This is a genomic window from Gracilimonas sediminicola, from assembly GCF_024320785.1.
Taxonomy (GTDB): Bacteria; Bacteroidota; Rhodothermia; order Balneolales; family Balneolaceae; genus Gracilimonas; species Gracilimonas sediminicola.
Map to the genome: position 1 here is coordinate 745,276 of NZ_JANDBC010000001.1, position 57,671 is coordinate 802,946.

Genomic DNA, 57,671 nt, shown 5'->3' on the forward strand with positions numbered 1-57,671 from the left:
AAACCAGCCTTGAGCGTGAAACAGTATATAATCAGGGCTATGCTTTTGTTATTTACCTGGCTAATCGTTTTGGGGATGAAGTACTGAGAGAAATCACTTCTTCCCTTGGTGAAAAAGGCGTTTATACCGTTGAAGAAGCCATTAAAATGGCAACCGGACTGCCCGGTAATGAAGTTTTTAATGACTGGATTGATGAACGCAAAGACTTTTATGCAACAGCAACGGAAGGCATCAACCCAACTCTGAGCGATACCGTTGAGAAAGCCGGTTTCTTCAACTTTTATCCGCAACAATCCCCGGATGGTTCCAGGCTGGCTTATCTCTCAAACAAAGGCGTTGACTATGGTTTGCTCTCCTTATATCTGAAGGATCTTGACGGTAACGAAAAGGAAGTAGCGGTGATAGACGATCTTGACTTCCACCGGCCCAAAAACCATGTGAGTTCTTTGGAGCCGATACTCACTTTTCTGGAATCTTCATTTTCCTTTTCCCCGGACGGCAATCAGATTGCCTATGCCATCAACAAGAAGAATAAATATGGAGAACATTACCGGGATATTTTTATTTACGACATCAAGTCGGAAGAGAATAAACGCCTTACAAACAGTGCCCGTATCGAGTCCCCTGCCTGGAATAAGGATAACAACAAGATAGTAGCCGTTCAGTATTCGCGCGGTACGCAGAATCTGGTGCTGCTTCACCCCGAACATCCTGACTCGGTAACCCGGCTAACCAACTACCAAAGTGGAGAAACAGTGTATACTCCTGAATGGGGACCAACCGATTCAAAAATTTATTTTGCCAAAGCTGTAAATGGAAACCGTGACATCTACCTTCTCGATGTAGAATCGGGCGTGGTTCTTCCCTACTTATCAGATAAGTACATCGATTATCGGGATCCTCATATTGGTCCTGATGGCAACTACCTCTACTACTCGGCCAATCCTGAAGGTATCTTCAATATCTTTCGAGTTCCGCTGAGCAGTGGAGAATCGCAACAGCTTACCAGTGTAATGGGTGGGGCGTTTATGCCTTTTATCGGGGAAGACGGAATTCTTTATTTCTCAGAATACCACGCAGACGGGTATAAGATTAAGTCATCGCTGGAGAACAGGCTGCTGGCACAACCCCGTTTTGGTTATTATGAGCCTCCGTTTCCGGATGAAATCATGGAGCCGGGAGCTGACTTTGAGTACATCAACAAGCTTAATGATTTTGATGATACCGACATCCGCCCCTTTGGTGAACAGGCAGAAGCCATTGCCGACACCGGCAGTTATCGTTTTGAGTTGTCCACCATTGATGATGACATGGAAAGAACCTACCGCGAATACGAAGATACCTATTCCGGGTTCAGCTTTTTCCCGGTGCTTCGGTTTGATAACTACTCCCAGGTCAATGGAAATAACGGCTCACTGATCAGAAATGGGAAAATCGGGCAGTTTGGAGAGAACCTGCTTCGGGATGCCAAACCCGGTGTTTATTTTTCTTCTCGGGATGTGATAGACAAACTGAGTTTATTTGGTGGATTGATGGTAGGAGTGGCCTCACAACCGGCTGAAAGCATTGGCGGTTTCTTCCGCCCTGACCGACTTTTTGGCCTGGACCGTGATGCATTTCTGATTGCCGAACACCGCGGGCTCCCTTTTATAGAGCGCAGCTGGTCCCCAACGGTAGCGCTCGAAATCTATAACCTTCGCCGTAATGTATCAGACGGATTGTCGATTGAAGAATTTCGCTGCACTTCCTGCGGCCGGCCCGATACCATCTCTGTGGATATTGCTTATGATATCTGGGAAGCCGGTTTATATTTCAGGAGCAAACTGAGCAGAAGAAGTATGCTGGAGTTGGGAATTGCTTACAGCCCTTACCGGGTCTCCACCGACGACTTCTATTCCCGGGAACTGAAAGCACAAGTAAGCGGATCTTCTTCACAGTACTTTCGAGGCACTACCTTATCCGCATCCTACACCTTCGATTATTACACCTACTCAAACGATGCCGACATTGCCCCGCTGGGTTTAAAAGGATATGCACGCTATCAATATCAACCCTCCAAATTACTGGAAGAATATGAAATTGATGATGGATCCCTCTCCCCCGTTTTCAAGAACTCCAATAATCACTCCACAGAAATTCATATGCGATATGGATTTAAAACATTCGGTGATCAGGCGTTTCAGGCTCGTGTAAGAGGCTTTCACTACTTTAATAACCCCGGCGATTCTTTTTATGCCGATTATGTTGGCGGATTTTTAGGGCTGAGAAGTTATCCCTATTTCGCATTAGGCGGCAGTACTACCGGTTTTGCAAGCCTGTCCTGGTTTGCTCCCATTTTCAGGAACATCAACAAACAAGTGGGGCCGTACACACTGGATAAAGTTTTTGCCCGTTTCTTCTTTGAAACCGGCAACGGATGGCGAAGTCCTTATGACACGGGCAACAACCTGAAATCCGGCATCGGGGCCGAACTGCGACTGGCTTTAAACGGATATTACTTATTCCCGCTGAAGTTCTTTGTGAGTGGAGCATACGGGTTCAATGAGTTTACCTTAACCCTGCCTGAAGATTTCATCACAAACTCACAGAGTAACAAAGTTACCTATGGGCGCGAGTTACTCATTCATTTCGGTATAACCTTTGATTTTGAACTGTTATGAGAAAGCTTTCCAGCATCTTAATTCTACTGCTGCTGACTTCAGCCGGAAGCAAAGCCCAGACACTGAGCAGTTTCAGTAATGAGATTTTTAAGGAAGCTAAGTCTGAGGTACATGATACAGGTGAAATTACGCTTTCAGATTTCTCTTACCAGTCTGCATACACAAATGGACAATCATCTTTTTTAGAACTTCCACGAACCAAGCCGTTTGTTGCTTTTGCGGCATCGGCAATTATACCGGGTTCAGGTCAGGCCGCAAACGGGAAATGGGTACGGGCCGGAATCTACTTTGCAGTTGAGGCCGTCGGTATTATCTATCATCTCGACCGAAATGCAACGGCTCGCCGGCAGGAAAAAGCTTATGAAGAATTCACTCATCAAAACTGGAGCGTATTAGCTTATGCGGAATGGCTGGTGAATTATTCCATGCAAAATGACCTGAATAATGGCTGGCAGGATCTTCAGTCTCATATTTCCGGGAAAAACCCGGATTTCAGCAATACTACTAACGACTGGTCGAAGGTAAACATCAACCTGCTGCATCAGGTTGAACAGGAAACGCCTTTTGTATTTGAAAATCGGTATGGCAGCGAATTTTCACACTTGCTGCCCGATTATGGCTCGCAACAGTATTATGAGCTGATCAGTAAATACTATCAATACCAGCCGGGCTGGCAGGATTGGTACGGACAAGTTACCACCGCCGACAATCAAACCCCCGATATGTACCGATATATGTGGAATGGCAGGGATGAACCGTTTACTCTTTTCTACCAGGGGCGGGATCGGGCGCAGGAATTCAATGACAACTACCGGGCAGCCGGGAACATCCTGAAGCTGTTGGTAGTAAACCATGTTGTCTCCGCCTTCGATGCATTATTCACGGTTCAGCTAAAAAACAGTCGTATTGAGACCAATACCAACCTGATGAAGATGGAGCAATTTTCTGTAACCTGGCACTTTTAACACGTTGATAGTTCCTGTATTTTATGCGCATGCTCAAGCAGATTCTGACTAACAAGTATTTTTATATCGGCACCTTCTCGCTGATGCTATTCGGTGCCGCTTTTCTATATGTGGCTGATAACTTCATCATGCCCTACTACACCAACTATAATGAAGGGGTAACGGTACCTGATGTAACCCGGATTTCTTTAGAAGAAGCCGAAGCTTTGCTAACCGACTATGGGCTTCGCTTTGAAGTGGCAGACCGTCGTGCCAATTCAGCCTATCCGGCGAATTACGTAATTGACCAAAGCCCCAGCGCCGATAACATCGTGAAGCCGAATCGGAAAATCTATCTCACGGTAAACAACGAGGTTAAACCACAGGTAGTGGTCCCCAATGTTGTAGATCTTTCCTTGCGAAATGCAGAAATACAGCTACAGAATTATGGACTGGAAGTGGGCAGCCGCAGTTATGAGTCGTCCCGGTTTAAGACCATTATACGCCAATCTATTTCAGGCGGAACCACCGTTCAGAAAGGTACGGTGATAGATCTTGTGGTGGGAGACGGTTTTGGCAGTCGCATCATCACAGTCCCCGAAATTATTGGGCTCAGACTTCCTGAAGCTCAGCTCAAACTGCGTGAAGCCGGGTTCAGAGTCGGTGAAGTCCAGTTCCGGCCAACCAAAGATGTTGTACCCAATACCGTACTCGACTTTTCTCCTAAAGCGGAAGAACTTCGGGAAGGAGAAAGCCTGACACTGGTCATATCCGAACGTTTTGAAGTTATCGAACAAAGCGAAGGTGGAGCCGTGATCATAGATTCTACCGATAATAATTCAGGTGCTAATCCTGATTCCCTCAACAATCAACAGAACCAACCCAATAACAACCCTGATCAATGAATTTTGAACTTCCTATCGTTGCACCATCCATTTTAGCAGCCAACTTTGCACGCCTTGGGCAAGATATAGATGATGCGGTTAAAGGCGGAGCAAGCTGGATTCATTGTGATATCATGGACGGGCATTTTGTGCCCAACATCAGCTATGGGCCAGGCGTTGTAAAAGCTGCAAAATCATCTGCTCCCCAGGCATTCATCGATGTACACCTAATGATTGAAAACCCGGATGACTATGTGGAAGCATTTGTACAGGCCGGAGCCGATTTAATCTCCGTCCACTTCGAAACCTGCCCTCACCTCCACCGAACCCTGCAAAACATTAAAAAGTATGGGATTATGACAGGTGTCGTTGTTAACCCGGCTACTTCACTTCATAATATCGAACCAGTGTTAAATGATGTGGACCTGGTGCTGATTATGAGCGTAAATCCCGGCTTTGGCGGGCAGAGTTTTATCGAGAGCAGTTATGACAAACTGAAGCGATTGGCTGAAATCAGAGAAGAACAAGAGCTCGGGTTTCTGATTCAGGTTGATGGTGGCGTGAACCTCAAAAACGCCAAAAAGGTGGCCGAGTCCGGAGCAGATATTCTGGTAGCGGGAAGCAGTGTATTCAGCGCTGAAGATATTACCGCCCGGTTTGAGGAGCTCACGGAAATACTGGGGTAATCCAATCCATCCGGCCTTACCCCTGTAAATCATTTCCCTGAAAGATAGCTTCCAAGGCAGCCTGCATCATTTCTTCTGCTAAATCCTTATCTTTGGGCAATTCTTTCATTCAAAAATTTATACCGCTATAGAAGACGAGAAAACACTTTCAGAACAAGTCATTGAAATCAAAGGTGCGGATCCTGTTGCCCTGTTTGGACTGCATGATCACAACATCATTGCTTTAGATAAGGCTTTTCCCGAAACCAAATTCAACACCCGCGGCGACCGTGTAAAACTCACCGGGCCGCAGGAGGAAGTTGATACAGCTACCAAAGTAATTGAAGGTATGATTGAGCTGCTGGATCGCAAGAGCAAAGTAGCCGAGGACGATGTCAAAACCCTGGTTGCTCTTAAAAGTGGAGAAACCACAGCTGGCCGGCCTCAAATCCGTACGCTGGATGAGACTACAGGTGACACCATCATTCATACCCATAACGGGGAAGCTATCACAGCTAAAACTCCCGGGCAGCGAAGAATCGTAAGTTCTTCAGCTGAACATGATATCGTGTTCGCTATTGGCCCGGCCGGTACCGGAAAGACCTATACCTCTGTAGCATTAGCCGTTCAGGCTCTGAAGAACCGCCAGGTAAGAAAAATTATTTTAGCCCGCCCTGCTGTTGAAGCTGGTGAAAACCTTGGTTTTCTTCCGGGTGACCTTAAAGAAAAAATTGACCCGTATCTCCGCCCTCTCTATGATGCCCTGGAAGATATGATTGACCGGGATCGGCTGGAGCTTCACCTGACCAAGAACGTGATTGAAATTGCTCCGCTTGCCTACATGCGTGGACGTACCCTCAATAATGCATTCGTGATTCTGGATGAAGCACAGAATGCCACAAACACGCAGATGAAGATGTTCCTGACCCGAATAGGGTTCAACAGCCGGGCCATTATCACCGGTGATATTACCCAGACTGACCTCCCCCATCGTCAGCAATCGGGACTCATTTCTATTCAAAAGATCCTGCAGGATATTGACGGAATTGATTTCGTTTACCTTGGCGAAGAAGACGTAGTACGCCACAAGTTAGTCCGCGATATTATTAAAGCCTACGACAAGTTTGAGGATAAGAAGAAAAGAAAGTAACTGAATTACTCAGTTGCAAAGAGACAGAGTAAGCATGGTTAAAACTCATCGGGATTTACAGATTTGGCAAAAAGCTATGCAGCTTGTAACTAAAGTTTATCAAGCTGTGGATGATTTTCCGGGCTTTGAAAAATTTGGGCTTATATCCCAGATTCGACGGAGCTCGGTTTCGGTTCCGGCCAACATTGCAGAAGGTTTTGGCAGAAGATCAAAGAAAGATTTTCGAAGATTCTTGAATATCAGCATGGGTTCACTATTCGAATTGCAAACTGAATTAGAGGTATCATTTAACCTTGGGTTTTTAGAAGAAGAACTGTTTAAGGAGCTTTACTCCGATACAAGAGAAATTGAGCGAATGATGAGCAGTTTCATCTCCACCCTATGACTTTGTAACTCTGTCACTCATTTACTTTGTCACACTTAACAACACAAAACGACAACTCATTGTCACAAACAGAACAAACCTACGCTGCCACTTTGTATGAGGGCACATTTTCCGTTGGATTAGATAAGAAATTTGTCCGAATTGAGCGGGATGACCCTCCTGCGAAAGGAGCTTTGAAGCTATCCCTTAATCCGTTACTCATTCATACCCCGGAGCGGAATTACCTGTTTGATTGCGGAATTGGGGAGTTCGGTGAAGATACCGGACCGGAAACCATTCGGCAGAATTTGAACGACCACGGACTTACTGAATTTGATATCACCGATATCTTTTTGAGTCACCTGCACTACGACCATATTGGCGGCTTAGCTCATCGTGAGAATGGCTATTGGGAACTTACGTTTCCGGATGCCAATCTTTGGGTTTCCAAAAAAGGCTGGGAAAAGATGATGGCTAAAGATGAGTACTATGATGAAGAGAAAACGGAGTTTGTCTCCTTTATCGATGCCAAAGCCGACCTCCATTTTCTGGACGAGGAAGATCAGCCCTATCCTGAATTGAAAGTCCGGAAGATTGGCGGACATACTGAGTTTCATCAAGTATTGCTTTTTGACGATGGCGAGCATAAATACCTGCAAGCCGGTGATGTTATTGGAACCAAAGGAGCCATCAACCGAAAGTACGCAGCCAAGTATGACTTTGAACCCAAAGTGAGCCAGCAGAAGCGTGAAGAATTGGCCAAACTGGCATTTGATGAAGGATATACTATTTTAGCCTACCATGAAGATCAGAACCCTTTGTTTAAACTGACTGATTACAATGAGAAAACCGGGTACAGCACCGAAAACATCGAGTCTTATGTCCCTGCCTGATTACATCACTGACATCAAAAACTTCCTCACCGATAATGACTTCCCTGAGCAAATAGACTCAGCCGTCATTCTCGGCTCGGGACTGGGTACATTTGGGGATCACATTCAGGATGCACTTTCTATTGAATATTCTGAGATTCCTGATTTCCCCCAATCTACCGTAGTCGGTCATTCCGGGTCGCTGATTTGTGGGGTAGTGGAAGGCAAAACCGTACTGGCCTTTTCCGGTCGTTTTCATCATTACGAAGGGCATGCTTTTGCCAAAACCGTACTTCCGGTGCAATTGGCTAAAGCTTTTGATGTGGACAAACTCATTATCTCAAATGCGGCTGGTGGTATTAACCTGCGTTATCGTGTTGGAGATTTAATGATCATCGACAGCATCATCAAGCAGTATATGATGGTCTCTGAACCGGCTGTAAATACCTGGAGCTCAAAGTTTGAAAAGTATGCCCGCGAAGTAAAAGCTATTGCCCGCGACCTGAATATTGAAACCCAAACGGGAACTTATCTTTACGTGAAAGGGCCAAACTACGAGAGCAAAGCTGAAATAAGGGCCTTCCGCAAAATGGGCGGTGATGCGGTTGGGATGAGTACGGCCCCGGAATTAATTGAAGCTGCCAAACTGGGAGTTAAAACGGCCGCTGTTTCGCTGATCACTAATGCGGCTGCCGGAGTCACGGACCAGAAACTGGATCATGCAGAAGTAAAGGAAGCGGCAGATCAGAAAAAAGGAGTGTTTGCTAAGTTAGTGAAGGGATTGATTAAAGAATTTTAGTTGTAGCTGTCAGCATTCAGTTTTCAGCTGTCAGCTTCTCTCACTTTTTAAATTCCATATATATCATTTCACTCAAACTCATTGCAGCCGGGCTGGTAGTATTCCTCGTTGAAATCGGGATAAGAAGCGGTTAGTTCTTCATCGTCCCAGATCGAGGCCTTGGCCAATTCCCGGTTCTCATCTACGAATAGGGCCTGCCCGGTGCTGTCAACCCAACTACTTGAGGTTTGGACAAAAAGACACGGGTCAGAAAAATTATCTGTTCGGTCGATTTCACTCACACCATAGGAAGCATGTACTAAATAAAACTTCTCCGAACAGAACTCCTCACACGCACTCACCAATAACCGGTCAGCATCAATCCAGGCTACCCCGTCAAAATCATTACCGGGTACATCAAAAGTATTTTGTGGCATCCACTGTCCATTTTCTTCTTCCCAAAAAGCAATATCAATGGTACAATCCGAGCGGGTTTCAAGCACAGCCAGCATACTTCCATCAAAAGAGGGAATTACATTGATTGACTGAAAATTTCCAATTTTATCTCCGCAAATCCCCGAATCATTAGGCGAAAACGTGAGTAGCAATTCACCGGTTTCGGCATTTGTCAGGTGGTATTCTTCGGAAAAACTTCCAGAGATCAGGTACCCGGCCTCTTTCATGTAAAACAGGTCTTCTGCATTGCCTTCCAACACCTCAGAAACTTCGAAGTTGCCGGTTAATTCTGTATCCGTCAGGTAAACAGAGTATTCCTCATTCTTCACATCGCCGCCGTCAGGATAATTTCTCCTGTAGTCATACTTATTCAGTATATAAGCTATTTCAGAGCTGTCATCACTCCAAACAGGCGCAGCTATTCTTTCTTTGTTTTTCCATTTCGCACAAGAACCCAGCAGAATGGCTATCAAAACAACGATCAACAGAGATGGATTTTTCATGGCAATGCACCCACAATGATTATTTCCCGCAGGTAAGCGGACATCCGTTATAAGCTATCCATGCTAATGTAGCTCAAAATATTTTTATTTGGAAAAGGGAAAGTATTTGGCTGATTGCGGTCCAACCAACGGTTCAGAAAAAGAGACAACTCAAATAACCAACAACTAATTATCATAGATTACAATCTGAGCAAAATCTTCCGTCCATTGATCTCTTTCCAAATCCATTAACCACTTGTTTAAGGTGATCCAGTTATTTTTGTAGCTAAGCTCTTCAGCTAATTTTTCAAACTCATATTTCTCTTTGGTAGCAACGGCAAAAATGAGCTCCGAATAGACCTCCTGATTTCCCTCTGTTTGAGCCGTAAAGTCTATAATCCGACGTTCTTTTTCGTTGGGGATGAGGCGAAGCTCATCACTTTTAACATAATTCTCCTGCAGGTAAGCATTGGGAAAAAACATAGCCACACTGTTGTCTTCTTTGATAGAAAATAGTGTGATATATGCATCCTTGGTAGTGGTAACTTCAAATTCAATGGGTTCTCCAACGGTATAGGCCTTTTTGTTGCTCGATATATCTACCTTGAAATACTGATCGTAGTCTTTATCCAGTTTCTGAACCTTACAGGTGTAGGTTATACCAACCATATTCCCTTCTACATAATATTCAGGCGTATTCTCCCCCACAATTCTCCCCTCTACGTTAATTCGCATCAGTCGCCGAAAGGTTTGAAAATAGGCAGCATCATTTTCTTCAATACTTTCTGTTTCCGCCTGGGCATCAAACGATTTAATATTCAAGCCTGTAACTCTTTGAACGGCTTCTACCCGTGCATCTCTTAATAGTTCCTCTTTCACCTGATCTAAAGACCGATCCGATTCCTGCATTAGTTCCAGGTTTACGGTTACCGATTGTGGTTTCTCCTGCCCCAAACACTCGCCGGTAAAAACCATCAGAAGAATGGTAATGACCAAACGCCCCGTTTCCATCAACCCTTTTGTTTCGAATATTTTCATACTGCCGTCTTTTTTTGCCGAAAATATAAATCAACTGAACATAAGTTCATTATTTTTTTTGCAAATAATCCCCTAATTATATTAATTCAGCTAAATCTAAACACAATTTTCGGGGGTACTTATGAAAAGAAATATAATTTTCATCATGCTTTTCTCTTTTTTATTGGCTGCCTGCACTCAAAGGACCTATATAAGAAAGAATCAATCTCATTTTGACTATCCTAACAGCAATGTTACACCAATAGGAAGCTCAAAAGTATTGGGGACTTCTAAAACAGGTCTTTCAATGAAGCCGCCAACCATCACTTCGACTATCGAAGCACAAGCTTATCAGGATGCTCTCAACAAAGTTAGCGGAGCTGATATGTTAATTAATATTGATTACAACTGGAAAGTCACAGTAATACCAGTTTACGTATTGACATTATATACCGGAAAACTGACTGTCGAAGGATACCCGGTAACCATGGAAGTAGGCGAACAAGAATTAAATTAATCGAGGTACATCATGAATAAGTTTAAATCACTAATTACAGTTTTTGCATGTGCACTTCTATTAGTTGGTTGTAGCACTAAATATGGGCAGAGAGTTGTAAGCAGCCATTATGTTTATCCTAATAGTAATGTTGTACCACTGGGGTATACAACAGCTGAAGTATCCAGAGTAGGTATACTTTTCCCCAAACAAGCTAATAAAGAAGTTTATGAAGAACTCTTTAATCAAGCTTTATCCAAGCACCAAGGTGCAGATATCATTGTAGATATGGGCCTTGACGTAACTTATACACAAATTCCCATTCCTATTCTTACTATCTGGATTACAAAAATGAACCTTACCGGAACTGCAGCGTCGGTTGAAGTTGGTGAGCAAGAGTTATCTCAAATAAGAAACCAAAACTTCGAAGAAGTGGTTGATAAATTTCACTCCTTAGACATTACGAAAATAAGGTGAGCACGAATAAACCACTAAATATTTCACTATTACTTTTTACAGTACTGGTATTTTCTGCATGTAGTTCGGTAGGAGTATTAAGCTCTGAAAACGAGTATCTGCCAAAAGCTTCAGATGATGCCAGTATTGTTTTTCAACTGAATTCCAATGTACCTAGAACAACCTTCTATGTAGATGGAAAAGAAGTTGTAACGGCAGAAAGAGCAAAAATCTTAGTTAATGGTAATGCTCATACCATTACCGCATCTCCTGAGGGATATAGATCAAAAGAAGAGTACTTACAACCTCCTTACGATAAGACCAATTATCTGCGGTTTACTTTTATGATTGGCGACAAATTGAATACTGATGATGATACTTCAGATCCAATACTGGCCGATCGACAAAGGAAGCCAGATCAAGCGGCAGTTGAAAAACAGACCCCGGTAGATATTGAATTCGATATCCCAAAAGCCAATAAAATTAATACTGATGCGGTTGGTGTCATCATCGGTAATAAGGATTACTCAAAAGACATCCCGAATGTTGATTATGCCGTGAATGATGCAGCTCTTGTAAAAGAATACTTTATAAACACCCTGGGGATCAAACCCGGAAATATTATTTATGAAGAGAATGCCGGTAAAGCTACTTTTGATGCTATTTTTGGAAATGAAAACAACCATATGGGAAAACTTCACAACTTCGTGAAACCGGGAAAAAGTGATGTTTATATTTTCTACTCTGGGCATGGTTCCCCCGACGTGAATTCTAACTCGGCTTACATGATGCCTATTGACTCTGACCCCGCCTTTGTATCCTTCTCAGGCTACAGCACCGACCTTTTGTACGGCAACCTTTCCAAACTGAACGCCAAATCAGTAGCCGTTTTTCTGGATGCCTGCTTTTCCGGAGCATCCGGTTCCGGTGAAATGCTGATTAAGAATGCCTCTCCCATAGGCATTAAAGTAAAGAACAAAGCTTTAACCATCGATAACAGCCTTATCATCACTGCCAGCAGTGGAGAGCAAATTGCCAGCTGGTATCCTCATATGAGACACGGACTCTTTACCTATTTTTTATTGAAGGGATTTAAAGGCGAAGCGGATCTTGATAATGATGGAATCTTAACTAAATCAGAGCTTCAAAATTATTTGACCGATCAGGATGATGGAATACCCTACTTCGCAAGGCGACTACACAACCGTATCCAAACGCCCGAAATTATTTCCAATGAATACGAAGAAACACTGATAAAGTATAAGAATTAATTTTAGTGCTTGCTCAGTGTGTATCATAGCCTTTGCCTAATAGGACCTGCTGTTCCCAACCTAGTGGTTGGGAACAGTGAGGGCTCAGACGCATCAAAATATTACAGCGGCAGATTGTCGTGCTTTTTCTTCGGCACAGATTCCACTTTGTTATGGGACACTTCCAGTGCTTTAATCAGTTTCTCACGGGTTTCGGAAGGCAGTATTACATCATCCACATAGCCGCGCTCGGCCGCTTTATAAGGGTGAGCAAAGTTCTCGCTATACTGATCTTCCAGTTCCTTCTGCTTGGCTTCCGGATCATCGGCTTTGGCTATTTCTTTACGGAAGATGATTTCCACCGCACCCTTGGTACCCATTACGGCAATCTCGGCTGTTGGCCAGGCTACGTTGTAATCAGCCCTTATGTGCTTGGAGTTCATCACATCGTAAGCTCCACCATAGGCCTTACGGGTAATCACGGTCATTTTTGGAACCGTAGCCTCGCAGAATGCATACAGCAGCTTAGCGCCGTGTTTGATGATTCCATTCCACTCCTGATCGGTACCGGGCAGGAAGCCGGGCACATCTTCAAATACAACCAGCGGAATGTTGAACGCATCGCAGAAACGAACAAAACGAGCTCCTTTCAGAGAAGCATCTATATCCAAAACTCCAGCCAGTGAAAGCGGCTGATTGGCAACCACGCCAACACTACGGCCTCCAAGTCGGGCAAAACCGACCACGATGTTATCCGCATAGTCTTTGTGAACCTCGAAGAAGGAATCTTTATCCATAATTCCATCAATCACATCATGAATATCATACGGCTTGTTGGGGTTAAGCGGCACCAGGTCTTCCAGTGCTTTGGCTTTGGCCGAATCCGGTTCTTTGGATTCTACCATCGGTACTTTTTCCTCACAATTCTGAGGCACGTATTTCATCAGCTGCCGGATGTCATTCAGACATACCGCATCGTTAGGGCTGGAAAAATGAGAAACCCCGGATTTGGTGCTGTGTGTGGAAGCACCGCCTAATTCTTCGGATGTAACTTCTTCATGCGTTACCGTTTTCACCACATTCGGTCCGGTTACAAACATATAGCTGGAATTTTCCACCATAAAAATGAAATCGGTAAGCGCCGGACTGTAAACGGCTCCACCTGCACAAGGCCCCATCACAGCCGAAATCTGAGGCACAACGCCCGAGGCCATACTGTTTCTCCAGAATACCTCAGCATAACCGCCCAGCGAGGATACCCCTTCCTGGATGCGAGCGCCTCCGGAGTCGTTAAGTCCGATGATCGGTACTCCATTCTTCAAGGCCAGATCCATAATCTTGCAAATTTTCTCTGCATGGGTTTCTGACAGAGAACCGCCAAATACGGTAAAATCCTGACTGAAAATATAAACCGGACGGCCGTGAATTTTAGCGTGGCCGGTTACGACCCCATCCCCTAATATCTTTTTCTTATCCAATCCGAAAGCTGTACTCCGGTGGGTCACAAACTTGTCAATTTCCTCGAACGAGCCTTTATCCACCAACAGATCGATTCGCTCGCGGGCGGTTAGTTTGCCTTTATCATGTTGCTTCTCGATTCGGGCCTCACCTCCGCCTTTAAGTGCTTCTTCCCGCAGTTTCTGTAGTCGTTCTACTTTTGGATTGGATGCCATAATTAAGGTATTGTTTAAGATTTATATTCGTCAAAATAAGATTGAAGCCGGTCGGTAAAATCGATGGCTACTTCAGATGTCATATCAACTTTATTAGTCGAAAATACTTTTTTTTCAATGAATTCAGTAGCCTCATCCCAATTGTCCAGCTCCTGAATTTTACTCAGGGCTTTTTCGTATTTCTTATCTGATCCTTTGAAAATTTTTTCTACAAAAAAGCCTTCATTGTTGATCATAAAGTCCTTCAGTGTGGGCATGGTCTGGTCGTCTTCGTCCTCTTCATCAACGAGTTCATCGACCAGCGTTTCCTCATCAATCAGCATCTCGTCACTATCCGAACCCTTACTGCTCATCAACATATCCATTTGGTCGGGACGTATAAACTGCTGCCACATGGGCTGCTCGTCATTATCTTCGGCTTCTTCCTCAATAACAGATTCATCCGTATCATCTTCCGCAGCTAATTCATCCAGCACATCCTCTTCTTCTTTTTCAGGCGCCGGTTCTGCAGGCTTCTCTTCTTTTTTGGAAGACTTCTTTTTCTTCTTCTTTTTTGATTTTTTCTTTTCCTCTTCCTCTTCTTCCGTCAGGTTTTTGAACGAATGTGCTGCCTGATCAAGTACCGTTACGAGGTTCTCCCGAAACTTCTTGATTTCATCGGTTTGATCTCCGGTTTTGAGTGATTCCGAGATCTTTTCAGCATCGGGCACTTCTTCAAACTCCTCAAAAATGGACTTATCTTTCTGCTCGGTTTTAAAGAGAGCATTGAACGACTCTTCGTCCGTCATTTGCGGACCTTCTTCACTGTAATCGCCAAAAAAACTATCCAACAATCGCTGTTCTTTTTCATCAATTTCTTCCATCTCCTCTTCATCAGGATGGTCAAAGCGATTTTTCTGAGCAATTAACTCCTCCCGGAACTGATCCCGAAATTTCTCCTGAAGCTTCACGTCCAGCAAGTCTGGATAGGAAAGAATTTCAATAAAACGCTCTTTGGTAATCTGCTCATTCAGTTCGTTAAAAGCTTTTGCCGTGAGGTACAATCCCTTGTCTTCAAAAAATAGCTGAATGAGTTTGGCATCTACTTCTCCTCCAAATAGGGTAAACAAAAGCTCAAGGACCTGCGCCCATTCTTTGGCTGTATAGGATGCAACAAGGTTTGCATCCAGGTTATGGATAAGCAGCTTACACCTTTTCTTCTCCAGTGTTTTCAGCTTCCTTTTTTTCATATACAGCGGAATGGCTTTACCAAAGTGCTTATAAATAGTCAGCTTGTCGGTTCGCCGAACCAGCTCTTCGTAATCGAGTTCTTCTTCGCCTTTGTAAATATAATCCGCCATGTGATGACGCGGTTCCAGGTACACCTTCACAATCTCGGTCATTACCCGGCTGGTAACTACGTAAAACTTGTCTTTAGGAATGCGGGAATTTGCAAATAATGCTTGCTGAAATTCTTTCCACGCATCTTTAACCAGCTGCTGATCAGTGTTCGCCCATTCCGTGTCTTCTAAAACAAATTCTTTCTTCAGCTTTTCGTTGATTTCGATGCGAATTCGTTCAACAATAAAGGAAGGGAACCCCGCTGAAAGACAGTCTTTCAGGGTATAATAGGGCTTGTCGGATTTAACCGCGCCAATAAGCCGATCGATGATTTCTTCTACTGCCTGATGCATAAGTCGTTTTAGTATTTCACTGAAAATAAAGCCTGCCGGCTCGCAATACAATTAAGGATTTAGATATTCCGTTATAGTTTTCAAATTTTATGAACTGAAAGCATATTCTTATTAGTCACAAACTTGCTACCTTTGGGGCATGATTTCACTTCAGGTACAAAATCTTTCCAAAAAATATAACCGACATACCATCTTTTCGGATCTCAGTTTTGAGCACACCGGAGGAATTCTGGGTATTTCGGGAGCTAACGGTAGTGGCAAGTCAACATTGATGAAATGCCTGGCTTATCTGCTTCGCCCAAATTCAGGAACCATTATCTGGAAGCAGGATGAAGAATCGATGAATCAAAAACAGGTGAAAGCGAAGCTGGGTTATGCCGCTCCTTATATAAATCTTTATGCAGAGCTTTCGGTTGAGGAGAACCTGCGGTTTTTAGTGGAAGCCGGGGGCAAATCAGCCCACGAAGACCGGCTTTCCGCCTTACTTGAGAAGGTTCAGATTCCACATTTGAGCGATCAGCTTTTTGGAAGCCTTTCTACCGGACAACAACAACGTGTTAAATTGGCCGCCGCTCTGGTTCGCAAGCCTGAAATATTAATGCTGGATGAACCCGGCTCCAATCTCGACGAAAAAGGACATGCATTGGTATCCGAGATAGTCAAAGAAGCAGCTGAGGCCGGTACCCTGGTTTTCCTCGCTTCCAACGATCCTAACGAAATTGCCTTGTGTGATACCGTACTTAACGTTAGTGAGGAGTGATGAGTGATAAAGTGATGGGGTGATTGAAAGCTACTCCTCACTTTATAACTTTATAACTCTCAACTGTCTTCGGATTCTCTTAACTTTGTCTGCCAAATCGAATATTCATCATTCCAAATCCAATACTGCACTATGATCTCACAAAATGATCAGAAACTCGCATCCCTCATTCTTGAACACAGCACCGAGGTTCAGAAAGGGCACAATGTGATGGTACAGCTTATCGGCTTAAACGGCATCGACCTGCTCCGAGCTTTGGTAGAGCAAATCCGTGAAAAGGGAGCGCATCCGTTTATAAAGATCGAAGATGCGGATACGCAGCGTATTTTAATTGAAAATGGTGACGAGGAATTTTGGAAGAATCAGGCTTCTGTTGATCAGCTTCCACTGATGAAGCAAATGGATGCCTTTATCGGAATCCGTGCTTCACAAAATATCTATGAAAATTCACATGCCAGTAAAGAAGCCAACAAGGCCTATTCCGAGCATTTTTTGAAACCGGTTCACTTTGATGAGCGCGTCAACAACACCAACTGGTGCATCATGCGGTACCCATCGGCTGCCTTTGCGATGAACGCCAAAATGCCAACGCGTGCTTTTGCTGATTTTTATTACGATGCCTGTCTGGTCGACTACGCCCGGCTTGAAGAAGCAATGAAGCCCCTGGAAAAACGACTGCGAGCCACCGATGAAATTCACCTTAAAGGTGAAGGAACCGATATTAAGTTTTCGGTTAAAGGACAGAACTGGGTTCCCTGCTTTGGTAAGCGAAATATCCCCGACGGAGAACTTTTTACCTCTCCCGTTCTGGATTCCGTAAATGGAGTGATTTCTTACGCTCCTTCCGTTTATCAGGGCAAACCTTTTGAATTTGTGAAGCTGGAAGTGAAAGACGGCGTGGTGGTTGATTTTGATTCCTCCAACAACGAGGCCCTTAAAGATATTCTGGACACAGACGAGGGAGCACGGCAATTCGGAGAGTTCAGCTTTGGGTTGAACCCGGTGATCGAAAGCCCGATGTATGACATTCTTTTTGATGAGAAGATTTATGGGTCTAACCACCTTACCCTCGGTAAAGACTATGAAGTAGCACCAAACGGCAACTCCAGTAACATCCATTGGGACCTGGTTTGTATTGGCGCTGATGTGTACCTGGATGGAGAGCTGGTGCGCAAAGGCCGCAAGTTTGTTGCTGACGACCTTAAAGGATTAAACCCCGAAGAACTACTGTAGCATATCAGATTTAAGGATGAAGAAAACAGTATTAATTTACGGGGCTGTACTTGCTGCCGGTGTATTAGTGGTAGAAGCAATTGAGTATTTTTATATGGTAGAAATCATCTCAACTCCGGTGTATATCGTTGCCATTGCCATTCTATTTACCATATTAGGCATTTGGCTGGGGAAAAAACTAACGGCAAAAGCACCACAGGAATCTGAAAAAGCTCCTTTCAAACGGAATGAAAAAGCCTTGAAGTCGCTGGGTATCAGCGAGCGCGAACTTGATGTCCTCGAGCATCTCGGGAAAGGTCACTCTAACCAGGAAATAGCCAATAAGCTTTTTATTTCTATCAATACGGTAAAAACACACCTTTCCAGTGTTTACCAAAAACTGGAAGTAAGCCGCCGAAGTATGGCCGTTAAAAAAGCCCGATCGTTAAAGCTCATCCCATAAAAAAATCCACCGCCCCATTCGAGCCGGTGGATTGAAGTTACCTTGAACTTATCGATTAATCGCTGACTTTAGGTCCTGCGTTTATGATTTCATCACTGCTTTCTGCTTTATACTTATCGAAGTTTTTGCGGAAGAGCTTGCCAAGCTTTTGAGCCTGTGCATCATACTCATCTGCATTGCTCCAGGAATTACGTGGCTGTAGTATTTCTGAAGGAACTTCAGGGCAGTTTGTTGGAATCCTGAACCCAAACACTTCGTCTTGCACCGTGTCGGCATCATCAAGCTTACCTTCATGAATGGCATTAATGATAGCACGGGTGTTTTTGAGATTGATTCGCTCTCCGCCTTTGCCATAGGCTCCGCCTGTAATTCCGGTATTCACCAGCCAGGCTTTGGCGTTATGAGTTCGCATTTTCTCCGCGAGCATTTCGGCATATTTAGACGGTGGCCATACCAGGAAGGCTGCCCCAAAGCAGGCAGAAAATGTAGCTTCAGGCTCTGTAACACCCATTTCGGTTCCGGCAACTTTGGCGGTATATCCACTGATAAAGTGGTACATAGCCTGCTCAGGAGACAGCTTGCTTACCGGAGGCAATACACCAAAGGCATCATAAGTCAAAAAGATGATGTTTTTAGGATGTCCGGCTGTGCATGGGATTTTGGAATTTGAGATAAAGTCGATGGGATACGAAGCCCGGGTGTTTTGAGTGATGGAAACATCGTCGTAATCCACTTTTCGGGTATTCGCATCATAGCCCACATTCTCCAGCACCGTTCCGAACTTGATGGCATTATATATCTCAGGTTCTTTTTCTTCAGACAGATTGATGGTTTTTGCATAGCAACCGCCTTCGATATTAAACACGCCGTCTTCACTCCAGCAGTGTTCATCATCGCCTATCAGTTTGCGACTTTTATCAGCCGAAAGTGTGGTTTTTCCGGTTCCGGATAAGCCAAAGAAGAGCGCTACATCTTCGGGTTTCTCCCCTTCGTTTGCCGAACAGTGCATGGAAAGTACATCTTTCTTAGGCATCAGGTAATGCATAACGGTAAAAATACCTTTCTTCATCTCCCCGGCATACTCCGTTCCCAGAATCACCATTTCGCCTTTTTCAAAATTCACATCTACACTGGCATCGGAGGTCATGCCTTCAGTAAAACGATTTGCAGGAAATTTACCGGCGTTATATACCACAAAATCAGGCTCTCCAAAGTTTTCGAGCTCCTCGGCTGTTGGCCGAATCAACATATTATGCATAAACAATCCATGGTATGGGCGCTCTGCTATAATCCGGACTTTGAGACGATAGTTAGGATCCCAACCCGCAAAACCATCAATTACATATAGCCGCTCCCGCGTGTTCAGGTAATCGGTGGCTCTTTGGTGATTGATGCTAAAAGTATGTTCATCCAGCGCAATATTTACATTACCCCACCACACTTCCTTTTCAACACCGGAAGTTTTCACAACCCGCTTGTCGGCCGGACTTCGCCCCGTTCTTTTCCCTGACCTAACAACCAACGCACCCGAATCGGCTACTGCTGAACCGGGATCAAATTTGATGGCATCCTCATAGAATTTTGCCGGGGCCGGGTTCCTGATGATATTCTCTACTGAAATTTTATGTTTAGATAAATCCACTTTTTTTCCCATTGCTTTGAGGCTTAAGAGTTCTTCGATTGAGTAAGTACTGATAGGTACCTATCAATCATGAATATTTGATTAATAAACTGAGATTGTTTTCGATTTTTAAATAAAAATATGCCCGTGCATTACTATTTACAGCTGGTTTTTACCCGAAAATTTCAAAATCATACTTTCGGGTGATGCATTCCTTTTTCAATTTCACTTACTTGGAGCAGCACATTTAACCAAGCATCAAACAATATGTCAAAAATTATACTCACATTCGGCATACTTGCCGGACTGATTAATGTGGTCATCGCCACCCTCCTCACTAACTTTGCGGGGGATGAAATGATGCACGCCAATTCGGAGTGGGTTGGCTATTTGGTTATGATCATTGCTCTGTCCATGATCTTTGTAGGGGTAAAACAATATCGGGACAACTACCTGGGTGGCGTTATCAAATTCGGGAAAGCATTTTTGGTAGGATTATATATCGCGTTGGTTGCCAGTGCTTTCTATGTAGGCGGATGGGAAATTTACCTCCAAACCTCCGATGTCAACTTCATGGAAACTTATTCAACTTCCGTAATTGAAAATATGGAAGCGGATGGTGCATCTGATGTAGCGATAGCGGAAATGGAAGAACAAATACAGTTCTATTCTGATATGTATGAAAACCCGTTTTTCCGTGTCCTCTTAACGCTGTCAGAAATTCTGCCTGTCGGTTTGATTATTTCACTGGTTAGTGCAGCTTTATTGCGAAAGAGCACCTTTATGCCAACCGAAGAAAATATGAACCCGGATGCGTCCGCCATTTAAAATTCAACAAGAAAATCTATGAAAATTGAAGCCCACAGTCCTGAAGAATACATTCAAAAAATCCCAGAAGAACGTAAAGAACCCATCAAAAAACTTCGATCGGTTATAAGTGATAACCTGCCTGAGGGGTTCAAAGAACAAATGAGCTACGGGATGATTGGTTATGTTGTGCCCCATTCGCTGTACCCGGATGGATATCACGTAACGCCGGAGCTTCCTCTGCCCTTTATAAACATTGCTTCTCAAAAGAATCATATTGCGGTGTACCACTCCGGGATTTATGCTGATGATGAACTCATGAACTGGTTTAAGGGAGAGTATCCCAAACATGTAAAAACCAAGCTCGATATGGGCAAGAGTTGTATCCGTTTTCGAAATCCGGATCACATTCCCTACGAATTGATCGGCGAGCTGGCGGGAAAAATGACACCCGGGGAATGGATCGAGCTTTACGAAAAGAACATTAAAGGTTAACCAAACTAAATTACCATGAATCCGAATAATCACTCTCTTTCACTTGCAGTTAAAGACATCCATGCCTCTAAAGCATTTTATGAAAAACTGGGGTTTGAACCGGTTGAAGGTACCGGCCCCATCGAGAACAACTGGATTATTATGAAGAAGGGAAATTCTCTGATCGGTTTATTCCAGGATATGTTTGAGGAAAATATCATCACCTTTAACCCAACGGATGCCCGAAGTGTCTATAAAGATTTAAAGGAAAAGGAGGTTACATTCCTGATGGAGTCAGATTCCATCCACGAGGATAAAGGTCCGTGCCACTTTTGCATCGAGGACCCGGATGGAAACCAGATTTTATTTGACCAGCATAACGACTAATAAGTTAGCTTTCAGCCGTCAGAAATCAGCTTTCAGTTTTCTTCAGAGACAAAAACTGAAAGCTGAATGGCGAAAGCATACAACAAAAAAATCAAACTTTATGAAAAAGCGAGTAACCGGAATTGGTGGCGTATTTTTGAAAGCTAAAGATCCCGATGCCACGAGAGATTGGTACCGGAATCATCTGGGTATCGAAAGCGGAAAGTATGGCGGTACTTTTGAGTGGCGGCATGCCGAAGATCCTGATAAGAGGGGCTACACCGCCTGGAGTATGTTTGATGAAAACACCGAATACACCAATCCCAGCAAAAAAGACGCAATGGTTAATTACCGGGTAGAAAACCTGGAAGAACTGCTTATGGTTCTTGAAGAGGAAGGCGTAGAAATTGTCGGTGAAATGGAAGTTTACGAATACGGCAAGTTCGGCTGGATTATGGATCCCAATGGCTACAAAATCGAACTTTGGGAACCGAATGATGAAGAGTATGAGAAAATTAAGGGCGAGACTAATTTGTCCAGCTAAGCTGAAATTCAAAATTAAGAATTGAAAGTTAAAAATTGGGTGGTCAAGAACTCCCAACCCAATTTTTAATACTTAATTTTAAATTTTCAATCCTCTTCCGCCCAGGCTTCTACATCATCCAGTACTTCGGCAAAGTCGATGCCATCTTTTGCTTTGTTGATAGTGGCCTCGTAATGAACCGGGCCTTCTTCTTCACGGCTGATTAACTTCGTGGCCAGTTTATTGGTGATATTCTGTTGAATCACCCGCTTCAGCGGACGCGCTCCGTACACAGGGTCATACCCCCGAACAGCCAGCCAGTCTTTAACGGTATCAGATACATCAAGGGTCACTTCACTCTTCCGGAGCATTTCGTGCACTCTTCGAAGCTGAATATCCACAATGGCGCGGATGTGCTCCTGACCCAGCGGATGGAACACAATGGTATCGTCCACACGGTTCAGAAACTCCGGCCGGATGGTTTGCTTCAACTGCTCTATCAGTTTGTTTTGAAGTTCTTCGTATTTCTCATCACTCATATCACCACCGGTTTTCTCGATCTCGTTGGAAATCAGGTGCGAACCGATATTCGACGTCATAATGATGATGGTATTTTTGAAATCCACCGTAACACCTTTATTGTCAGTCAGGCGGCCTTCATCCAGCACCTGCAGCAGAATGTTGAATACATCCGGATGTGCTTTTTCGATTTCGTCGAGCAGAATTACCGAATAGGGATGTCGACGTGCAGCCTCCGTAAGCTGTCCGCCCTCATCGTAGCCTACATAGCCCGGAGGAGCTCCTACCAACCGGCTTACGCTGTGCTTCTCCATGTACTCACTCATATCGATGCGAATCATGGCATTTTCATCATTGAACAGAAAATCAGCTAGCGAACGGGCAAGTTCTGTTTTACCCACACCGGTTGATCCGAGAAAGAAGAAGGAGCCAATCGGTTTCTGCTCATCCTGCAGTCCGGCCCGTGAACGACGAACTGCATGAGATACAGCTTCAATTGCTTTATCCTGGCCGATTACCCGCTTATGTAGTTCTTCTTCCAACTGCAGCAGTTTCTTACGTTCACTTTGCAGCATCTTCCGAACCGGAATTCCGGTCCAGCGTGCTACAATATCGGCGATGTCTTCCGCATCCACCTCCTCTTTCAGCAAAGACTGATTTTCCTGCATGTCATCCAGTTTCTTTTGCGACTCCTGCAGTTCATTTTCAAGCTGGGTGATTGTGCCATAGCGTAATTCGGCTACTTTTTCGTAGTTCCCCTGTCGCTCGGCTTTATCGGCTTCGTTTCGGGCCGTGTCAATGGCTTGCTTCAGCTCTCTCACCCTTTGGATCAGTTCGCGTTCCTGCTCCCATTGCACCCGCATCGATTTTCGATCTTCTTCGAGGTCGGCGAGCTCTTTCTCAATCCCTTTCATTTTGGATTGATCTTTTTCCCGTTTTAATGCCTCACGCTCAATTTCCAACTGCCGGATTTGACGTTCCAGCGCATCCAGTTCTTCCGGAAGTGAATCGATTTGCAGGCGTAACCGGGAGGCGGCTTCATCAATCAGGTCAATAGCTTTATCAGGTAGGAAACGGTCTCCGATGTAACGGTGTGAAAGCTCTGCTGCAGCTACCACGGCCGAGTCGGTTATCCGAACACCGTGGTGTACTTCATAGCGCTCCTGCAATCCGCGGAGAATCGAAACGGTATCTTCCACAGAAGGTTCGCCTACCAACACAGTTTGCAGTCGACGTTCCAGCGCTTTGTCTTTCTCAATATACTTGCGGTATTCATCAAGCGTAGTGGCCCCGATAGCGTGCAGTTCGCCCCGGGCAAGCGCCGGTTTCAGAATGTTGGCCGCATCCATAGCGCCCTCGGTGGCCCCGGCTCCAACCAGTGTGTGAATTTCGTCAATGAAGAGAATGATTTCACCGTCAGAATCCGATACGTCTTTCACTACCGCTTTCAGTCGTTCTTCAAACTCGCCACGGAATTTTGTGCCGGCTACCAGCGAGCCCATATCGAGGGCTACAATTCGTTTGGTTTTAAGTCCTTCAGGAACATCCCCACGAACTATTCTCAAAGCCATTCCTTCGGCGATAGCTGTTTTACCTACACCGGGTTCACCAATTAAAACAGGGTTATTCTTTGTTCGCCGTGTAAGAATTTGCATCACGCGCCGGATTTCCTGATCCCGGCCAATAACGGGATCCAGCTTATTCTTCTCAGCCAGATCGTTGAGGTCACGGGCATATTTCTTCAGGGCTCCATACCGACTTTCAGCATTCGGATCGTCCACGGTTTGATTGCCACGGACATCCTTCAACACTTTCAGAATGTTCTCTTTGGTCACGCCCTGATCTTTCAACAGATTCGCGATCTCCCCTTTCACAGTCGTCATTCCAATCAATATGTGTTCGGAACTGATGTATTCATCCCCGAGCTTATTTCCCTCTTTCTGGGCTACATCAAACAACTCCTTGCTGGTGTTCGACAAATATTGCCCGGATACAGAGGCTCCCTGTACTTTTGGAAGTCGGTCCAGGGTTGTATCCACCACGTTCTCAATAGCCGACGGGTTTGCCCCCAATTTGCTCAACAGTGTATTTACAATGCTCTCTTGGTCACTCAGAAATGCTTTTAAAATATGGGCAGGTTCAACAGCTTGGTTGTTGCCGCTTTGGGCCATCTCAAGTGCTTTTTGAACAGCCTCCTGTGCTTTCAGTGTAAATTTATTCAGATTCATGTCAATCTCCTTTTTTTCTTTTCTACCTGAATAAAAACCAAAATCGTGCCTACGAAATTTTATTGACAGAATTGCAGGACGAAAATGAATTTGAAGGGTATTGGCTGCAGTTCATTTTTTTTGAGAAGCTACATATAGACAGGAACAGAAGATCATCAGTATTAGAAATCTATTCAAACAGGTGATTGCTGTGCGTGCAATAACATCAGCTCTACTTGTCATTTAATGGAAGCTCATATTCTATTGAAGTAGATGCTATCCCCCTGAAATTGTTTAAAATAAAAAACCCCGAACTGTATCAGAGTTCAGGGTTTGGGTTTTTCGGGGTACAAATTCTTTTCTAAAATCTTATGCTATAAGATACAAAATGTTAACAAAGTATCCGTGTAATTTTTGGTAAATGGAAAACACGTTTTGAGTCGGTTATAGTTCCCGACCCGGAATAAAAACCCTGATCCGTATCAGGGATCAAGGTTTGGGTTTTCGGGGTACAAAAAATCTATGCTTCGATTACATTTATATTTCGAAAGCGATGTATTGTTCCAGGTCATTTCTTTTAATGGTCAAAAGAACAACGTCACTTTCTATTTCTTCAAGCTGTTCGTAAAAATCTTTTGTTGAATCAATAGGTGTTCTGCCTACCTCGGTAATAATATCCCGTGACCTAAGTCCCCTTTCGTAAGCATTACTGCCATCTCTAACTTCCAGAACAACAACTCCTTCGGTTTCGTTTTCAATATTGAGCTGGCTGCGAATTTCGGATGACAGCTCCCGTACCGTAAAGCCAAGTCGCTCGTCCATCTCTTCTTTATTTTGAGGAGCGATAGAAGCCGTTTGTTCCTGTGGACGTTTTCCTAACGTAACGTCCAGCGTCATATTATCTTCATCACGGATAATACCCAAGGCAATTTCATCGCCCGGTTTGTAAGCGGCGATTCTGGTCCTGAAACTGGCCCAGTCTTTAACTTTGTCACCGTTCAAAGATATAATGATATCTTTTTCCTGTAAACCGGCTTTATCAGCAGGGCCGTCTTCTTCAACACGACCTACCATGATTCCCCGGATGTCTCCAAGTCCCAGTCCACGCGCCATGGTCTGATCTACTTCTCCGGCCATATACATTCCCAGATACCCTCTGGAAACTTCGCCATCATCAACCAGGTCGTTCATAATTCGTTTTGCCAGGTTGATGGGGATAGTAAATCCAATGCCGTCATTTCCGCCTGACCTGGATGCTATGGCCGAGTTAATACCTACTAATTCTCCATTTATATCAATGAGGGCGCCGCCGGAGTTACCCGGATTGATGGCTGCATCCGTCTGAATAAAATCTTCATAACCAACCCATTGCTCCTGTCGGTTTTGGATTAATCCAATATTCCGGCCTTTTGCAGAGACGATTCCAAAAGATACCGTGTGTGCTAAATTCTCGCTAAGTGGACTTCCAATTGCCAGTACAAATGAGCCTACTTTCAATTCGTCGCTGTTGCCCATTGGAACGGACGGTGGATTATCTACATCTATCCTTAGTACGGCGATGTCGGTTTGTGGGTCTGTGCCAATCAGTTCGGCATCAACTTCGTTGCCATCAAACAAACGTACCTGTATTTCATCGGCCTGTTCAATTACGTGGTTATTGGTCAGTATATATCCTTCATCAGATACAATCACTCCTGAACCTAACCCACGCTGAACTCGCTCCCGGGTTTCACCTTCACCTCTGGGATTCCCAAAAAACTGCGAAAAGGGATTGACAACCCGCACTTCTTCCACTCGCTTGGTGGTTATGGTTACAACAGACGGGTTTGTGTTTTCGGCGATGTCAACAATGGCATCATTAAAATCTTTAAGTGAAGCAACCGGCTTTTCTTCAGCAGATTCTACCTTATGATTAGTTGTAGAATCCGGAAGAGTAACGGAGTCGCTGTCGATGGCAAGATTAAAACCTAACAGCACAACAACCGCTGCGGCCACCCCAAATATATTCTTTACTGTGGTACTCATATTTATTCTGATTTAATTGTTATTCATGGATTGCGGTATTTATAACGCAGCACGTTTTTAAAATTGTGTGCTTCCACAAACCTTTACAATTCTGTAGATATAAATAAGAAACCGAAGCCCCACTCAAGGGACTTCGGCTCCCTTAACCTAATGGATCAGATTTATGAAATCTCGATCTTCTTCTTAACCTTTTCTTCGCTTTTGGCAATGGTGATATTCAGAATACCATTTTCATATTTCGCGGTAATGCTTTCTTCATCAATACTATCGGGTAGCTGGAAAGAACGGCTGAATGAGCCATAACTTGATTCTACCCTGTGAAAGTTTTTACCGTTTTCTTCGTTCTCGAGTTTACGCTCACCGCTTATTGTAAGGTGTCCGTTGTCGAGATCAACGTTAATATCTTCTTTATTCATACCGGGCAGCGAAACTGAAACATCGAACTGATTTTCGGTTTCAGAAATATCTACTGAAGGCATGAACGAATCGTTTCTGTAATTCAGTGATTCATTGAAAAACTCATCTAAGATGTCGCTGAATCTTTTTGAGTGAAGATCAACATTGGGTCGGGTGTAATTAACAAGTGCCATAATTAACCTCGCATTTAAGTTTTCGTTTTTTCGTTAATTCACTTTTACTAATGCAAGGCATATGCCAACAGAATAAGCAAAGGGATATGCTGACAGACGGGCAAACGATCCTGATGAAATTTCAGACAGAATCTATAAAATGGAAAGGTTGACAGTGAAGCCGTTTCAACAATGACAGACTCCAGACAAAATTGACAGAGGGGGGGGGGTTAGGGATTAGGTGTTAGGGATTAGGTGTTAGGTTTTAGGTTTTAGGGTCATCTTGAGCGGAAGCGAAAGATCTTTACCCTTAATACTTGGTAATTAAGTAAACAAAGGTTCTTCGCTTTCGCTGAGTGACTAACTAAAACCTAACACCTAACACCTATCAAGAATAACTTTTCTTCCACTCGCGGGCTACGAGGAAGGCCATTTCGAGGCTCTGTTCGTAATTGAGGCGCGGATCACAGAAAGTCTCATAATTATGCTGAAGTTCTTTTTCACCTAATCCTTTGGCGCCACCCACACATTCGGTCACATTATCACCGGTAAGCTCCAGGTGAACACCGCCGAGGTAACTCCCCTCCGACCGGTGGATAGCAAAAGATGACTGAACCTCACTTAATATATCGTCAAAGTTGCGGGTCTTGATGCCGCCATCGGTGCTGAATGTATTTCCGTGCATAGGGTCTGAACTCCAAACAACCGGGAATCCTTCCCGACGAACGGCTTGAATCAGTTTAGGAAGTTCTTTCTCAACAGTGTCTTTTCCAAAACGGGTGATGAGCACAATTTTACCAGCCTCATGATTTGGATTCAGCGTTTCTATCAGCTTCATCGTTTCATCAATTTCATAGGGAGGCCCTACTTTAATGCCCACCGGATTATTGATTCCCTTAAAATACTCAACATGTGCCCCGTCAAGATCCCGGGTTCGGTTACCCAGCCACACCATATGTGCACTCAGGTTAAAATATCCTTTTTTACGTGGAACAGGGCGGGTTTGGGCTGAATCGTAATACAAGTTCAGCGCTTCGTGTGAAGTATAGAAATCTACTTTTTGCAGGGTTGAGAACGTATCCGGTGCAATAGACTCAACAAAACGCACGGCTTTGGTTATGGAGTTCACCATATCCTCGTATTCGGCGTAATATTCGTTGTTCTGCATAAAATCGAGTTCCCATTGTTCGGGATGATGCAAATCGGCAAAACCTTCATCTGCCAGGGCACGCAAAAAATTCAGTGTTAAACCGGCTTTGTGATATCCTTCCAACAGTCGCTGTGGATCAGGCATACGAATTCCGGATTCAGACTCATAGCCATTGATAAGATCTCCGCGGTAATTGTGAATCTCTTCCCCATTCACCATTTCAAAATCATTGGAGCGTGGCTTGGCATACTGCCCGGCAATCCGGCCAACTCTCAACACAGGCACGCCCATCTCGTGAATCAAAATGAAGCTGGTTTGCAGCAGCACCTTCACCATGTTCACAATCTTAGGTGCTTTAGTAGCATCAAAGCTTTCGGCACAGTCTCCACCCTGTAAAAGAAATGCTTTTCCTGCCGCAACATTGGCCAGCTTATCCTTTAGGGCTTCAATTTCCCAGGAAGTGACAAGCGGAGGAAGAGACTTCAGGGTTTCAAAACTTTTATCCAGTCGGTCCTGATCGGGATATTCCGGCAGTTGCTTTACCGGTTTATCTTTCCACGATGTTGGCGACCAATTTTTATGTGCTACTTCTTGCATGCGTACAATTTTTGTTGAATGAACAGGTAAACTATCGGTTTTTTGGGGTTAATGCTTAAAAAATTCTCACACACATTGTTTTGCCTAATCAAATATATTACCAGAGAATTCTTAAAGACAGATCATGTTAGAAACAAAATTGCGGATTTTGGTGGTTGACGACCATCCGGCATTGGTAACACTTACAAGGCATAAATTAATTCAAAAGGGGTACGAGGTGCTAACCGCTCAAAATGGCGAGGATGCCCTGGAATTAACCCGAACTGAATATCCGGATCTCATCCTCAGTGATGTAGATATGCCGATTATGGATGGGTTCGAACTTTGTGAGCATATCAAAAAAGATACCCGGCTTAATAAAATCCCGATTATTCTGGTTACTTCTATGGTGACCACCGAACACATTATGAAGGGAATTGAAGCCGGTGCAGATAATTACCTCACCAAGCCATTTGATGACGAAACCTTGTACAGCAAGATCGATGAGTTAATGCTGAACCCCCCTCCTCCTGTGAAGGAAGATGACACGGTGAAAGTGGAGATTGAAGGCAAGGAGTATGAGATCAAAGCCGATTATTCGTACCTGGTTAATCTGTTGATTTCTACGTATAAGAATACCCTTGCTCAAAATAATCAGCTGAGCAGAATGCAAAGCGGGTTAAACGCCGCCAACAAAGAGCTTGAGCTCACCAAAAATGAACATGAGGAACTGATCCATAACATTTTCCCGGAAAAGATTGCGGAGAACCTGCTGGCTTATGGAACTGTAACCCCCGAGCGGTATCACGACACAACCATCATGTTTACGGACTTTGAAGGATTTACAAAGGTAGTCCCCGAGCTCAGCCCGGAAAAACTCATCGAAAGCCTTTCGTTCTACTTCGACCGGTTTGACGAATACACCCGGCAACACAATCTGATTAAGATTAAGACCATTGGCGACAGCTACATGGCAGCGGGCGGAATCCCGGAGCGTAACCAATCGCACCCCATCGATACCATCCTTACAGCTCTTAAAATCAGGGATTTTGTTCAATCGTTTGGAGATAAAAATCAATCGGACACTCCATACCTTCCCGTTCGCATTGGTATTCACACCGGAAAAGTAGTAGTGGGTGTGATTGGAAAGACCCGCTTTGCCTACGACATCTGGGGAGAAACCGTAAATGTGGCATCGCGATTGGAAGAACATTCCAGAGAAAACTCCATCAATATCTCTGAATCTACTTACGAGCGGGTTAAAGATTTCTTTGAGTGTGAATCGCGCGGAGAGATTGAAACCAAGTACATTGGCAACCTGAAGATGTATTTTGTGAAGAGAATTAAACCCGAATTATCTGAAGATGCTGAAGGTATATTCCCGAACCGGCTATTTATCAGAGAATACAACAGCCTGATCAGGACTGCCGGGGAAGATAACGACGAATAAGCTACCCCTTTTCTCCTCCTTTAGGTCCGTAGAAAAAAACCCAGGTGGCAAAGTCTTCGGTAAAATCTTCAAACCGGTGTACCACTCCTGCAGGTACAAGTAACACCTGGCCGGCTTCAAAAGGATGTCTTTGATCTCCATTTACAAAAAATCCGGAGCCGGATATCACCACATAAATTTCATCCCGTTCATGCGGTTGCTGTTTATCGGCTTTATCGGGCTTATAATACTCCACTTCAAGGCTTCCATGCCCAAACAGTTTAATGAATTCTTTATCCGTTTCTTTTAAACGTTCGGCTGCTTTTTCAGGGGTGATTTCGGTGGCTGACTGGTTTTGTTCTTCCATGCTCATTTGATTTCCCGCAATTAGTAAAATTCACCCATCAAATTCCATTTCCTTATCAGCCTTCAGCTTGCATTCAAATTTTTCTAAAAAAGGAATGAAGGAATTCCGGGCTCTGTTTTGTATTTTTCAAAGTTCTGAAATCTAAAAACACGAGAGACTTTGCAACATAATATTGTAGTACGCGGCGCCCGCGAACACAACCTCAAAAATATTGACATCGACATCCCCCGCGATCAGTTGGTCGTGATTACCGGACTTTCCGGTTCGGGGAAATCATCTCTGGCTTTTGACACAATTTATGCTGAAGGTCAGCGACGGTTTTTGGAGTCCCTTTCAGCTTATGCCCGCCAGTTTTTGGGGATGATGGAACGCCCTGCCGTAGATTTCATTGACGGCCTCTCTCCCGTAATTTCCATCGATCAGAAAACCACCAATCGAAACCCACGCTCTACCGTTGGTACCGTCACCGAAATTTATGACTTCCTCCGCCTGCTCTACGCCCGCGTTGGTATTCCCTATTCTTACAAAACCGGGAATGAGATGAAAAAACAGTCGGCCGACCAGGTGGTGCAGGCCGTGATGGATATGCCGGAAGGAACCAAAGCTTATTGTCTGGCCCCGGTGGTACGTGGGCGAAAAGGGCACTATCGCGAATTATTTGAGCAAACCATAAAACAAGGTTTCGTACAAGCCCGAATTGACGGTGAGTTTAAAGATCTGGAAGATGACATGAAGCTGGACCGTTATAAAACTCATAATATTGAGATTGTGGTTGACCGGTTCGTGATTTCAGAAAAAAGTGAGAAACGCATTGCTGACAGTATTCGGTTGGCGCTGGAAATGGCCGATGGAAATGTGATTCTTGCCATCAAAGATGGAGACGAAACTACAGACCGACTGTTCTCCCAGAAACTATTCGACCCTGAAAGCGGACTCGCTTATGAAGATCCCGCTCCAAACCTGTTTTCCTTCAACTCCCCCTACGGAAATTGTAAAGAATGTGAAGGACTTGGATATACTTATGATGTAAGCTGGGATTTACTCGTTCCCAATAAAGACCAAAGCATAGCCGCTGGCGGAATTCGTTTTCTGGGTGCTCCCCGCGATATTTTTGTATTCAAGCAGCTGAAAGCCATTCTCGATTCTTTTAATCTGGACTTTGAAACCCCCATCAAGGATTACCCTGAAGAGCTGATCGATATCCTGATGAATGGCAGCGGAGATAAGAAATTCTCTGTCAGCTACGATTTCAAGGATAACTCGGTGACCTATAAGCACAAGTTTGAAGGCTTACGAAATACCATCATAGATCAATATCACAACAGTAAATCCAACAAACAGCGCGACAAAGCCAAAGCCTTTATGGATAAGGTGACTTGTCCGGAATGTGATGGCGGCCGGCTCAATAAAGAGGCTCTCTCCTATAAAATTGACGGCCATACCATTCACGATCTCGTGCAAAAAGATATTCAGGAGCTGCGCGATACCTTGTATGGAATTAACCTGAATGAACGCCAGCAGATTATCGGAAATCAGGTGCTAAAAGAAATTCGTGACAGGCTCGACTTCCTGCTGAATGTAGGGTTGAATTACCTCAGCCTTGACCGCGAAGCACAAACTCTGAGTGGCGGTGAGGCTCAGCGCATCAGGCTGGCAACACAAATTGGAACCCAACTGGTGGGTGTACTTTACATTCTGGATGAACCAAGCATCGGTCTTCACCAGCGCGACAACATCAAACTGATAAAATCATTAGAAACCCTTCGCGATCTTGGAAACAGCGTGATTGTTGTAGAACATGACCGGGAAACCATTGAGCATGCAGATTTTGTAGCTGATCTTGGTCCGGGTGCCGGGGTTAATGGCGGACACATTGTAACGGCCGGCAAACCCGATGAGCTCGATCCTGAATCCAGCACAGCTAAATTCCTGAATGATGAGGAAGTCATTGAAATGCCGGAAACAAGGCGTGAAGGAAACAACATGTCTATCAAAGTGACCAATGCCCGCGGCCATAACCTGAAAAACCAGGATCTGGAAGTTCCTCTGGGCAAATTCATTTGTGTTACAGGCGTTAGCGGAAGTGGAAAAAGTTCACTGATCAACCAAACACTGGTACCGATTCTTTCCAATTATTTCTACAAGTCGAAAACCGTGCCACTGACTTATGATGGCATTGAAGGTTTCGACAATGTTGACAAAATCATCTCCATTGATCAGAGCCCGATTGGCCGTACCCCGCGTTCCAATCCCGGCACTTATACCAAAGTGTTTGATTACATTCGCCGGTTATTTGCCGAGCTGCCCGAATCTAAAATCCGGGGCTATGATCAGGGGCGTTTTTCTTTTAATGTGAAGGGCGGACGATGTGAGGAATGTGGCGGAGACGGTGTCCGCAAAATCGAAATGAACTTCCTCCCCGACGTGTATGTGACCTGTGAAACTTGTAATGGAAAACGCTACAACCGGGAAACCCTTGAAATCTATTTTAAAGGCAAAAACATCTCGGATGTATTGAAGATGCCCATCAGAGATGCGGCCGAATTTTTTGATGCCCAGCCGGCCATCAGCCGAAAACTGGAAACACTGGTAGATGTCGGGCTCGGATATCTTACCCTTGGCCAATCTTCCACCACGTTATCGGGCGGGGAGGCTCAGCGCATTAAGCTGGCCCGCGAGCTTTCTAAAGTTGGAACCGGTGATACACTATATGTGATGGACGAACCCACAACCGGACTTCACTTCCAGGATGTGCGAATGCTCGTAAATGTAATCCAGCAGCTGGTAGAAAAAGGAAATACGGTGATGGTGATTGAGCACAACCTCGACCTCATCAAAGCCGCCGACTGGATTATTGACCTCGGCCCCGAAGGTGGAGCCGGAGGCGGTGAAATCATCGCAACCGGAACTCCCGAAGAGGTAGCAGAAGTAGAAAAATCTTACACGGGGCAGTTTTTAAACCAGGAATTTGAGCGCTTGAGCAAACAACCGGCATAGCTTCATTTCTTTTCAACTTTTACTTTCACAATGGGGTATTTGTTGATTATATTTTAGGCCTGAATGAACTTTTTCAGAACACATATCATCCGATCGTTTAGCGTTGGCCTGCTGCTTGCCGGAATGGTTTTCTATTTCATGAAACCGGTAAGTGACAATGCAGAACAAGATGCGTTTACCTCGTGGCTGAAATCCAATTTAAAGTCCGGTGACAATACATCGGTTGTAGATCAGCTCAAAGAACTTTCTTCCGGCGCTGATGAACTGGAATCTGTGATTCGTCAGGCATCAGCTTTGGTGAAAGCTCATGCAGATGACTTTCAATTTCCTGTGGATGCACAATCCAAAGATGAAAGTGAAGTTTTCCGTGTTCTTCTGAAAGAATGGACTGCCTATCAGAATTCATCTTCCGGAATGGGCAACGCTGTACTTATTAAACAAGCTCAGCCTCATTCAGTTTTACCGGTTGATGGATTAGCCTTTTATGGCAAAATGGTTGCAGAACAACAAGCCTTTACTTTTTCTCCTGCGGGGGAAAAGTTTGAGCAGCAGTCTGTCAGCCAGTACAATTTCCATATCTCTCCCCTTTCCGGCGGCACAGCAATTGGTGCGCCTTAGGCGTTTTTTGGTTAATTGTTATTCGTTTTTTTGAATAACAATAACTCCCCTCTTTTTTAAGAAATCGGCTCATTAATTATCTCTCAGAGCCACAATTAACTAATTACTAATTTACAAATAACGAAATTATGCAAGGAAACGGATTTAAAATCGGTTGTATCGTGGCTTTTCTGGCCCTTACAATTTATTACCTCTACCCAACAGTAGTATGGTCGTTAGAACAAAACTATATGGAAGAGCTCAGTCCTTCTGAACGAGCTCAGTACCAGGAAGAAGAACAGCAAAAGCTGGAAGAACTTCGTACCAACACCCTTTCTCTGGGTCTTGACCTTCAGGGTGGTATGCACGTAACGCTTGAAGTGGGCGTGCCACAGCTGATCAGAGAACTGGCCGGCGAAAATGCCGATCAGCTTCTGAATGACGTGATTGATGTAGCTGCTGAACGATCGCTCGAAAACGACACGGATTTCATCGACGAAATGGTTGCTGAATTCGAATCGCGCGACCCCGATGCCCGCCTCAGCCGGTACTACCGCAACGACGCAATGGACATTACCCGCCGTTCTACCAACGAAGAAATCGCTACCTTCCTGAAAACACAGCGACAGTCCGCTCTCGACAGGGCCATCGAAATTATTCGTACCCGTGTTGACCGTTACGGTGTAACCGAGCCCTCTATTGTGAAGCAGGGTAACAACCGTATTGTTGTTGAGCTGCCGGGTGTGGAAGACAAAGAGCGTGTACGTAGCCTTCTGAAAGGAACTGCACGACTCGAATTCCGCCTGGCTGCTGATGCCCAGGAGTTCCGTGGTTTTGTAAACTCCGTATATGAATATTACGACGACTACACCGAAAGTGCTGATACTGCTGATTCAGCCGCTTCAAACCAATTCAATCCTTTAGAGGAAGTGTTGGTACCGGCTCAAAGTCCATACCTCGTTGGGTATGCTACTCCTGAAGATACCGCCCGCGTTATGGACCTTTTGACAACTGAAGAAATTCAGCGCATGATGCCAAGAAGCACCACCATGATGTGGAGTGCGAATCCTCTTGAAGGACAAGGCGGTTCAGACCTGTACCAACTTATTGGTGTAAGAACACAAGTAGAACTGACCGGAGACGTAATTGAAGCCGCAAGCGTTCAGTTTGACCCGGCTACCAACGTGCCCGAAGTTTCTATGACTATGAATAGTGAAGGTGCCCGTAAATGGGGCCGAATCACCGGTGCCAACATTGGCAAGCCGGTAGCTATTGTTCTGGATGGATTTGTATTCTCTTACCCGAATGTAAATACCAAGATTTCCAATGGCCGATCGTCCATCACCGGATTAGATGGTGTGGACGAAGCCGAGGATTTGGTAAACATCCTGCTTTCAGGTGCCCTGCCCGCTCCTTTGGAAATTCTTGAAGAGCGTACCGTTGGTGCTACTCTTGGTGCTGAATCTATTCAAGCCGGTTTAAACTCCATCCTGTTTGGATTGGGCATTGTAGCCATCTTCATGATTATCTATTACCGCACCGGTGGTGGAATTGCAGATCTCGCACTATTGCTCAACATTATTTTCATCCTCGGTATTCTGGCGGCATTCAAAGCCACCCTTACCCTGCCGGGAATTGCCGGTATTGTATTGACAATCGGTATGGCGGTGGATGCCAACGTACTGATATTTGACCGTATCCGTGAAGAGCAAAGAACAGGAAAAACCCTCAAAGCATCTATTGAAGCAGGTTATGCCAACGCAATGAGTGCCATTGTTGATGCCAACGTAACCACCTTCTTTGTGGCTATCATCCTCTTCAGTTTTGGAGTTGGGCCAATCAAAGGTTTCGCGGTTACACTGATGGCCGGTATTGTAGCATCATTGTTTAGTGCTATTGTGATTACACGGGTAGTTGTTGATTACCTGACACAGGCCAAAAAATCTGCTGTAAGCTTCGGCTAATCAGTAAAAAGAAATTTAAAACGACAAAAGGAATAATATTATGAGATGGTTTGAAACCCCTAATTTTGACTTTAACGGAGCACGGAAGGTGGCCTATATTTTCTCGGCTATTCTGTTCCTCGCTTCGCTTGGAGCAATTCTGACAAAAGGACTCCAGTATGGTATCGACTTTAAAGGCGGTAAGGAGTTCGTACTGGATTTTGAGAACCCGGTAAGCGTGGTTGACATGAGGTCGGACCTTTCCGTGCCCCTCGGTGCCACACCGGAACTGAAACTGTTCGGTTCTGATAGTGAGATCCTCATTCGTACCGACAATGAGCAACCCATCAGCGAGGTACAACAAATTATTACCTCCTCGATGACCGAACTCTACCCCGATAACCCATTCACGGTGATTAAAACCGATGTAGTAGGCCCGCGTTTTGCCGAAGATTTGAAATCCGGAGCATTACAGGCCATTATATACGCCATTGTGATTATCTTTATCTACATCCTCATCCGTTTCCGTAACTGGACATTCTCGGCCGGAGCTGTAGCAGCACTAATTCACGATGTAGTCATTGTATTGGGTATATTTACCCTAATGGCAGACCTGGTTCCATTCAGCCTTCAGGTTGACCAGGCCATTATTGCGGCCTTCCTGACTATTGTGGGTTATTCATTGAACGATACGGTGGTTGTATTTGACCGTATCCGTGAAAATTCCAATGTGCACAAAGGGATGGATTTCATGCCCATGGTAAACAAAAGTTTGAACGACACTCTAAGCCGTACCGTCATAACTTCCATTACCACCTTGTTTGTGGTAACTGTGCTGTTTATTTTCGGCGGTGAGGTGTTGAAAGGCTTTTCTTTTGCCCTCTTAATCGGTATTGTACTTGGTACATACAGTTCGCTATTTGTAGCCAGTTCGTTGGTAGTTGAACTCGAAGCACGTACAAAAAAATCTTAAAACATAAACAACAGGAAATCTATGAGCTTTAATACATCAGAACGCTACAACAGCGTTGTTATCGAATTCAAAGGGAACGTTATGGGTGGCCCTGATGCAGTTAGTCTGAATGAAAAATTGCATGAACTCATCGACAATGATAAAACCAACATAGTGGTTGATCTTGGAAAAGTGAAATTCATGAATTCATCCGGACTCGGTATGTTGATTGGAGCTCTTACCACTATGCGTAAAGCCGGTGGTGATCTTAGAATTGCCAACGCAACCGACAAGATCGAAAGCCTGTTGATAGTCACGAAACTGATCACGGTATTCAAACACTACAAGTCTGTAGAAGAAGCCGCTGAATCATTTGAAGAGTGATTTTATAACTTAAAACTGAATACAGAGGGGTGTTCCGCACCCCTTTTTTATTGAACAAATTATGAGTACAAGAGTTGTTATTGGAGCACAGTGGGGTGATGAAGGTAAAGGCAAAATTGTTGACCTGCTCAGCGATAAAGCCGATTACGTTGTTCGTTTCCAGGGCGGTGCAAATGCCGGACATACCCTCAAATTCGACGATAAAAAAGTAGTTCTTCACCTTATTCCTTCGGGGATATTTAATGGAGATGCCGATTGTGTGATCGGCAATGGGGTTGTTATCGATCCTATCGCACTGGTGGAAGAAATCAAAGGCGTACAAGACCTGGGATTCAGCCTCGAAGGACGATTTCACATCAGTCAAACGGCCCATGTTATCCTTCCCTACCACAAGCTTCTTGATCAGCTTAAAGAAAAACGGCGCGGCGGTGATGCCATCGGTACCACCGGTCGGGGTATTGGCCCGGCTTATGTGAGTAAAGTATCCCGCGTAGGTATCCGTATGGTTGATCTGCTGGATCGCGAAATCCTGAAAGAGAAGATCGACCAGAATCTCAAAGACATCAATTTTGCGCTGGAAAACCTGTATAAGGAGCCCACGCTAAAAACAGAAGAACTGATGGCCGAGCTGGAAGATGCCATCCAAACGCTGGAGCCCTTTATCTGCAACACCACCAACATGCTACACGAGGGTATCAAGAATGATAAATCCATTTTACTTGAAGGCGCACAGGGTACCATGCTGGATGTAGATCATGGAACGTATCCTTTTGTCACCTCTTCATCTCCAACCTCCGGCGGAGCCTGTACCGGATCGGGAATACCACCTACGGCTTTAGACAAAGTAATGGGTATCACCAAAGCCTATTGCACCCGTGTTGGAAACGGTCCATTCCCCACTGAACTACTCGACGAAACCGGTGAAGAATTGCGTAAGAAAGGAGCTGAATTCGGTGCCACTACCGGACGTCCTCGTCGCTGTGGCTGGCTCGATTTAGTTGCGCTGAAATACGTGGTTCAACTGAACGGCATCAACGAGCTCACACTCACCAAGATGGACGTTATGGATGGCTTTGAGGAGATTAAGGTATGTACCGGCTATAAGCTGAATGGAGAAGAAACTGATGTTTTCCCACTTTGCCTTGATGAAATCCGTGATGTGGAACCGGTGTACACAGCCCTCCCCGGCTGGAAAAATTCAATTGAAGGAATGACCAACTGGGACGACCTTCCCGCTACGGCTCAATCCTATATTCACTTCATTGAGGAATACCTGGGTGTGAAATTCACCATTATTTCTACCGGGCCGAAGCGTACCGAAACAATTGTGCTTTAGAAAACATCACCTTGTCGTCCCGGCATTGAGCCGGGATATCCCATAAACAACCGAAAAAGTTTTTGAAGATCGCGGTTCTAAGCCCGCGATGGCTTTGGGTTATAGCTTAATTTGATTACTTCCCGGCGTATTCCAGCAGCTCATCATAGGCTTCCTGGCATTCTTCCAGCAGGTCTTCCAATTCCTCAGGAAAAGGCTCATTCTTGGATTTATAAGCCCGGAATCCTGTTGAGCGGTGAACATTATGGTACCAATATTTGGCCCAAACACCGTCTTCTTTACGTGGACCGGCCGGCCATTTCAGCATGGCTTCATCAAAAGGAATACCCAGTGTACCGCATAATTCGCGAAGACGGGATTGCGGATACTGCAGAATATCTTTCGAATCCACAATGAGTGGCTTCTTGCCAATATTGTCCAGGTACTTGACCACTTCCAGGTGTTTGGCATATCCGACATCCTGCATAGTTGGGTTCTTAACCTGCTTGGCATATGAAGGCAGCATATCCTTGGGGGGACGGGTCAGGATGACGTTAATCGTTTCTTCCAGAAAACTCCAATCCAGGTTTACCAGGTGGTGAGTCATATTCTTGAAGAAGGCGATCGGGGTATCGTAATCGCCCAGAATAATTTCATCCACCACTTTTTGGCCATCGTTTTCCTGGCTTTTCAGTACTTCATCAGCACCGGGATGATAGTTTTTAGCATCGGTGTTTGCCAGGTAATGAGCATACAAAGGCTCATCAAAAACTGTGGAATCATCGCGCTGGGCGAAAGAATACATGAGTGCTGTTGAGATATTTCGTGGACCGCTCCACAAACAAATTCGTTTTGTCTTTAACATTTCTCCATTTTTTACTTTAGCGGTCAGTCCGGTCCTTCTCAAATAATCCTACTCTGCGGACGACCTGTATCTATATTAAAAAATTATACTTTAACTTCATTCACTTGTGCCTCAATAGCCTGCTCATACAGTTTCTGAAGGCGTTGAGTCATGGTTCCGGGAACAGTTTCCGTAATCGTTCGGCCATCTATCCCGGTTACGGGAGTGAGTCCGCCAAAACTTCCGGTTACAAAAGCTTCATCTGCTCCATACACATCAAATAAGGAAAAGTTCTTTTGGAAACAGGGGATTCCTGCTTGTTCACAAACTTCAATCACTTTACCGCGGGTAATTCCATTCATGCAATACTGCCCGGTGGATGTCCATACTTCACCGTCTTTCACCATAAAAAAGTTGGTGGCGTTACAGGTAGAAACGAAACCGTTTACATCCAGCATCAAAGCTTCATCAGCGCCGGCTTCCAGGGCTTGGACCAGTGCCTGCACTTCATGGATCTTGCTATGGCAGTTAAGCCGGGGATCCAGGTAATCGGGCGAACCCCGGCGAATGGTACTGGTGAACAACGTCACTCCTTGGTCTCGGCTCTCCGGGTCTGCTTTCTTATATTCTGCGATAATCACAAGATTAGGCCCTGATACGGTGAGCCGTGGGTCTTGAGATGGGGTTTTTTTGATTCCCCGGGTAAACATGAGGCGCACGTGTACGCCACCCTTCATGTCGTTGGCGTCCAGAGTTTTCCAAATGGCTTTGGTAATTTCATCGCGGCTCATGCCCAAATCCATACCCACCGTTTTGGCGCCCTGAAACAGCCGGTCATAATGTTCTTTCAAAAAGACGAGCACTCCTTTGTGCAGGCGAAATCCTTCCCAAACGCCATCCCCCACTAAATACCCGCTGTCAAAAACAGATATTTTTGCTTCGTTGCGGGAAAAAAGCTCCCCGTTCACATAAATAAGTACTTCTTCGTTACGCGGATCATAAACCGCATTATGTGTGCCGTGCGTCATGCTTTTACTCAATAATGATTGCCCTCAAATAAAAGAAATATAACGCTCGGTTGCGAATTTCGTTTTTAGAGAGGTTCTGAGTAGGATTTTACCCGTTTTCGGGCTCATTCATCAAGCACAACACCTCAAGATTCAGGCAGCCACATAAAGTTGTCGATCTCCCTATTCCTCAAAAACAAGAGCATCAGGATCGGCACCCAGCTCTTTGAGATATCCCATCACGGCTTCGTTGAAAGGCATCGGACCGCAAACGTAGAATGGCTGATCAAAGTCATCTATTTGAGATTCTAAAAACTCCTTATCGATAAAGCCATCCAGGAACAGGTGATCTCCGGAAGGTTCTTCATCCGTGATGGCGTTCACAAAATTATCTCCCAGGATGTTTTCAAACTCCTCTTTCAGGATGATATCCTCTTCTGTTTTATTGGAAAAGATGAGTTTGTTATCCCCTACTTTCCCCTTCTTATGCAGATCTCTGAAGATGGCTATAAATGGGGTTACACCAGCTCCACCAGCCAGGAACACACCTTCACCTTTATACTGAATGGTTCCCCATGCATCGTCCACAATCAGGGAATCTCCAACTTCCAGCTTACCAAACTGCTCGGTAACCCCGTCATGATCAGGATAGATTTTAATCACAAATTCGAGGTCCGGGTCTTCATTGAGTGAGGTAAAGGTAAACGGCCGCTTTTCGTCCCGCCAGCCATCCTTATCGATAGCAACTTCGGTAGCCTGGCCGGGTTGGAATGTGTATCCCTCAGGCTTTTCAAGGGTGAATTGTTTAACGTCGTGCGTTACGTTTTGAATATCTTTAATCTTGAGTGTATGCGCCATAATTCTATCTTTCTTAATCTTCGATAGTAACTACAATTATGGCTTTAAAAACATTCGCTGCACTTATTGAGAACTCCGAAAAAGCCTCAGGTTCTTCATGGCTTCGGCCTGAACTTTCTTTTGCAGGAATGGAGACCAGCCCAGAATATATCCCGGCACGCCCAATGCCATCGCTGACCATTTCCAGAAATTAAACTCATCGAGGTGGCCTGCAATCAAACCATCCTGAAACTCAAAATGAGCGGTAATTTTGTTATGCACTTTTCTACCGGTTTTAGAGAATAAATACGCAGCCTCTATCTGAGCTGAACCTGATGAGTGATCTGCCTGAACGGAATCAAAAGACAGTTTGAATTCTTTAGCACGGCTGCAAAGCATCGTCCACATTCCGTCAATTTCTTTTTTGGAATGAAGTTCAAAAACAGGATCTCTGAAAGTGGCCTCCTCATGATAGCAGCTTAGCATCATGTCTGCATCCAGATTTTTGAGGCCTGTATATAGGCGGGTGATTAGTTTTTCATTCTTATGCATGCTTTGATCCTCGTAGTATTGCTGAAATTGAACCTGTGATTACAACTATTAAACTACCCACAAGTGTATAAAGTGGCCAGGCGATGGCCAGTCCGTCTCCGGGAAGTAGGTTTTGAATCGGCCCCTGAACCATGAAAAGCAATGCGATCAACCCGCAGAAAAAGCCAATTAATGCATCTGTTTTATCCGGCTTGCTGAAAAACATGCCCAGCAGAAATGCTCCTAATAATCCGCCATAGGTATAGGATGCTATCCCCAGCCCCAATTCCACAATGGCCGGGCGTTCGCCCCCCTGAAGCTGCAGAATCGCAAAGAAAACAGCCGATGCCGTAAGAATTATCCCCCAGCCCATCGTAATTTTACGGGACATGGACAGGTCCTCAGCTTCGGTATTATTCTTTCCAAAGTAGGGTTTATATAAATCGTAGGTGGTTGAGGAAGCCAGTGAGTTCAGAGAGGAGCTCAGGCTGCTCATGGCTGCTGCAAACAGGGCGGCCACAATAAGCCCCGATACCCCAACCGGTAGCTGCTCTACGATGAATTTAGCAAATACTTCGTCAGTGGTCGCCAATCCTATTTCTGTGGCAGACACTCCCTCATAAAACATGTAAAGCAACAACCCAATCCCCATAAAAAGAGCAAACTGAAGCATAGCTACAATTCCACTCCAGATCATCGCTTTTTGGCCGGATTTTAGATTACGAGTAGCCAGCACCCGCTGCACCAAAAGCTGATCGGTTCCATGAGAAGCCAGCGAGAATACAGCCCCGCCCACAAGTGCTGTGATTAAGGTATATGGTTGGGCGATGAATTCCCTGAAACTCATATCAAAACCAAGATTGACCAGTTGCAGCTTTTCGGCGGGCAGTTCGAATCCTGCCGGCAAATTCCCCAGTAAAACTCCTACTGCTATTAATGCACCACCGATGTACACGATCATCTGCACGAAATCCATCCAAACCACCGCCTTGATGCCCCCAAAGAATGTATAAACCAACGTTATGGCCGTAATCACGCAAATGGACAGAATGTAGAGTTCAAGATCTCCCCAACCGGAAAAAGCACCACCTAACCGCAGAATAATGGCAAGCGGGATCGCTGTGGCAAATAGTCGGACTCCATCGGCCAGCAGACGGGTAATCATAAAAGTGGAACTTGCCGCATTGCGCATGCCGGCACCGAATCGCTTTTCAAGAAAAGTATAAGCCGTGAACAATTCACCTTCATAGTATTTGGGGAGAAAGAACAACGCGACGCCGATCCTGCCAATTACATATCCCACCGTTATTTGCAAAAAGGTCAGGTTCCCTCCATAGGCCACCGCCGGAATACTGATAAAGGTAAGGGTGCTTGTTTCGGTGGCTACAATGGAGAATAATACCGCCCACCATGGAATCCCTTCACCCCCTAAAAAGTAATCTTTATTGGAAGTTTGCTTTCCGGATGACTTCAATCCCAAAAAAGCTACACCGACCAGGTAAACAACTATAACTATGTAATCGATAACAGAAAATTGCATACAGCTCAGATTTGATGAGAAGTCGGTTCTGCCCGGTTTCCATCTGCATTGCAAACTGAAACATCAAAGCCCTTAACAATGCTGTACCCGCCGTAAACGCCATCTTTATTCAGAGCTATATATCCAACCTGTATATCTTTCTTGTTCGAGGAATCTCTTTCAATAATTCGCTGAATGGCAATTTTGCATGCTTCTTCCGGGGAATGACCGGCACGCATCATTTCCACAACCAAATGGCACCCCGCCGTTTTAATAACCTCTTCTCCGGCGCCGGTTGCAACAGCCCCTCCAAATTTGGGATCGATAAAAAGACCGGCTCCGATTATGGGAGAATCGCCTACACGTCCGTGCATCTTATAAGCAGCGCCACTGGTGGTACAGGCCCCACAAAGCCTGCCGTTTTTGTCCAGAGCCAGCATCCCTATGGTATCGTGGTTCTCTATATTCACTTCAAGCTTATACTCTGAAGTCTCGAGCCATTTCTTCCATTCTTTTTCCGCTGCCGGTGTAAGCAGGTTTTCCTTTTCAAATCCCTGAGAAAGAGCAAATTGCCGGGCCCCTTCCCCCACCAGCATAGCATGAGGAGTGTCCGTCATTACTTTGCGCGCCACCGATACCGGGTGTTTGATATCCTGCAGAAAAGCTACCGATCCACATTCTCCGTTTTCATCCATCACGCAGGCATCCAGAGTTACATTTCCGTCTCGGTCGGGCCGGCCTCCATAGCCAACCGTATTATTTTTTGGGTTTGCCTCTTCCACCTTCACCCCGGCTTCCACGGCATCAAGGGCGTAGCCACCTTTGTCTAAAATCTGCCAGGCCGCCTCATTTGCCCTTACTCCCGTTTTCCAGGTTGAAACGACCACCGGTTTCTTACCGGTTTGAACCGGTCCCGATTTTGCTTTTAAAACATTTAGTGGAAGCAACCCCAGTGCTGTGGCCTTTATAAACTCTTTTCTATTGAACATGCTATCTCCGTTAAGGTGTGCAACCTGCCCTTATTTACCCCATATTCGTCAATTCTTTTATCTCTTCAAAAAAGAGACAAAATTCTGAACGGCTTTCCCGCGGTGTGAAATATCATTTTTAATAGCTGAATCCAGTTCGGCAAAAGTTTTATCGAAGCCTTCCGGCTTAAAAACGGGATCGTACCCAAATCCTTTATCACCTTTTTCTTCGGTAAGTATTTCTCCTTTACAAATCCCTTCAAAAACATGTTCCTGATCAGGATACACGAGTGCAACCACGGTTCTGAATTGTGCTTTCCGGTCGGCTATCCCGTCTAATTCGGTCAGCAATTTGTTCACGTTATCCTGATAGCTTGCACGCTTTCCGGCATAACGGGCGGAATACACTCCGGGTTCTCCATTCAAGGCATCCACTTCCAGGCCGGTATCATCCGACAGAGCAGGAAGCCCGGTTTCTTTGGCCACGTATCGAGCCTTTTTGAGCGCATTCCCCTGCAGGGTAGGCTGATCTTCCACGACCTCTTCCAGCTCCGGATAGTCTTTTGTGGAAAGAACCTCAATCCCGAGAGGCCTCAGAATTTGTTCGAGTTCCTCAATCTTATGAGGGTTCTGAGATGCTATTACAAGTTTGGTCAGCTTCACCCTTTCTTCCTCGGAAAAAGTTTAAAGTACAAGTTAATTCCACTCCCGATGGTAAGCAACGCGTTCAGAGCCGTAAAAACCGTATCGTCAATTAGCACGGAGTAAACGGTAAGCATCAGGCTTGATGAAAAATACATAATGATGAAGGCGATGTTCATGGAGGTACTGCCCTCTTTAATTGTTTCCCAGGTTTGAGGTATCCATGCGGCTACTAAAATGCCGAACCCGGCCCATCCTAATAATTCTATTCCTATCATTTTCTGCCTTATTTTAGCTGATGTAAAATTTCCTGTGCTTCATGCCACTTCAATCGTGGCCCGTATTGTGATACAATCTTAGAGCCTGCTAAACTTGCCAGCTTCCCGGAATTTGCGAACCCAAGGTTGTTGGTGATCCCATATAGAAAAGCGCCGGCAAACATGTCTCCTGCCCCGTTGCTATCCACGGCTTTTACTTCATATGGCTCGATATCGATAAAAGTATCACCATCAAAAATCATGGCTCCATTTCGGCCCTGGGTGATCACAAAGCGTTTGGCTTCCTGCTTCAGGTCTTCACGTGCTTGCAAGAGGTCATCCTTTCCTGTAAAGGCTTTGGCTTCTTCTTCATTACAGAACATGAGATCTACAGAAGCCCCGATTACATCTTTAAAGTTTTCTTTAAAGGCCTGAACGATAGAGGGATCAGAAAGGGTGATGGCTGTCTTCACATTATTGTTTTCCGCGATTTTCTTTGCGCGCTTCATCGCTGCCAGCCCTTCTTCTGCTGCAACCAGGTATCCTTCCAGGTACACGTACTCTGAATCTTTGATTGCCCGCTCGTCTACTTCATTCGTTGATAGTCCGGATGAAATTCCCAGATAGGTATTCATTGTTCGGTCGGCGTCTTCGGTGATCATCACCAGGCATTTCCCTGTGACTCCCTCTTCCCGCTGCTGCCGATCAAAGTTAGTGGGGATGCCGGCGTCTTCCATGTCTTTAAGGTAGAAATCTCCGAATTCATCGGCTGCTACTTTACAGGAATAGAAGGCATTTCCACCAAACTGACTTACCGCAATAACCGTATTCGCCGCCGAACCGCCTGATTTCTTCTCCGTTTTTTGATGATCAATAGCTCCTATCAGGCGACGCTGGGTTTCTTCATCCACCAGGGTCATCAACCCTTTCTGGACATCGTGTTCCTGAAGAAAATCGGGTCTTACTTTAAACTCTAAATCTACCAGGGCATTACCAATGCCGTACACATTATACTTTTTACTCATGGATAATTTTGTGACTCAATATCAATTTTTTCAGAGCCCTAAAAGTACGGACATGAGCTAAGCTTTAAAAACCAATTAAGGTCTTGGCTACTTGAAACTCTTGCCAAAAGAAATGCCAGCCCAGACCGGGGCCATCTCAACTTCTTTTCCAATCAGTAGAACCGGGGTAAATGAAATTCGCGCATACGCTCCTCCATTAAATAAATCCTGTTCCCTGACTCCAAAAATGGGCCCTATTGCATTTGAAAATGTACCCTCATTAAGAATAAAGGTATTCCCCACGCCCAATTCTATATGTGAGTCTTTATCGGTTGGGAATAGATAAGATGTTGACAAAGGTATCGTAAGCATATGACCAAATATGAAGCCATCACCGTTAACATAACTTATGCCACCTCGAAGTGTCCGGTTCTCCCCAATAACCCTTTCATAGTTTATGGAATAAAGCCCGCCGCTTCCCAGGATTTCAAAAAAGATGGCATGCTTTGCCTGGGTGTTATTGTAAGATTTCGACGAGTCTGATTCCAGTTGACCAAATACAATACCATACTGAAAGATCAATAAGGTGGTAAGAGCTATTTTCCTCATATTAATAATCATGTTACTAAAATATCATAATATTAATAAAGCCCTCTCTTCTTTCGAAAAGAGGGCTTGAAATATGTGACTAAACTCTACTTAGTTCACAATAATAGGGTCTGCATTTCCATCCGGATCTCCATTCACATTCCCATCTGTGCTGGCATTTCCAAGAAGCAGGACACCTGCTGCATGTGGAGCTGCCATAGAAGTTCCGTTAATGGTATTATACCCACCATCTTTCCAGGTAGAAGTTACGTTCACACCGGGTGCAGCATAATCAACCGGAGGGTTTCCGTAGTTCGAGAAAGACGCCCAGTTATCATTGCTGTCCATAGCAGAAATAGTAACAATGTTACTTCCGTTTACTCTGGCAGGAGATGAATTATTGGCATCAGTGCCTTCGTTACCGGCGGCAAGGGAAAATTTAATTCCATTCTGTGAAGCCGCAAGCACCGCATCATCAAGAGCTTGTGAAGTTGGTCCGCCTAAACTCATGTTAGCAACATCTCCGTTACTTCCGTTTGCTCCAACGTGGTCAACACCGGCAATTACACCTGAATAAGAACCACTTCCACGGCTGTCCAGAACTTTAACAGGAATTACAGTTGCTCCTGCTGCCACTCCAATCACACCTTCAGAATTATCAATAGCTGCAATAGTACCTGCTACGTGTGTTCCATGACCGTTTCTATCATCTAAAGATTTTCCATCCCGGCCTGATGTAAAGGCGTTAAAACCTCTGGAAGCATCTACATTTAAATCCGGGTGATCTAAGTCAATACCTGAATCAATAACCCACGCAACATTACTGCCTGTATAAGTAGCACCGCCATTAACACGGGTAATTCCATACGGAGTTTCCTGTGTGGTACTTCCACCACCATCGTCATCACCACCATCTTTACATCCAGGCCATGGGGAGCATGATCCGGGAGGTGCAAAAGAAACTACACGGTCTTTTTCGATGTATTTTACACCTTTGTTTGCATTCAGGCGTATGAGTTGCTCATCAGTAAGCTGAGCTGTGAATCCTGCAATTGTATTATTGTATTTAACTACAACATCCCTTTCCGGAATTTGCGCATCGCTCATAATTGCATCCCGGGCAACTTCAATTTGCGAGGTGTTTCCAAGCTTGTATCGGGCGGCTTCAGATGCCTGCATGACCACAATATATTGGCCTTCAATAATCTGATCTCCTCCGGGTAAGTCTGAGTTGTTTGTAACATCCGTTACGTTTTGACACCCCACTACCATTAACATAAGTACCAATGCCCCAGTAGTTAGTTTAGATATTATTCTACTATTCATATTAATTTAGGTTTGATTAGTATTCTATTGATTACGAGTAAATGAGAATAATCACGGGCTTACAACACTATATTCACTCATAAGAAGAGCAACAATTATAGAGTGATTATTTAAATAAATGGTATGTTGTTTGTACCGCATCGTATACAACAGTAATACACCCCCCTTAATGTTACAAGAAAGTTTTAAAAAGTTTTTACAATCTCGATTAAATGGTTCATTACCAGGTAGAAATGCCCAGCGAATAATGGCCCCTCACCCCAAAAACGGGAAACCAAATAAAACGCATTACGAACCTGCACATGATGATTTCAGAAACAGCAGCGTCCTGGTTCCATTTATAGCTTGGAAGGAAGAGTTGGAAATCCTGCTAACCCTGCGCACTGAGTCTATTAATCATGGCGGACAGCTTAGCTTTCCCGGTGGCGGTAAGGAAGGTGATGAAAGCATAGAAGAAACCGCTCTGCGGGAGGCACAGGAAGAAATTGGGTTACACACCGGTCAGGTTGAAATTATCGGACAACTAACCCCGCTGTACGTGGGTCACTCGGATAATATGGTAACTCCGGTTATTGCTTTTTTGAGAGAGGAGCAGTCTTTTACCCCCAACCCTAATGAGGTAGACGAAATCATCACGGTTCCGGTCTCCAACTTAATCACAGAACATAACCGTGTGGAAGAAGAATGGGATTTACGAGGCACCCCTTATCGAGTTCCCTTCTGGAATATTCATCGTGTCCCTTTATGGGGAGCCACCGCCATGATGATGAGCGAACTGGTTGAACTGTATAAGGAATTCGTTAATCGTTAATTCGTTATTCGTTATTAGTTTTTGGTCATTGGTCATTGGTCATTGGTAGTCACCCATTCACCTTACAAAACAATCTCCTAATCCCTATCTTTCCGTTCAATAATCAATAAGCAGATTCATGTCCCTTTTACTGGTAGCCAAAAACCGAGATTTTACTTCCCTGAAAAAAGCTCTTCTGGAAAAAGATCCTAACGTGGATGTAGAAATCTGGCCGCGTGTAGAAAATAAGGAGCGGGTTCAATTTGCCGTTTGCTGGAACCACCCAAAGCATGTGCTTGACAGCTACCCAAACCTACGGGCAGTGTCTTCGCTGGGCGCCGGGGTGAACCATTTGCTAAACGATGAGGATCTCTCTGCGGATGTAAATATTTGTCGTTTGATTACAAGCTCCCTGAAAGACCAAATGGCGGAGTATATTATGAACGCCATTACCAATTTCCGATTGCATACAATCACCTATGCCGACCAAAGAAAAATAGCTAAATGGGAGCCTCAGAGCTCTATACCTAAAAAGTATGCCGCTATAGGAATTATGGGAATGGGAGAAATGGGTTCAGATGTTGCAACATTATTGTTACAACAAGGATATATCGTGAATAGCTGGTCCCGCTCAAAAAAAGATCTTCAGGGTTTGCAGTCTTTTGCCGGAAATGAAGAACTCGATGACTTTCTGGGTCAAACGAAAATCCTGGTCAACTTGCTGCCTCTTACTGATGAGACGGAAGGAATCCTGGATCTTGAAGTGTTCAAAAAGCTTCAGAAACCCGGCTATCTGATTAACGTGGGCAGAGGAAGCCATTTGGTGGAAGAAGATTTGATCTATGCTTTGGATACCAATCATCTTGAGGGTGCCTGCCTGGATGTTTTTGAAACAGAGCCGTTGCCGGAGAACCATCCCTTTTGGAACCGGGAAAATATCATGATCACCCCTCACATTGCGGCTATAACTCCAGCCAAAGAAGCGGCCGAAGTGATCATTGAGAATTACAAACGCGCTTTATCCGGAATGGATTTGTTGTATGAAGTGGATCGTGATAAGGGATATTAAAAAAGCCTGACTACCTGATAACCCAACCATACAAAGAAGAGACCTAACACTACCTGAAGCCCAAGATTCAAGAAACTCAGCAGAAGCTTACTGTTTTCCCACAGCAGAAAAGTTTCGTGAGAAAAAGTGGAAAAGGTTGTAAAGCCACCGAGAATTCCCACAAATATAAACAGCCTGAATTCGGGATTAACCCATGATTTCATTTCGAACAGGCCGGCTAAGAAACCAATCAGAAGACACCCCAGCAGATTCACCAATGCCGTACCATATGGAAATGAGCTGTCCGGAAATTGGGATTGGGTAAACAAGGAAAGCAGATAACGGCCAGCCGCTCCGACAAACCCACCGGTGCCTACTGCCAAAACTTTAATCCAGTCTAAATTCATCCTAAATGCTTACCGGATGTACCCAGCCAAACTGATCTTCTTTACGACCATACTGGATATCGGTAATTTCATCGAAGCATTTCTGGGCAAATTCGCCGGGCTTCTCGCGATCCAGCTCTATAGTTTTTCCATTATGCTCAATCAGTCCAACCGGAGACACTACCGCTGCGGTACCGGAACCAAAAACTTCTTTCAGGCTTCCGTCTTCATAGGCCTCAAAAACTTCATCGATTGAAATCTTGCGTTCTTCAACGTTGTAGCCCCATTCTTTGGCTAAAGCAATCACCGAACGGCGGGTAACACCGGGGAGAATAGAACCATTGAGTCCCGGAGTAATTAATGTGTCGCCAATCAGGAAGTGAATGTTCATAGTCCCCACTTCCTCAATATATTTCTGTTCTTTGGCGTCTAACCAGAGTACTTGTGTAAAGCCTTTTTCTTTGGCTTTTTGAGCCGGAAGAAAACTGGCGGCGTAATTTCCGGCCGTTTTCACATTTCCGGTTCCGCCTACAACCGCACGTACATATTTTTCGGGTGTGGTCAGCGAAACGGGGTTAAAGCCTTCTGCATAGTATGCACCCACTGGTGAGGTAATAATCTGGTACGTAAATTTATCGGATGAGCGGGCCGCAAGCAGATTGTCTGAAGCAAAAATAAACGGCCTGATGTATAACGCCGTGCCGTTTTTCTTAGGCACCCACTGGTGATCTAAGCGAATCAGCGTTTCCAGAGCATCAATAAAAGTCTCGTAACTGGTTTCCGGGATACACATTCTGCGGCAGGAATGATTGAACCGTTCATGATGCGTTTCAGGGCGATAGATGTTCACTGTGTTTTCATCCACATAAAAAGCCTTCATCCCTTCAAAAACAGCCTGCCCGTAATGTAATACGTTAGAGGCCGGGGTAACTTCAAAAGTCCCAAAAGGTTTAATCACAGGCTCCTGCCAAACGCCTTCCGAAAACTTCATTTCGAACATGTGGTCCGAAAACTTTTTACCGAACACAAGGTTATTAAAATCAACCTCATGAATGCGGCTTTCTTCCGTTGGGTGTACAGTGATATTGGTACTTGAAATTATCTCGTTCATCATGCTCTTAAAATAACACGTTTCGGGTTAAATAACAGAGCGCCCTGCGTTAATTAATTTTTTAGTAACCTTTAACCGGTACTCTGCATTGCAGCGGCAATTCCGTTGATGTTCAGGAATAAAACCTCTGTCAGTTCTTCTTTTTGTTCCTTCTCATCCGCTTCCTTCCATCTTGATAACAATTCTGCCTGAATAATATTGAGCGGATAGGTAAATGGGTTTCTAAACAATATCGAATTCTGAATCACTTTATTATGATCCAGTATGTTTTCATAACCTGTTATGGAGGTGACCCAATCTTCTGCTCTTTCGAAATTTTCAATTAAAAGTTTATGGAATTTTGAAGGTTTGGTGTTGTATAAATCTGAAGTTGGCAAATGCGTTCGGGCCATTTCACGCTGAGAGTTATTCAACACCGTCCGGAAAAACGTCCACTCCTTATTCCATTTTTTCAGGACTTCCAATGCCTGACCATTCTTCTCTTTAGCAGCTTCCAGCCCTTCTGCTATGCCGTACCAGCCCGGAGTATTATAGCGTACCTGTGTCCACGCAAATACCCAGGGTATAGCTCTCAGGGTATCAAAAGTCATGGAGTCGGATGATCCTCGTGATACAGGCCGGGAGGCTATCGGTAATTTACCAATGTGTTCAATCGGGGTGATTCCGGAATACCAATCCCAGAATTCCGGGTCGTCAATCAGGTTTCGGTATGCTTTCATGGAAGATGCGGCCAGGATCTCGATAATCTCACGTTCCTCTGACTTGTCGGATAAGTAACCGGGTGCCTCAGAATATTGCGCCATCGTTACTTTGGTCATGGCATTCACAATTTGTTCAAGGTGCCGATGGGTGATCGATGACAACATATACCTGAACGAGATCACTTCGCCCTGTTCCGTAAAACGAATACGCCCGTTGTTGGCAACTGCCGGCATGGCTACAATGGCCTGGTTCGACTGACCTCCGCCCCGGCCAACAGTTCCTCCCCTTCCATGAAATAACCTGAAATCGACTTCATGTTTACGGCAAACGGTTCCAAGTTCATACTGAGCCTTATTCAATGCCCAGTTGGCCATCCAGTAACCACCGTCTTTGTTGCTGTCAGAATAGCCCAGCATTATTTCCTGGAAGTTTTCCCTTGATTTCAGATGCCGTGCAAAAAGATCGTGCTCGTACATTTGCCCCATCAAGTCTGCACTGTTTTCGAGATCTTCAATGGTCTCAAAAAGTGGAACAATATCCAGCTTACTGTCAACCTCTCCTTTTGTGAGGCTCCATAATCCTGATTCTTTTGCAATCAGCATTACTTCCAGCATATCGCTGATGCCATGCGTCATACTGATGATGTAACTGCCAAATGTGTCGGGGTTCAGCGACAGCATATCACCAATTTCTTCAAACACCGTCATTACCCGGCTGGCTACTTCCGAGCGTTCACTTTTAATAGGGCTAAGCGGACGGGGATTCGAAAGCTCCTGAACCAAAATATCTATTTTTTCATCTTCGCCGAGTTCACCGTATTTCTCAACCACGTTAGCCTGAGAAAGCAGCTCCGCTACTGTTTCTTCATGCAAGCTACTGTGCTGTCGGATATCCAAAGCACTTAAATGAAACCCGAAGGTTCTGGCGCGGATGATCATATCCTGAAGTTTGCCCTGCTGAGAAAGTCCGGGCAGGCCATTTTCGACCAGGCTTTCTTTAATCAGCTCCAGGTCTGCTATAAACTCCGATGCAGTGTATTTCTGAGATTTTTCCAGAATGTCTTTCTTATCTCCGTCAAGGGCATCCAGTAAATACTGAACCTTCTCCATGACATGAACTACCTTCCGGCGATACAGCTCATGAACATAACGGCGACTGATACGCTCAGAAATCGGGAATTCCTTCTCGTCTTCTTTAAGCGATTCTTTTAGTGCATCAGAAACAGAACCCTGCTTATCAGAAACGCTCAGGTATCTTCGCAGCTCATTCAGATCCTTCAGAAACTTACTCAGCACAGTTCGTCTCTGCTGAATTACGGTTTCCCAGGTTACGCTTGAGGTCACGTTCGGATTTCCATCTCTGTCGCTTCCAATCCAGGAACGATATTTCAGCACGATGGGGACTTCCGGGCGTTCATTGTAATAGGTATCAAATGCCTGGCGAATATCACGGTATAAAATTGGAATTGAATCCCAGATGGAATGCGTAAAATAGAACAACCCGTTCTCCACCTCATCCTCTACCGATAAGCGTTCCGCTCGGACTTCATCTGTCAACAGAAGCAGGTTCAACACATTCAAGATCTCGCGTCGCAAATCAATTTTCTCGTCCGGGGTGATGTCACTGTCTCCCAATCGTGAAATCATCGAAGCCAGCTCCTGTTGCTTCAGTAAAACACTTCTTCTGCGAGCTTCAGTGGGGTGCGCCGTAATAGTAGGTTGAATATCCATCTGTTGAAAAACATCCAGGGCTTCTTCGTAGCTATACCCTTCTTCCTTCAGCCTGTACACCGCTTCGGCAATACTCTCTTTTCGGGGCGACTCCGGCGTTTCCTCAAACTCCCGGCTTCGGTTCACCCTGCTGATTTCGTATTGCTCCAGCGAGTTCACAAGATGGAAAAAGGTGGTGTACATCCGCAGCACTTCCTTGATTTCCTCCAGTGACATCCCGCTCATTTCTTTCTGAAGGGATTCAAGTGCTTCCTCATCTCCTTCATCCAGGGCTTTTACACTTTCAAGGGGGAGCCTTCCGAGTGTTTCTACTAACTCCTCGCCATGTTGCCGGGCGGCAATTTCCTCTAAAATCTCTGTGAGGTTAATAACTCTCTTTGATAAGCTTTGGCTGATCCCGCTGCTTTCAGCAAGATTACGGACGGTTTCTTTCCAATGCATAAATAATAAAAGTTTGAAATGAGTGAGTGAGTGATTAAATAGTTAAGGTAGAAATAAATAAACTCTTTTATAATTTCTTAAAACTTAACGCAACACTAAATATACATGCAATGAGTGTAAAACGCTGTGGCTGGGCTGAAGATCAATTCGAAGAATACGTAACCTATCATGACGAGGAGTGGGGTGTTCCGGTTCATGATGATAGAACCCATTTTGAGTTCCTGATTCTGGAGGGAGCGCAGGCCGGTTTAAGCTGGTCAACCATTCTTAAAAGACGAGATGGTTACCGGCAGGCATTTGCGGATTTCAACCCGGAGAAAGTCGCCCGGTTCGATGAAGAAAAAATTCAGGATCTGCTCCGGTTTAAAGGCATCATCCGCAACAAGCTAAAGGTGAGGTCGGCTGTGACTAACGCACAACACTTTCTTGAAATCCAGGAAGAATTCGGCAGTTTCGATGACTATATCTGGAGTTTTGTTGGGGGTGAACCGATTATCAATCACTGGAAAAGCATGAAAGAAGTGCCTGCTACTACTAAAGAATCCGATGCTTTGGCTAATGATCTGAAAAAGCGGGGATTCAAGTTTACCGGCAGCACCATTATGTATGCTCACATGCAGGCTTGTGGCTTGGTAATGGACCACACCGTGGATTGTTTTAGGTACGATGAGCTGAAATAGTTGCGTTAACATAACTCATCACCCGGCTCTCGTATATTCAGTTACCGAGGCCTACTTTAACCGAGCCGAATGATGGTAGGACACCATCATTTCGTTTCCCAACTAAAGCTCGAATTGCGTGAATTGAAGCAGAAACGGGGTGATGGATGGAAACCTATGCCTTTCTAATTCACTTCCAACCCGGAATTGGCAAGTGTACTAAACCCACCGATGTTATACACCTTTTCGAAACCGTTTTCTTTCATCAGCCGGGTAGCTTGCCCGCTTCGGTTACCTGAGCGGCAGTAAAGATAGTACGTTTCGTTCTTGTCCAGGCTGTCCAGCTTAGATTGGAAATCCCCGTTCAGCAAATCAAAGTTATGATCTGCCAAGGCAAGGTGTCCGCTCTTGAATTCATCCTTTGTGCGTACATCAATGACTACACCGGGCGTCTCCTGATGCTTTTGTTTGAAGGACTCAGGTTGCAGTTTCGAATTGTCCGAACCGGCTTTCTTCGAGTTAAAAGTCAAGAATAGTACTACGGCTAAAAAAACTACAGCTAAAACGGTTATAACTGTCTTCATAATTGATCCTGTTATTATTAAAAATTCGTGTAAATGATATAGGCTCCCATCACCATAAGGAAATAACCAAAACCGGTTTTAAGTTGTTTTTGGGGAACTTTTTGGCTGATTTTATTCCCCACAAAGCTTCCGGCTATTCCAATCAGGCTGAACACTCCGATCAGCTCCCAGTTCATCTCCAGGCCTTCCATGGCCAACACATCTATGTACTTGTAGAAGCCCAGGATGCTTTTGAGGGTAATAATCAAAAGGCTGGTCCCAACGGCCACACGCATCGAAAGCCCACCTATGAGTACCAGCGCCGGGATAATAAGGAATCCTCCCCCAACCCCAACCAAGCCGGTTAACACCCCCACGACTAACCCTTCGATAACCAACACCCACTTCGGTATGGATGCCGGTTTCTTGTACGAGACTTTTGTTCTTTCCCTGATCATCATGTACGCGGCAATGATCATCACTCCGGCAAAAATCATCAGCTGCGTATTCCCGGAAATGTATTGGGAAAGAGAAGCTCCGCCATAAGTACCAATCATGCCCGGGATTCCGAAGAAGATCAGGCTCACCCAGTGAACTTCTTTTTTTATCACATAAGGGATCGAACCTATAAAGCTGATTGCTGCCACAATCCCTAACGATTCAGCAATGGCCAGCTTTTCGGGCTCACCTACAAGGTAGATGAGCACCGGAACGGTAAGGATTGAGCCGCCCGAACCAAGCAGTCCAAGTGATATTCCAATAAGTAAGGCCCCGCACCAGGCTAACCACATTAGTTAGCCTCTGCAGTTGTCCAGTTATTCTTCTCTAACCACGGCTCTACCATGTCATCAATGTATTTCACCGCATAATCGGCTCTTTCAAGCATGGCAGATGCTGCCGATGCACGCGCACCTGACTTACAATGAACCATGATTGGTTTGTCGTTCGGGACTTCATCAAGCCTTTCCAGCAGCCTTGTGTGGGCAATGTTCATGGCTTCAGGATGATGACCTTCATCAAACTCGGATTTCTTACGAACATCCAGAAGGTTTGCCTCACCTGTTGCCAGGTATTCTTCTGCTTTTTCGAAGTCAATGGTTTCAGTGGTAAAAAGCTCGCCGCCTTTTTCAGAAAACTCCTGAAGCTGTTCCGGGGTTGCATACCCTTTCACATTATCCAGACCAATGCGGATCAGATCTTTTACCGCCTCTTCCACTTTATCCTGCTCAATGATCAGGTAGATGTCTTCATCTTCATTCACGTAAGAACCAACAATGGTGTTGAACTGCTTATTCATGGGTGAAAGCAATGCTCCCTGAATATGCTTATTCATAAACTCTGTGCGGTTTCGTGTATCTACAATAACCGCGTTATCAAGCCGCACATCACCAATCATTTTTTCAACGGAGATGTGTTCCGGATGTGGCATTTCGCCCAGAACTTTGGGCCCTTTTTTGTTATCGCGCTTCATGCGGGCAAAATAGAGCGGTGGTTCCGGCTGTCCGTCCAGAATATAATCTACAAACTCCTGCTCGCTGATTGCCGCCCGGATGGAACCGTTAAAACGTTGCTCATACCCAACGGTTGATTCCGGCACGGCTCCCAGTGCTTTACCACAGGCACTTCCGGCTCCGTGTCCCGG

At 44.9% G+C, this 57,671-nt stretch carries 55 protein-coding genes (2 of these 55 only partly in view); 28 read left to right on the forward strand and 27 right to left on the reverse strand.

The genetic code is table 11. The features are described from left to right. From NM125_RS03435 to NM125_RS03470, 8 genes are all read left to right on the forward strand, one after another. Positions 1-2,660, forward strand: the 3' portion of a protein-coding gene (locus tag NM125_RS03435; protein ID WP_255132881.1) for a hypothetical protein. The gene continues 703 nt to the left of window position 1, outside the view; only the last 2,660 of its 3,363 coding nucleotides appear in the window; its start codon lies beyond the left edge, outside the window; the stop codon is at positions 2,658-2,660. Next, positions 2,657-3,625, forward strand: coding sequence for an intermembrane phospholipid transport YdbH family protein (locus tag NM125_RS03440; protein ID WP_255132883.1), 969 nt, complete (start codon positions 2,657-2,659; stop codon positions 3,623-3,625). Before NM125_RS03435 ends, NM125_RS03440 begins: the two co-directional genes overlap by 4 nt. 29 nt (positions 3,626-3,654) lie before the next feature. Beyond that, the gene (locus NM125_RS03445) at positions 3,655-4,509 is read left to right on the forward strand and encodes a PASTA domain-containing protein (protein WP_255132885.1); all 855 of its coding nucleotides are present in this window, start codon (positions 3,655-3,657) and stop codon (positions 4,507-4,509) included. Further along, positions 4,506-5,174, forward strand: a complete 669-nt coding sequence (gene rpe / locus NM125_RS03450) for a ribulose-phosphate 3-epimerase (RefSeq protein ID WP_255132888.1) — start codon at positions 4,506-4,508, stop codon at positions 5,172-5,174. Before NM125_RS03445 ends, rpe begins: the two co-directional genes overlap by 4 nt. 328 nt (positions 5,175-5,502) lie before the next feature. Further along, positions 5,503-6,303 (forward strand): PhoH family protein, encoded by an 801-nt coding sequence (locus NM125_RS03455; RefSeq protein WP_255132890.1) that lies wholly within the window; start codon positions 5,503-5,505, stop codon positions 6,301-6,303. 34 nt (positions 6,304-6,337) lie between these two features. Then, positions 6,338-6,688, forward strand: coding sequence for a four helix bundle protein (locus tag NM125_RS03460; protein WP_255132892.1), 351 nt, complete (start codon positions 6,338-6,340; stop codon positions 6,686-6,688). Between the two features lie 59 nt (positions 6,689-6,747). Beyond that, on the forward strand, positions 6,748-7,560 hold the full coding sequence (locus NM125_RS03465) for an MBL fold metallo-hydrolase (protein WP_255132894.1): 813 nt from the start codon (positions 6,748-6,750) through the stop codon (positions 7,558-7,560). After that, on the forward strand, positions 7,547-8,338 hold the full coding sequence (locus NM125_RS03470) for a purine-nucleoside phosphorylase (protein WP_255132896.1): 792 nt from the start codon (positions 7,547-7,549) through the stop codon (positions 8,336-8,338). The genes NM125_RS03465 and NM125_RS03470 overlap by 14 nt, the downstream gene beginning before the upstream one ends. A 68-nt stretch (positions 8,339-8,406) precedes the next feature. Here the strand turns inward: NM125_RS03470 and NM125_RS03475 are convergent, their stop codons facing one another. After that, positions 8,407-9,276, reverse strand: coding sequence for a hypothetical protein (locus tag NM125_RS03475; RefSeq protein WP_255132898.1), 870 nt, complete (start codon positions 9,274-9,276; stop codon positions 8,407-8,409). Positions 9,277-9,441: 165 nt separating this feature from the next. Then, complete coding sequence (locus NM125_RS03480) at positions 9,442-10,293, reverse strand: DUF4384 domain-containing protein (RefSeq protein ID WP_255132900.1); 852 nt, start codon at positions 10,291-10,293, stop codon at positions 9,442-9,444. Between the two features lie 121 nt (positions 10,294-10,414). On the opposite strand from NM125_RS03480, the gene NM125_RS03485 reads away from it, so the two are divergent. From NM125_RS03485 to NM125_RS03495, 3 genes are read left to right on the forward strand one after another with little or no spacing between them, the layout of a single operon-like run. Next, entirely contained in the window at positions 10,415-10,789 is a 375-nt protein-coding gene (locus NM125_RS03485) for a hypothetical protein (protein WP_255132902.1), read from the forward strand. Between the two features lie 12 nt (positions 10,790-10,801). Further along, the gene (locus NM125_RS03490; RefSeq protein ID WP_255132904.1) at positions 10,802-11,245 is read left to right on the forward strand and encodes a hypothetical protein; all 444 of its coding nucleotides are present in this window, start codon (positions 10,802-10,804) and stop codon (positions 11,243-11,245) included. Beyond that, positions 11,242-12,495 (forward strand): caspase family protein, encoded by a 1,254-nt coding sequence (locus NM125_RS03495; protein ID WP_255132906.1) that lies wholly within the window; start codon positions 11,242-11,244, stop codon positions 12,493-12,495. The genes NM125_RS03490 and NM125_RS03495 overlap by 4 nt, the downstream gene beginning before the upstream one ends. A 101-nt stretch (positions 12,496-12,596) precedes the next feature. On the opposite strand, the gene NM125_RS03500 is transcribed toward NM125_RS03495, so the two are convergent. Together NM125_RS03500 and NM125_RS03505 are read right to left on the reverse strand one after the other, a co-directional pair. Then, positions 12,597-14,147 carry an acyl-CoA carboxylase subunit beta gene (locus NM125_RS03500; RefSeq protein ID WP_255132908.1) on the reverse strand — a complete coding sequence of 517 codons (1,551 nt, stop codon included), beginning with the start codon at positions 14,145-14,147 and terminating at the stop codon, positions 12,597-12,599. A 14-nt stretch (positions 14,148-14,161) separates the two neighbouring features. Next, the gene (locus NM125_RS03505) at positions 14,162-15,820 is read right to left on the reverse strand and encodes a DUF8457 domain-containing protein (RefSeq protein WP_255132910.1); all 1,659 of its coding nucleotides are present in this window, start codon (positions 15,818-15,820) and stop codon (positions 14,162-14,164) included. Between the two features lie 139 nt (positions 15,821-15,959). Here NM125_RS03505 and ccmA point away from each other — a divergent pair, with 139 nt between their 5' ends. The 3 genes from ccmA to NM125_RS03520 all read left to right on the forward strand — a co-directional run bounded on the left by ccmA (position 15,960) and on the right by NM125_RS03520 (position 18,255). After that, complete coding sequence (gene ccmA, locus NM125_RS03510) at positions 15,960-16,580, forward strand: heme ABC exporter ATP-binding protein CcmA (protein ID WP_255132911.1); 621 nt, start codon at positions 15,960-15,962, stop codon at positions 16,578-16,580. A gap of 132 nt (positions 16,581-16,712) precedes the next feature. Further along, the gene (locus NM125_RS03515; protein ID WP_255132913.1) at positions 16,713-17,813 is read left to right on the forward strand and encodes an aminopeptidase; all 1,101 of its coding nucleotides are present in this window, start codon (positions 16,713-16,715) and stop codon (positions 17,811-17,813) included. 16 nt (positions 17,814-17,829) lie between these two features. Then, on the forward strand, positions 17,830-18,255 hold the full coding sequence (locus tag NM125_RS03520) for a response regulator transcription factor (RefSeq protein WP_255132915.1): 426 nt from the start codon (positions 17,830-17,832) through the stop codon (positions 18,253-18,255). Between the two features lie 55 nt (positions 18,256-18,310). On the opposite strand, the gene pckA is transcribed toward NM125_RS03520, so the two are convergent. After that, positions 18,311-19,909 (reverse strand): phosphoenolpyruvate carboxykinase (ATP), encoded by a 1,599-nt coding sequence (gene pckA, locus NM125_RS03525; protein WP_284700146.1) that lies wholly within the window; start codon positions 19,907-19,909, stop codon positions 18,311-18,313. Positions 19,910-20,143: 234 nt separating this feature from the next. On the opposite strand from pckA, the gene NM125_RS03530 reads away from it, so the two are divergent. The 4 genes from NM125_RS03530 to NM125_RS03545 all read left to right on the forward strand — a co-directional run bounded on the left by NM125_RS03530 (position 20,144) and on the right by NM125_RS03545 (position 22,067). After that, a complete protein-coding gene (locus NM125_RS03530) occupies positions 20,144-20,704 on the forward strand; it encodes a DUF4199 domain-containing protein (RefSeq protein WP_255132918.1) in 561 nt (186 codons plus the stop codon). A gap of 18 nt (positions 20,705-20,722) precedes the next feature. Continuing rightward, the gene (locus tag NM125_RS03535) at positions 20,723-21,178 is read left to right on the forward strand and encodes a DUF1801 domain-containing protein (protein WP_255132920.1); all 456 of its coding nucleotides are present in this window, start codon (positions 20,723-20,725) and stop codon (positions 21,176-21,178) included. Between the two features lie 15 nt (positions 21,179-21,193). Continuing rightward, on the forward strand, positions 21,194-21,544 hold the full coding sequence (locus tag NM125_RS03540) for a VOC family protein (protein ID WP_255132922.1): 351 nt from the start codon (positions 21,194-21,196) through the stop codon (positions 21,542-21,544). 100 nt (positions 21,545-21,644) lie between these two features. Beyond that, a complete protein-coding gene (locus NM125_RS03545) occupies positions 21,645-22,067 on the forward strand; it encodes a VOC family protein (protein WP_255132924.1) in 423 nt (140 codons plus the stop codon). Positions 22,068-22,153: 86 nt separating this feature from the next. Here the strand turns inward: NM125_RS03545 and clpB are convergent, their stop codons facing one another. From clpB to NM125_RS03565, 4 genes are all read right to left on the reverse strand, one after another. Continuing rightward, positions 22,154-24,793, reverse strand: coding sequence for an ATP-dependent chaperone ClpB (gene clpB, locus NM125_RS03550; RefSeq protein ID WP_255132926.1), 2,640 nt, complete (start codon positions 24,791-24,793; stop codon positions 22,154-22,156). Between the two features lie 516 nt (positions 24,794-25,309). Then, positions 25,310-26,797: a Do family serine endopeptidase gene (locus tag NM125_RS03555; protein WP_255132929.1), complete on the reverse strand. Its 1,488-nt coding sequence runs from the start codon at positions 26,795-26,797 to the stop codon at positions 25,310-25,312. 161 nt (positions 26,798-26,958) lie between these two features. Then, positions 26,959-27,387 carry an Hsp20/alpha crystallin family protein gene (locus NM125_RS03560; protein ID WP_255132931.1) on the reverse strand — a complete coding sequence of 143 codons (429 nt, stop codon included), beginning with the start codon at positions 27,385-27,387 and terminating at the stop codon, positions 26,959-26,961. Positions 27,388-27,754: 367 nt separating this feature from the next. Then, positions 27,755-29,113 carry a class II 3-deoxy-7-phosphoheptulonate synthase gene (locus NM125_RS03565; RefSeq protein WP_255132932.1) on the reverse strand — a complete coding sequence of 453 codons (1,359 nt, stop codon included), beginning with the start codon at positions 29,111-29,113 and terminating at the stop codon, positions 27,755-27,757. Positions 29,114-29,237: 124 nt separating this feature from the next. On the opposite strand from NM125_RS03565, the gene NM125_RS03570 reads away from it, so the two are divergent. Further along, the gene (locus NM125_RS03570; RefSeq protein ID WP_255132934.1) at positions 29,238-30,542 is read left to right on the forward strand and encodes an adenylate/guanylate cyclase domain-containing protein; all 1,305 of its coding nucleotides are present in this window, start codon (positions 29,238-29,240) and stop codon (positions 30,540-30,542) included. Between the two features lies 1 nt (position 30,543). Here the strand turns inward: NM125_RS03570 and NM125_RS03575 are convergent, their stop codons facing one another. Continuing rightward, positions 30,544-30,888 (reverse strand): cupin domain-containing protein, encoded by a 345-nt coding sequence (locus NM125_RS03575; protein WP_255132935.1) that lies wholly within the window; start codon positions 30,886-30,888, stop codon positions 30,544-30,546. 159 nt (positions 30,889-31,047) lie between these two features. Here NM125_RS03575 and uvrA point away from each other — a divergent pair, with 159 nt between their 5' ends. The 6 genes from uvrA (at position 31,048) to NM125_RS03605 (ending at position 39,097) form a co-directional block, all read left to right on the forward strand. Continuing rightward, positions 31,048-33,885: an excinuclease ABC subunit UvrA gene (uvrA, locus tag NM125_RS03580; protein ID WP_255132937.1), complete on the forward strand. Its 2,838-nt coding sequence runs from the start codon at positions 31,048-31,050 to the stop codon at positions 33,883-33,885. A gap of 63 nt (positions 33,886-33,948) precedes the next feature. Then, entirely contained in the window at positions 33,949-34,503 is a 555-nt protein-coding gene (locus NM125_RS03585; protein ID WP_255132939.1) for a hypothetical protein, read from the forward strand. Positions 34,504-34,631: 128 nt separating this feature from the next. Then, complete coding sequence (gene secD / locus NM125_RS03590; protein WP_255132941.1) at positions 34,632-36,446, forward strand: protein translocase subunit SecD; 1,815 nt, start codon at positions 34,632-34,634, stop codon at positions 36,444-36,446. A gap of 40 nt (positions 36,447-36,486) precedes the next feature. Continuing rightward, positions 36,487-37,398: a protein translocase subunit SecF gene (gene secF / locus NM125_RS03595; protein ID WP_255132943.1), complete on the forward strand. Its 912-nt coding sequence runs from the start codon at positions 36,487-36,489 to the stop codon at positions 37,396-37,398. A 21-nt stretch (positions 37,399-37,419) separates the two neighbouring features. After that, positions 37,420-37,761: an STAS domain-containing protein gene (locus NM125_RS03600; RefSeq protein ID WP_255132945.1), complete on the forward strand. Its 342-nt coding sequence runs from the start codon at positions 37,420-37,422 to the stop codon at positions 37,759-37,761. Between the two features lie 61 nt (positions 37,762-37,822). Next, positions 37,823-39,097 (forward strand): adenylosuccinate synthase, encoded by a 1,275-nt coding sequence (locus tag NM125_RS03605; protein ID WP_255132947.1) that lies wholly within the window; start codon positions 37,823-37,825, stop codon positions 39,095-39,097. Positions 39,098-39,212: 115 nt separating this feature from the next. Here NM125_RS03605 and NM125_RS03610 read toward each other — a convergent pair whose 3' ends face one another. The 11 genes from NM125_RS03610 to NM125_RS03660 form a co-directional block, all read right to left on the reverse strand. Next, positions 39,213-39,941 carry a sulfotransferase-like domain-containing protein gene (locus NM125_RS03610; RefSeq protein WP_255132949.1) on the reverse strand — a complete coding sequence of 243 codons (729 nt, stop codon included), beginning with the start codon at positions 39,939-39,941 and terminating at the stop codon, positions 39,213-39,215. Between the two features lie 83 nt (positions 39,942-40,024). After that, positions 40,025-40,948 carry an aminotransferase class IV gene (locus NM125_RS03615; RefSeq protein WP_255132951.1) on the reverse strand — a complete coding sequence of 308 codons (924 nt, stop codon included), beginning with the start codon at positions 40,946-40,948 and terminating at the stop codon, positions 40,025-40,027. A 162-nt stretch (positions 40,949-41,110) separates the two neighbouring features. Further along, positions 41,111-41,785, reverse strand: coding sequence for an FAD-binding oxidoreductase (locus NM125_RS03620; protein WP_255132953.1), 675 nt, complete (start codon positions 41,783-41,785; stop codon positions 41,111-41,113). 63 nt (positions 41,786-41,848) lie between these two features. Continuing rightward, positions 41,849-42,316: a nuclear transport factor 2 family protein gene (locus NM125_RS03625; protein WP_255132955.1), complete on the reverse strand. Its 468-nt coding sequence runs from the start codon at positions 42,314-42,316 to the stop codon at positions 41,849-41,851. Continuing rightward, a complete protein-coding gene (locus NM125_RS03630) occupies positions 42,309-43,835 on the reverse strand; it encodes a sodium:solute symporter (protein WP_255132957.1) in 1,527 nt (508 codons plus the stop codon). Before NM125_RS03630 ends, NM125_RS03625 begins: the two co-directional genes overlap by 8 nt. Positions 43,836-43,840: 5 nt before the next feature. Continuing rightward, the gene (locus NM125_RS03635; RefSeq protein ID WP_255132958.1) at positions 43,841-44,803 is read right to left on the reverse strand and encodes an isoaspartyl peptidase/L-asparaginase family protein; all 963 of its coding nucleotides are present in this window, start codon (positions 44,801-44,803) and stop codon (positions 43,841-43,843) included. A 57-nt stretch (positions 44,804-44,860) separates the two neighbouring features. Beyond that, complete coding sequence (rdgB, locus tag NM125_RS03640; RefSeq protein ID WP_255132960.1) at positions 44,861-45,445, reverse strand: RdgB/HAM1 family non-canonical purine NTP pyrophosphatase; 585 nt, start codon at positions 45,443-45,445, stop codon at positions 44,861-44,863. Further along, positions 45,442-45,702 (reverse strand): PQ-loop domain-containing transporter, encoded by a 261-nt coding sequence (locus tag NM125_RS03645; protein ID WP_255132962.1) that lies wholly within the window; start codon positions 45,700-45,702, stop codon positions 45,442-45,444. The genes rdgB and NM125_RS03645 overlap by 4 nt, the downstream gene beginning before the upstream one ends. An 8-nt stretch (positions 45,703-45,710) precedes the next feature. Continuing rightward, positions 45,711-46,706 carry an adenosine kinase gene (locus tag NM125_RS03650; protein WP_255132964.1) on the reverse strand — a complete coding sequence of 332 codons (996 nt, stop codon included), beginning with the start codon at positions 46,704-46,706 and terminating at the stop codon, positions 45,711-45,713. Between the two features lie 87 nt (positions 46,707-46,793). Continuing rightward, positions 46,794-47,294, reverse strand: a complete 501-nt coding sequence (locus tag NM125_RS03655) for a hypothetical protein (protein WP_255132966.1) — start codon at positions 47,292-47,294, stop codon at positions 46,794-46,796. Positions 47,295-47,384: 90 nt separating this feature from the next. Further along, positions 47,385-48,599, reverse strand: coding sequence for a S8 family peptidase (locus NM125_RS03660; RefSeq protein ID WP_255132968.1), 1,215 nt, complete (start codon positions 48,597-48,599; stop codon positions 47,385-47,387). Between the two features lie 169 nt (positions 48,600-48,768). On the opposite strand from NM125_RS03660, the gene NM125_RS03665 reads away from it, so the two are divergent. Both NM125_RS03665 and NM125_RS03670 read left to right on the forward strand, forming a co-directional pair. Further along, complete coding sequence (locus NM125_RS03665) at positions 48,769-49,410, forward strand: NUDIX hydrolase (protein ID WP_255132970.1); 642 nt, start codon at positions 48,769-48,771, stop codon at positions 49,408-49,410. A 118-nt stretch (positions 49,411-49,528) separates the two neighbouring features. Continuing rightward, positions 49,529-50,458: a 2-hydroxyacid dehydrogenase gene (locus tag NM125_RS03670; protein WP_255132972.1), complete on the forward strand. Its 930-nt coding sequence runs from the start codon at positions 49,529-49,531 to the stop codon at positions 50,456-50,458. On the opposite strand, the gene crcB is transcribed toward NM125_RS03670, so the two are convergent. The 3 genes from crcB to ppc form a co-directional block, all read right to left on the reverse strand. Continuing rightward, the gene (gene crcB / locus NM125_RS03675) at positions 50,455-50,844 is read right to left on the reverse strand and encodes a fluoride efflux transporter CrcB (RefSeq protein ID WP_255132973.1); all 390 of its coding nucleotides are present in this window, start codon (positions 50,842-50,844) and stop codon (positions 50,455-50,457) included. The two genes, NM125_RS03670 and crcB, sit on opposite strands and share 4 nt — an antisense overlap. A gap of 1 nt (position 50,845) precedes the next feature. Further along, positions 50,846-51,937: a branched-chain amino acid aminotransferase gene (locus NM125_RS03680; protein WP_255132975.1), complete on the reverse strand. Its 1,092-nt coding sequence runs from the start codon at positions 51,935-51,937 to the stop codon at positions 50,846-50,848. A 68-nt stretch (positions 51,938-52,005) separates the two neighbouring features. Then, positions 52,006-54,807 carry a phosphoenolpyruvate carboxylase gene (gene ppc, locus NM125_RS03685; protein WP_255132977.1) on the reverse strand — a complete coding sequence of 934 codons (2,802 nt, stop codon included), beginning with the start codon at positions 54,805-54,807 and terminating at the stop codon, positions 52,006-52,008. A gap of 110 nt (positions 54,808-54,917) precedes the next feature. Here ppc and NM125_RS03690 point away from each other — a divergent pair, with 110 nt between their 5' ends. After that, positions 54,918-55,487 (forward strand): DNA-3-methyladenine glycosylase I, encoded by a 570-nt coding sequence (locus NM125_RS03690; protein WP_255132979.1) that lies wholly within the window; start codon positions 54,918-54,920, stop codon positions 55,485-55,487. A gap of 164 nt (positions 55,488-55,651) precedes the next feature. Here the strand turns inward: NM125_RS03690 and NM125_RS03695 are convergent, their stop codons facing one another. The 3 genes in view from NM125_RS03695 to NM125_RS03705 are tightly spaced (at most 17 nt apart) and all read right to left on the reverse strand, a layout consistent with a single transcriptional unit that may run on beyond the window. After that, positions 55,652-56,050, reverse strand: a complete 399-nt coding sequence (locus NM125_RS03695; RefSeq protein WP_255132981.1) for a rhodanese-like domain-containing protein — start codon at positions 56,048-56,050, stop codon at positions 55,652-55,654. A gap of 17 nt (positions 56,051-56,067) precedes the next feature. Beyond that, positions 56,068-56,820 carry a sulfite exporter TauE/SafE family protein gene (locus NM125_RS03700; protein WP_255132983.1) on the reverse strand — a complete coding sequence of 251 codons (753 nt, stop codon included), beginning with the start codon at positions 56,818-56,820 and terminating at the stop codon, positions 56,068-56,070. After that, a protein-coding gene (locus NM125_RS03705; protein WP_255132985.1) for an MBL fold metallo-hydrolase crosses the window boundary here: on the reverse strand, positions 56,820-57,671 show its 3' portion. Its footprint extends 579 nt past the window's final position; the window shows 852 of its 1,431 coding nt (coding positions 580-1,431); its start codon lies beyond the right edge, outside the window — the gene reads right to left on this strand; it ends in the stop codon at positions 56,820-56,822. Before NM125_RS03705 ends, NM125_RS03700 begins: the two co-directional genes overlap by 1 nt.

What these genes read in the sequence shown, in the direction of transcription:
- NM125_RS03440 (WP_255132883.1), top strand. Translation starts at nt 2,657, where the DNA reads ATGAGAAAGCTTTCCAGCATCTTAATTCTACTGCTGCTGACTTCAGCC.
- NM125_RS03445 (WP_255132885.1), top strand. Translation starts at nt 3,655, where the DNA reads ATGCTCAAGCAGATTCTGACTAACAAGTATTTTTATATCGGCACCTTC.
- rpe (WP_255132888.1), top strand. Translation starts at nt 4,506, where the DNA reads ATGAATTTTGAACTTCCTATCGTTGCACCATCCATTTTAGCAGCCAAC.
- NM125_RS03455 (WP_255132890.1), top strand. Translation starts at nt 5,503, where the DNA reads ATGATTGAGCTGCTGGATCGCAAGAGCAAAGTAGCCGAGGACGATGTC.
- NM125_RS03460 (WP_255132892.1), top strand. Translation starts at nt 6,338, where the DNA reads ATGGTTAAAACTCATCGGGATTTACAGATTTGGCAAAAAGCTATGCAG.
- NM125_RS03470 (WP_255132896.1), top strand. Translation starts at nt 7,547, where the DNA reads ATGTCCCTGCCTGATTACATCACTGACATCAAAAACTTCCTCACCGAT.
- NM125_RS03475 (WP_255132898.1), bottom strand. Translation starts at nt 9,276, where the DNA reads ATGAAAAATCCATCTCTGTTGATCGTTGTTTTGATAGCCATTCTGCTG.
- NM125_RS03480 (WP_255132900.1), bottom strand. Translation starts at nt 10,293, where the DNA reads ATGAAAATATTCGAAACAAAAGGGTTGATGGAAACGGGGCGTTTGGTC.
- NM125_RS03485 (WP_255132902.1), top strand. Translation starts at nt 10,415, where the DNA reads ATGAAAAGAAATATAATTTTCATCATGCTTTTCTCTTTTTTATTGGCT.
- NM125_RS03490 (WP_255132904.1), top strand. Translation starts at nt 10,802, where the DNA reads ATGAATAAGTTTAAATCACTAATTACAGTTTTTGCATGTGCACTTCTA.
- NM125_RS03500 (WP_255132908.1), bottom strand. Translation starts at nt 14,147, where the DNA reads ATGGCATCCAATCCAAAAGTAGAACGACTACAGAAACTGCGGGAAGAA.
- NM125_RS03505 (WP_255132910.1), bottom strand. Translation starts at nt 15,820, where the DNA reads ATGCATCAGGCAGTAGAAGAAATCATCGATCGGCTTATTGGCGCGGTT.
- ccmA (WP_255132911.1), top strand. Translation starts at nt 15,960, where the DNA reads ATGATTTCACTTCAGGTACAAAATCTTTCCAAAAAATATAACCGACAT.
- NM125_RS03515 (WP_255132913.1), top strand. Translation starts at nt 16,713, where the DNA reads ATGATCTCACAAAATGATCAGAAACTCGCATCCCTCATTCTTGAACAC.
- NM125_RS03520 (WP_255132915.1), top strand. Translation starts at nt 17,830, where the DNA reads ATGAAGAAAACAGTATTAATTTACGGGGCTGTACTTGCTGCCGGTGTA.
- pckA (WP_284700146.1), bottom strand. Translation starts at nt 19,909, where the DNA reads ATGGGAAAAAAAGTGGATTTATCTAAACATAAAATTTCAGTAGAGAAT.
- NM125_RS03530 (WP_255132918.1), top strand. Translation starts at nt 20,144, where the DNA reads ATGTCAAAAATTATACTCACATTCGGCATACTTGCCGGACTGATTAAT.
- NM125_RS03535 (WP_255132920.1), top strand. Translation starts at nt 20,723, where the DNA reads ATGAAAATTGAAGCCCACAGTCCTGAAGAATACATTCAAAAAATCCCA.
- NM125_RS03540 (WP_255132922.1), top strand. Translation starts at nt 21,194, where the DNA reads ATGAATCCGAATAATCACTCTCTTTCACTTGCAGTTAAAGACATCCAT.
- NM125_RS03545 (WP_255132924.1), top strand. Translation starts at nt 21,645, where the DNA reads ATGAAAAAGCGAGTAACCGGAATTGGTGGCGTATTTTTGAAAGCTAAA.
- clpB (WP_255132926.1), bottom strand. Translation starts at nt 24,793, where the DNA reads ATGAATCTGAATAAATTTACACTGAAAGCACAGGAGGCTGTTCAAAAA.
- NM125_RS03555 (WP_255132929.1), bottom strand. Translation starts at nt 26,797, where the DNA reads ATGAGTACCACAGTAAAGAATATATTTGGGGTGGCCGCAGCGGTTGTT.
- NM125_RS03560 (WP_255132931.1), bottom strand. Translation starts at nt 27,387, where the DNA reads ATGGCACTTGTTAATTACACCCGACCCAATGTTGATCTTCACTCAAAA.
- NM125_RS03565 (WP_255132932.1), bottom strand. Translation starts at nt 29,113, where the DNA reads ATGCAAGAAGTAGCACATAAAAATTGGTCGCCAACATCGTGGAAAGAT.
- NM125_RS03570 (WP_255132934.1), top strand. Translation starts at nt 29,238, where the DNA reads ATGTTAGAAACAAAATTGCGGATTTTGGTGGTTGACGACCATCCGGCA.
- NM125_RS03575 (WP_255132935.1), bottom strand. Translation starts at nt 30,888, where the DNA reads ATGGAAGAACAAAACCAGTCAGCCACCGAAATCACCCCTGAAAAAGCA.
- NM125_RS03585 (WP_255132939.1), top strand. Translation starts at nt 33,949, where the DNA reads ATGAACTTTTTCAGAACACATATCATCCGATCGTTTAGCGTTGGCCTG.
- secD (WP_255132941.1), top strand. Translation starts at nt 34,632, where the DNA reads ATGCAAGGAAACGGATTTAAAATCGGTTGTATCGTGGCTTTTCTGGCC.
- secF (WP_255132943.1), top strand. Translation starts at nt 36,487, where the DNA reads ATGAGATGGTTTGAAACCCCTAATTTTGACTTTAACGGAGCACGGAAG.
- NM125_RS03600 (WP_255132945.1), top strand. Translation starts at nt 37,420, where the DNA reads ATGAGCTTTAATACATCAGAACGCTACAACAGCGTTGTTATCGAATTC.
- NM125_RS03605 (WP_255132947.1), top strand. Translation starts at nt 37,823, where the DNA reads ATGAGTACAAGAGTTGTTATTGGAGCACAGTGGGGTGATGAAGGTAAA.
- NM125_RS03610 (WP_255132949.1), bottom strand. Translation starts at nt 39,941, where the DNA reads ATGTTAAAGACAAAACGAATTTGTTTGTGGAGCGGTCCACGAAATATC.
- NM125_RS03615 (WP_255132951.1), bottom strand. Translation starts at nt 40,948, where the DNA reads ATGACGCACGGCACACATAATGCGGTTTATGATCCGCGTAACGAAGAA.
- NM125_RS03620 (WP_255132953.1), bottom strand. Translation starts at nt 41,785, where the DNA reads ATGGCGCATACACTCAAGATTAAAGATATTCAAAACGTAACGCACGAC.
- NM125_RS03625 (WP_255132955.1), bottom strand. Translation starts at nt 42,316, where the DNA reads ATGCATAAGAATGAAAAACTAATCACCCGCCTATATACAGGCCTCAAA.
- NM125_RS03630 (WP_255132957.1), bottom strand. Translation starts at nt 43,835, where the DNA reads ATGCAATTTTCTGTTATCGATTACATAGTTATAGTTGTTTACCTGGTC.
- NM125_RS03635 (WP_255132958.1), bottom strand. Translation starts at nt 44,803, where the DNA reads ATGTTCAATAGAAAAGAGTTTATAAAGGCCACAGCACTGGGGTTGCTT.
- NM125_RS03645 (WP_255132962.1), bottom strand. Translation starts at nt 45,702, where the DNA reads ATGATAGGAATAGAATTATTAGGATGGGCCGGGTTCGGCATTTTAGTA.
- NM125_RS03650 (WP_255132964.1), bottom strand. Translation starts at nt 46,706, where the DNA reads ATGAGTAAAAAGTATAATGTGTACGGCATTGGTAATGCCCTGGTAGAT.
- NM125_RS03655 (WP_255132966.1), bottom strand. Translation starts at nt 47,294, where the DNA reads ATGAGGAAAATAGCTCTTACCACCTTATTGATCTTTCAGTATGGTATT.
- NM125_RS03660 (WP_255132968.1), bottom strand. Translation starts at nt 48,599, where the DNA reads ATGAATAGTAGAATAATATCTAAACTAACTACTGGGGCATTGGTACTT.
- NM125_RS03665 (WP_255132970.1), top strand. Translation starts at nt 48,769, where the DNA reads ATGTTACAAGAAAGTTTTAAAAAGTTTTTACAATCTCGATTAAATGGT.
- NM125_RS03670 (WP_255132972.1), top strand. Translation starts at nt 49,529, where the DNA reads ATGTCCCTTTTACTGGTAGCCAAAAACCGAGATTTTACTTCCCTGAAA.
- crcB (WP_255132973.1), bottom strand. Translation starts at nt 50,844, where the DNA reads ATGAATTTAGACTGGATTAAAGTTTTGGCAGTAGGCACCGGTGGGTTT.
- NM125_RS03680 (WP_255132975.1), bottom strand. Translation starts at nt 51,937, where the DNA reads ATGATGAACGAGATAATTTCAAGTACCAATATCACTGTACACCCAACG.
- ppc (WP_255132977.1), bottom strand. Translation starts at nt 54,807, where the DNA reads ATGCATTGGAAAGAAACCGTCCGTAATCTTGCTGAAAGCAGCGGGATC.
- NM125_RS03690 (WP_255132979.1), top strand. Translation starts at nt 54,918, where the DNA reads ATGAGTGTAAAACGCTGTGGCTGGGCTGAAGATCAATTCGAAGAATAC.
- NM125_RS03695 (WP_255132981.1), bottom strand. Translation starts at nt 56,050, where the DNA reads ATGAAGACAGTTATAACCGTTTTAGCTGTAGTTTTTTTAGCCGTAGTA.
- NM125_RS03700 (WP_255132983.1), bottom strand. Translation starts at nt 56,820, where the DNA reads ATGTGGTTAGCCTGGTGCGGGGCCTTACTTATTGGAATATCACTTGGA.